The sequence below is a fragment of the Pseudomonas sp. GW531-T4 genome, assembly GCF_017349615.1.
GTDB classification, from domain to species: domain Bacteria; phylum Pseudomonadota; class Gammaproteobacteria; order Pseudomonadales; family Pseudomonadaceae; genus Aquipseudomonas; species Aquipseudomonas chlororaphis_I.
In genome coordinates this window covers 1-56,768 of sequence record NZ_JACMZT010000033.1, presented here as the reverse complement: position 1 = coordinate 56,768, position 56,768 = coordinate 1, and the positions used below count along the sequence as shown (strand labels likewise).

Genomic DNA, 56,768 nt, shown 5'->3' with positions numbered 1-56,768 from the left:
TGGCCCAATTCCCGTACCTGATCCAGCACCGCGCGGATCAGCGTCGCCGAACACTCCACCGGCGGCACCCAGCGGATCATCCCGCAGGCCTGCAACTGCGCCAGGGCGTGGCCGTTGTACAGGTTGAGCGCCGGGCCACCGACGAACGGCAGCTTGCGCTCGGCGAGAAACTGCACCGCGCCCATGTCGTTGGCCTCCACCAGCAGCTCGCCGTTGTCGCACAGGCGCCGCAGGCTCGACAGCTCCGAGGCGGCTTCGATCAGGGTCAGGCTGGACAGCACGATCTGCGCCCGGCTACAGCCCTGCAGTTCGCGCCCCAACCCCAGCCACTGGTCCAGGGACAGCGCCCGGCGTTTCGAACAGACGGTTTCCCCCAGGTAAATCACATCCAGGGGCAAGGCCGACATCTCGGCATAGAAACGCCCCAATTGTTCCTTGTCCCAGTAGAACAGGACGGGGCCCAGGCTGAGCTTCATCGCGAATTCCTCATTGCCATGATCGGTGGTAGGCACCCAGGGTGGTCTGGCTGCCCTCGGACAGAGCGGCCAGCACCAGGCGCCACTGGTCCTTGACCGCAAAATTCGCGGGCGCGGCGCGATGGGCATCCAGCGCCGCGCGCCAGACCCGGGTGACCTGCTCGACATAGGCCGGGCTGCGCTGGCGGCCTTCGATCTTCACCGCCTCGACGCCAATGGCCGCCAGCTCCGGCAGCAGGTCCAGGGTGTCGAGGCTGGTGGGTTCCTCCAGGGCATGGAAACGCCTGCCTTCGACCAGGAAGCGCCCCTTGCACAGGGTCGGGTAGCCGGCCGCTTCATTATCGCTGTAGCGGTCGATCAGCACCTCGCTGAGGCGGGCGCTCAAGCCTTCGGCGTCCTCGCTCCAGCGCACCGCCTTGGCCGGCGAGCAGACGCCGCACAGGTTCGGCGACTCGCCGGTGATGTAGGAAGACAGGTGGCAGCGCCCCTCGGCCATGATGCACAGGCTGCCAAAGGCGAACACCTCGATCGGCACCCTGCTGCTGGCCGCCACCTGGCGCACCTGGGCCAGCGACAGCACCCGCGGCAGCACGGCGCGGCGGATGTTGTAGTGCTGGGCGTAGAACGCCAGGGCGCTGGCATTGGTTGCCGAGCCCTGCACCGACAGGTGCAGGTTCAATTGCGGGTGGCGCTGGCTGGCATAGGCCAGGACCCCGGGGTCGGCGGCGATCAGCGCGTCGACCCCATGATCGGCGGCGCGGTCCACCGCCCGTTGCCAGCGCGCCCAGCCCTGGGGCTGGGGGTAGGTGTTGACCGCCACATAGAGTTTGCGTTGGTGCTGGCGGATGTGCGCGACCGCCGCGTCGAACTGCTTGTCGTCCATGTTCAGGCCGGCGAAATGCCGGGCGTTGGTGTCGTCGCGAAAGCCGACGTAGACGGCATCGGCGCCTTGGCGCACCGCCGCTTTGAGCGCAGGCAGGTTGCCTGCGGGGCAGACCAGTTGCATGGGGGTTCCTCATCAAAGAACGCGCCGGGACGACGCGTATGCTGCGATCGGAAATGCGCTGCCAGTCTAGCCAGACCGGCAGCCACGGCCTTGACCACAATCAATTGCCGTCACTGCATCAGCTCGGCGAACGACAGGAACGGCACGGGGTCGCCCGCATGCACCTGACGCTCGCATTCCACCAGCGCCAGGCCATCGGCCCAGCAGGCGGCGCTGAGCATCGCCGAGCTTTGCTGGGGGTGCAGCTGCACGCTGGTCTGGGCATCGTTGCCGGGCACCAGGCGGGCACGCAGATACTGGCGGCGCCGGTTGCGCTGCGGCCACTCGAAACCCGCCGGCAACGCCAGGGGCCGCGGCAACACATCCGTGACGCCCTGGGCCCGCAGCAGGAACGGCCGCACCACCACCAGCGCGGTCACCAGCGCCGCCGAGGGGTTGCCCGGCATGCCGATCCACGGCTTGCCGGCCACCTCGCCAAAAGCCAGCGGCTTGCCCGGCTGGATCGCCAGGCGCCAGAAATCCACGTTGCCGAGTTCCTCGATGGCCTGCTTGAGGTGGTCTTCCTCGCCCACCGAGACCCCGCCCGAAGTCAGCAGCAGGTCGCACTCCGACGAGGCCAGGCTCAAGGCGTGGCGGCTGGCCGCCAGCTCGTCGGCCATCACCCCGTAGTCGTGTACTTCCACGCCCCAACCGCGCAGCAGTGCCAACAGGCAGTAGCGATTGCTGTTGTAGATCTGCCCCGGCGCCAGGGGCTGGCCGGGCTCGCGCAGCTCGTCGCCGCTGCTCAGCAGGCACACGCGCAATGGCCGATAGACCTCGACCCGGGCGATCCCGGCAGCGGCCAGCAACCCCAGTTCCTGGGCGCGCAGGCGCTTGCCGGCCTTGAGCAACAGCTCGCCGCGAGCCACCTCCTCGCCCTGCCGGCGCACGTGATCGCCCACCGTCACCGGCGGCAAGCAGAGCTGCCCGTCCTCGACCCGGCAGCTCTCCTGGGGCACCACCGTATCGGCCCCCGGCGGCAAGGGCGCGCCGGTGAAGATGCGCACCGCCTGCCCCGCCGCCAAGGGTGTGTCCGCCGCCTGCCCGGCGGCGATCCGCCCGCCCAGGGTCAGGCGGCCACCGGCAGGCGGCAGGTCGGCGGCGCGCAGGGCGTAGCCGTCCATGGCGCTGTTGTCCCAGCCGGGCAGGTTCAGTGGCGAATGGATGTCCGCCGCCAGCACCCGGCCCAGGGCCTGCTCCAGGGCGATGTCCTGGGTCGTGGGCGGTGGCGGCACCTGGTCCAGCAGATGGGCGATGGCCTGGTCCACCGGGATCAGTTGGCCGCTGTCGCAGCCACAGCCGGTCACGGCCGCACCCCACAGGCCTCGATCTGCTGCCCTGGCGCCTGATGGGGCTGCGGCTTGAGATGGGGGGCGAAATTGCACGGGCCGGTGCGGCTGTCCAGCTGCGGGCGCAGGATCATGTTCCAGGCAGTGCGGCAGGCCCCCGGCGAGCCCGGCACGCACACCACCAGCACGCCGTTGCTGACCCCGGCCAGGGCCCGCGACTGCAGGCTGGACATACCGATCTCTTCCACCGATACCTGGCGAAACAGCTCGCCGAAACCTTCCACATGCTTGTCCAGCAGCGGCATTACCGCCTGGGGCGTGTTGTCCCGCGCGGTGAAGCCGGTGCCGCCGGTCATCAGCACCACCTGCACCTCGGGGTCGGCGATCCACTGCGAGACGCGGGCGCGGATCTGGTAGATGTCGTCCGGCACCAGGCCGCGATCGACCAGCACATGGCCGGCGGCCTGCAACAGGTCGCTGAGGGTCTGGCCCGAGGTGTCGGTGTCCAGGGTGCGCGTATCGCTGATGGTCAGCACGGCGATGTTCAGGGGGTGAAACGTGCGTTGCGCCAGATGGGCCATATCCAAGCCTTCCCGTGAATGAGATAGGCCCCAGCCTGAACCGAATCCTTGGAGGAACCTATTCCTCCAAGGAGGTACCTCGACGGGGCGACAAGCCTCAGGGCGCCAGCCGGCCGTGGCGCCAGGCGCCCTCATGCAGGCGGTAGTCGAGGCGGTCATGCAGGCGGTCGCTGCGCCCTTGCCAGAACTCCATGCGCTGCGGGCGCAGGCAGTAGCCGCCCCAGTGTTCCGGGCGCGGCACCGGCTGGCCGTCGAAGCGGCTGGTGGTGCTGGCCAGCAGGGATTCCAGTTGCAGCCGGTTGGCCAAGGGCTGGCTTTGCGGCGACGCCCAGGCACCAAGGCGACTGGCCAGGGAGCGTGAATCGAAATACACATCCGACAGCCGCGGCGCTAACCGCGAGACTAATCCTTCGATCCGCACCTGGCGCTCCAGGGTGGGCCAGAAGAAGGTCATGGCGGCCCGGGGATTGGCCGCCAGTTCCAGGCCCTTGGCGCTCTGGTAGTTGCCGAAGAAGGTAAAACCCTCGGCACTCAAGCCCTTGAGCAACAGCACCCGGCAATGGGGCTGGCCCTGCTCGTCGACCGTGGCCAGGCACATGCTGTTGGCCTCCACCGGCGCCTGCTCGGTGTCGCGGGCCTGTTGCAGCCACTGCTGGAACAGCGGCAGCGGATCGTCCGGCGCGGCCTCGTCGGCCAGGCCATCGCGGCAGTAGTTACGGCGCATCTGGGCCAGGGAAAGCGGCATGAGGGTGATCTCCGTTGGGGTTTGCCGCAGTCTGCGAGGCCGCGCCGGGCATGACCTTGATCGCCATCAACGGCAGTTGCCGATCGCTATCTTCTGTAGCAACTGCGCCGCTCTCTAGACACCCATGTTCCGTAGCCGCTGCCGAGCGCAGCGAGGCTGCGATCGGTCTGGGCGGCATTCCGACGCAGCGGCCGCCAATCAGGCGACGCGGTATTCCAGGTAGATCCGGTACACAGGCTTTGCGAGGACTGCGTCCTCGATCGCAGCCTCGCTGCGCTCGGCAGCGGCTACATGTGGCGCGCCAGCAGCAGCTTCTGTAGGAGCGAAGCTTGCTCGCGATGGTCGTCAACGGTGACGCGCATAACCTGACACCCCGCATCGTTCTCAGGTTCATCGCGAGCAAGCTTCGCTCCTACAGAGGCAATCGAACGTCGCCGGCCTGCTATTTGAGCCGCAGGCGCCGGGCCAGTTTGTGCAGGTTGCTCGGGTCGACTTCCAGCAAGCGGGCGGCGCGGGCCCAGTTGTTGCGGCAGCGGCTCAGGGCCTGGTGGATCTTCTGCCGCTGATAATCGTCGACGGCTTCGCTCAGGGGCTGGAACGGCCCGTCGTCGGCCGCCAGCGGCGACGGTTCGAGCGGCTCCGCGCCCTTCACCGAGCTGTCGAGATCGAGCACGTCCGGCTCCAGGGTCAGGATCTGGCTGCGACTGCCGCCACGACTGAGCTGCTTGAGCGCGGCGCGGCTGATCACGTGTTCCAGTTCCCGCACATTGCCCGGCCAGGGGTAAGCCAGCAGCGCCCGTTCGGCCGCCGGCGACAGGCGCAGGCCACGCAGGCCGAGACGGCTGCGGTTGAGCTCGAGGAAATGCCCGGCCAGCACCAGCACATCCGGGCCACGTTCGCGCAGCGGCGGGATCGGCACCGGGTACACCGACAGCCGGTGGTACAGGTCGGCGCGAAACAGCCCGTCGCGGATGCTGTCCGGCAGGTGGCGGTTGGTCGCGGCGATGATGCGCACATCCACATGCAGCGGCTTGTCCGCCCCCAGGCGCTGGATCTCGCCGTTCTGCAGGGTGCGCAGCAACTTGGCCTGCACGCTCAACGGCAGCTCGCCGACCTCGTCGAGAAACAGCGTGCCGCCGTTGGCCGCGTCGAAGCGCCCGGCACGGTCGCTGGTGGCGCCGGAGAAGGCACCCTTGACGTGGCCGAACAGCTCGCTCTCGGCCAGGGACTCCGGCAGCGCCGCGCAGTTGACCTGCACCAGCGGCTTGTGGGCGCGCCGGGACAGGCGGTGCAGGCGGCGGGCGAACAGCTCCTTGCCAACCCCGGTCTCGCCCAGCAGCAACACCGGCAACTCGGAATCGGCGAGCACATCCAGCTCGTTGAGCAACTGGTGCAGGACCTCGCTCTGGCCGAGGATCTCGCCCTCCTCCACCGGCCCGCGCGCATCCTGCGGCTCGCTGCGGGACAGGCGCAGGCTGCGGTTCTCCTGCTCCAGGCGGGTGACCCGCAGCGCGGCCTCGATCTGCAGGCTGCAACGCTTGAGCTCGTCGCGGGCCTGGCGGTCGAAGGTGCCGGGGCGCAGTGCGTCGAGGGTGATGGCGCCCCAGACCCGCCCTTCCACATACAGGCTCACGCCCATGCAGTCGTGCACCGCCAGCGGCCCGTTGTCCGGGTGGTCGAGCAGCCCGTCATAGGGGTCCGGCAGGCGGCTGTCGGGCTCGAACCAGGTCGGCTCGCGGGACGCCATGATCGCCGCCAGGCGCGGGTGCTGGGCGATCACGAAGCGCCGGCCGATGGCTTCGTGCACCAGGCCGACGGTGGCCAGCGGCCGCAGGCTGTCGTCGTCCAGGCGCAGCAGGCCCACGGCCCCGGCCTTGAAGTATTCCCGCAGGGTCTGCACCAGACGCTGCAACCGCACGGCATTGGGCAACTCGACAATCAGGTCGGCCGCCAGACTTTCACGCAACATGGTAGTCATCACCCTTTCTGGTGGTTTTAACCCCTTGGTTTCGGGGTCATCCGCACCACGACAAAAAATTAATCCATTATTTTCAAAAAGTTACAGCTGGCATGGCGGCTGCAACGGCCCAGGGGAACCGTTGCCACTCCAACAAGGAAAACCTGATGAACCCGACACTGCTGGAACGACCCGCTCCTTCCCAACCAGACGCTTCGAAGCACAACCTCCTGGAGCAAAGCCTCGGCCAACTGGCCTGCGACATCCCCGGCGCCAGCCGGGTGTTTCATGAGTTCAAGCTGGACTTCTGCTGCGGCGGGCAGAAAACCCTGCGCGACGCCGCCCTCGGCAAAGGCCTCGACCCGGTGCAGATCGCCGAGGCCCTGCACCTGCTGCAAGACAGCGCCGCCCGGCAGCAGGACTGGCGCGATGAACCGAGCGAGGCGCTGATCGCCCATATCCTCACCCGCTACCACGCCCGCCACCGCGAACAGCTGCCGGAACTGATCCGCCTGGCCTGCCGCGTGGAGCAGGTGCATGGCGCCCGCAGCAGCTGCCCCAACGGCCTGGCCGATCACCTGCGGGACATGCAGCAGGAGCTCGAAGGCCACATGCTCAAGGAAGAACAGGTGCTGTTCCCGATGCTGCAACAAGGCCTGGGCCGCCGGGCGGCGCCACCAATCCATGTGCTGCGCCTGGAACACGAGCAACATGGCGAGGCCCTGGAGAAGCTGCTGGTGCTGACCGACCACATCACCCCGCCCGCCGACGCCTGTAACACCTGGCGCGCGCTGTACCGCGGGCTGAGCGAATTTCGCGACGACCTGATGCAGCACATCCACCTGGAAAACAACGTGCTGTTCGTCAATGCCCTGAACGCTTGAGCCCCGCCCTTGCGTGCCAGCCCTATGGCTGGCACACCCCTTCAGCCGTGCCAATAGAACATCGCCTTGGCCAGGACCACGATCAGCAGCATGTGCCCCAGCACGCTGCGGCGGATCCAGCAGGCGCGGCCGGCGCTCAACCGCGCGGTCTTGAGCCAGTACGCCAGCAACAGGTAATGGCCGATGATGCTCAGGGCCAGCATGATCTTCAGGCTCAACAGGCTGGCGAAACTGCTGCCCAGGGGCTGGCTCAAGGCGCCGCGATGCTGCCAGGCCAGGCCGATACCGGCGCCGTACAACAGCAGCACCACGCCATGCAGGACCTTGCGCGAACGCACCGCGATGGCCTGGTCCGCCGCCACCTGGGCGTCGCTCGCCAGTTGCCGGCGCGCCGTGTGCCAGATGCACACCTCGAAGAACAGCGTGCCGATAAAAGCGATGGCGGCCAGCAAATGCGTGACCAGTAACCAGGGGTAGATCATTGCCCTTCTCCTTGCTCTGCGTTCAGGCTCAGCCCGGATGCCCGTCGACCCGCGCCCGCAGCAGCATCGGCCCGTAGCGCCAGACGTACAGGGCAAAGGCCAGGGCCCAGCACAGGCCCGCCAGCCACAACGCCGCCACCGGCAGCCAGAGCACCAGCAGCACCCGGCTGAGGCAGGCCAGGTTGAGCAGGATGAACGCCAGGGTCATGCCCGCCGGCGGTTCCAACGGCCGCCCGGTGTGGCCCAGGCTGACCCGGGCGATCATCGCCAGGATCAGCCCGGCCATGGCGCCGATGGTCAGGCCGTGCAGGGCCAGGCTGGGGTTGAGCGGCGCGCCGAAATGCCACAGCGCCATGCCCAGGCACGCCAGCGCCAGCCAGGCGTAGGCCAGGTGCAGCGACCACAGCAGCGGCACCCGCCACAGCCCGCGATCCTGCCAGCGCCACAGCCGCAGCAGATGCCCGGCCGCCAGCAGCAGGAACAGCGCGCCGACCCAGGTATTGGCCAGCAGCGCCGGCCCGGCGGCATACAGCAGCGCCACCAAGGCCGAGCCCACCAGCAGCAGATAATCGAGCCACGGCCAGGGCGCCACGGCCGCGACCCGACCGAGGCCGCGCTGGGTGAAAAACGGAATCACCCGCCCGCCGATCAGGCTCATCATCGCCGCCACCAGCCACAGGCCGCTCAGCACGCCCTGGCGCTGCCAGCCTTCATGGCCCTGCAGCAGGCCGGCCACCGACAGGCCATCGGCCGCGGCGAGCAGCAGCAGCACCAGGACAATCGGGTAATTACGTTGCTGGCGTACCTTCCACAGCATGCGGCCCATCAACCCGGCCAACGCCAGGGGAAAGCCCAGCTCCAGCACCGCCAGCAGCGGCCAGGGCGCGCTGCCCAGCCAGGCCAGGCGCGCGGCCAGCCAGAGCAGGGCCAGGGCCGCCAGCGGCTTGCCGCAGAGGCCCGGCTGGCCGGTCCAGGTCTGCGCTGCGGTCAGCAGGAAGCCGGCGATGATCGCCAGACCGAAACCGAACAGCAGTTCGTGGCGGTGCCAGCCCAGCCAGCCCCCCGCCGGTTGCCAGTCGCCCAGGGCACCCTGCAGCGCCGTCAGCCACAGCGGCACCACCAGCAGCGCCAGGACACAGCCGGCGAGAAAGAACGGCCGGAAGGCCAGGCGTAACAGCGGCACGATCGCCAGCGCTGCACGACGGTCAAGTACTTGCATCAAGCCCACTCCTTTACCCAGCGGCCGACCCGGCGACGGTCGACACGCGGCGAATGAAATCCCCGGCCATCATCGGCCATTGGCGCGCCCTTGCCGTTGTCGCAAATCAAGCTTGCCCGGGATGCGGCGGGCTGTTGTGCCCGCCGTCCTTTCTGGCAGTGCAAGGGGCGTGCCCCGGGGCCCGATCGCAGCCTCGCGCGGCCATAAGCCGGCGGGCCGGGGGTGCGGCTGGCGCGGTACCGGGGTTCGTCTTTCAATGAGCGGGTCAAATTGACCATTCGCTAGTCATTTACACCCGAAATCGCCAGGTCTTTTTGACCACGCAACCGCGGATCCCCCGCGTACAGGGGCCCTGGCGCCTGGCCCGGGTCTTGCTGAACACAGGGCACCCAATCTCTCCCGAATTACCGGAGCCACCATGAATACCGCCGGAGCCATCCTGAAAAAGACCATCCAGCCACTGACGTGGTTTGTCGTCCTCGGCGCGATCCTCGCCCTCGCCAGCCGTGTCGCCCTCGGCCTTGTCTGACAGCCCTGGTCCGGCAGCTCTTGCCTGGCAGCCGCCCTCCCCTCCAAACCATTAAGGATGAATATTCATGGTGCTTCATCGCGTGCATCACCAGATCCTGCGCGGCCATCACCTGTTCGAGCCCCTCAACGAGGAACAGCTGGACGAGCTGATGGCGGCCAGCCAGTTGCTCAGCCTCGACAAGGGTGACCCGCTGTTTCGCCAGGGTGAGCCGGCCGAGGCCTTCTATTTCGTGATCGCCGGCGCGGTGAAGATCTACCGCCTGACGCCGGACGGGCAGGAGAAAGTGTTCGAGGTCATCGGCCCGCGCCAGACCTTCGCCGAGGCCATGATGCTGATGGACACGCCGGACTATGTGGCCTCGGCCGAAGCCATCGGCCCGACCCAGCTCTATCGGCTGTCCAACGACACCTACCTGCGCCTGCTGCAAAGCAACAGCCGCCTGACCTTCGCCCTGCTCGGCAAGCTCTGCGTGCGCCTGCACCAGCGGGTCAACGAGATCGAAACCCTGTCGCTGAAGAACGCCACCCACAGGGTGGTGCGGTATCTGCTGACGCAGTTGATGCAGCTGCAACCGGTGGAGCGCCGGTTCGAACTGCCGATGGCCAAGCAACTGATCGCCGGCCACCTGGCGATCCAGCCGGAGACCTTCTCGCGGATCATCCGCCGCCTGATCGATGAAAAGATCATCAGCCAGGACGGCCGCCAGATCGTGATTCTCGACCGTCCGCGCCTGGAGCAATTCGAATGAGCGCCGGGCCGGTCTGCCTGTATTGCCAAGGCTCCAACCCACCCCGGCAGGCCTCCTGCCGCCATTGCGGCATGCCGCTGCCGGCCACTGCGGCGCATGCCGAACAACGCCGGTTGCGGCGCTTTACCGGGTTCTGCATCGGTCTGACGCTGTTCTGCGTGGCGATGTTCTTCTGGCTGCCGCGCTCCTAGCGGACGCTTTTGCCTGGAACACCGCACGGCCGCTACGCAGCCGATCGCAGCCTCGCTAACGCTCGACAGCGGCTACAGGTCTGGAGTCGTGCGCGGTCCTGTAGCCGCTGCCGAGTTGCCCGTTTTGCGGCCGCTACGCAGCCGATCACAGCCTCGCTAACGCTCGACAGCGGCTACAGGTCTGGAATCGTGCGCGGTCCTGTAGCCGCTGCCGAGTTGCCCGTTTTGCGGCCTCTACGCAGCCGATCGCAGCCTCGCAGGCTCGGCAGCGGCTACAAGACCGCGCATGGCTCTGGTCTCTACGTGTAGCCGCTGTCGAGCGTTAGCGAGGCTGCGATCGAGGACGCAGTCCTCGCAAAACCTATGCGCGAGATTTACCTGAAATAACGCGTTGCCTGATTGGCATTGCGATGCAGTCCCCGCAAGGCCTGCACACCAGGTTTGCCTGGAACCTTGAACCCTTCCCCCTCGCCTGCCCTCGCCGGCGAAGGTGTCCCAGGCGCGGGCAACAGCCGAGGGTCTCTTCGCTGGCGAGCCAGGCGCCTGCCGTCGAGGGGGGTTGCGCCTCAAGGCTGGGTCAGCTGTCGATACAACTGCGGCAAACGCAGCGGCAGTTGCTCGGGCTGGCGGATCAGGGTGTAGCCATTGGCACCGAACATGTACGGCAGGTAAGCCGCCGCTTCGCGGTCGATGGTGATGCAGAACGGCGTCAGCCCCTGGCGGCGCGCTTCCAGTACCGCCTCGCGGGTGTCCTCGACGCCATAGCGGCCTTCGTAGAGGTCGAGGTCGTTGGGCTTGCCATCGGTCAACAACAGCAACAACTTGCGCTGGCGCTTGCAGCCCGCGAGCAGGCGCGTGGCCTGGCGGATCGCCGCGCCCATGCGCGTATAGAAGCCCGGCTTGAGCCCCTGGATCCGCCCGCGGGTGTGGTCGTCGTAACGCTGGTCGAAGGCCTTGAGTTCCTGCATGCGCACCTGCTGGCGACGCAGCGAGGAAAACCCGTACAAGGCAAAGTCGTCACCCAGGCCAGCCAGGGTTTCGCCGAACAGCAGCAGGCTGTCGCGGATCACCTCGATCACCCGGTGCTCGTCGTTGAGGTGGGCATCGGTGGACATCGAGACGTCGGCCAGCAGCAGGCACGCCAGGTCACGCCGGGTCTGGCGCTGCTCCATGAACAGGCCGCGCTCGGCACAGGCGCCATGGGCGCGCTCGACGTGAAAATCCAGCCAGGCCTGCATGTCCAGTTCCGCCCCCTGGGGCTGCTGGCGCAACCACTGCCGGTCGTTGCGCAGCTGCTGGAACTGCCGCCGCAACAGCTGCGCCGACGGCTTCAGGCGCGACGGCAGCGGCTGCGCCTGGCAATCGCGCGGCACCAGCATCTGCAGGTTGACGAAAGCTTCCTGCAGCCGCCCCTTGCGATAGTCCCATTCCGGCAGGTGGATGCCCTCGCCCAGGGGAATGTCGTCGACGTCCGCCGGCGGCAGGTCGAGGTGCAGCTTGAGGCCACCGCCCTTGCGCAGGCGGGTGCGCGACAGGGTCAGCTCATCCAGGTCGGCGGCGACCCGGGCGGCGTCCGGGTCTTCGCTGTCGTCGGCCCAGCGGTCGAGGTCCACATGCTCGGTCCAGCTGAACAGATTCTCCAGGCGCAGGATCAGCAGGCCGCCGTCGCGGCTATGGTCCTCGACCCGGCTGGCGCGCTTGCGTCCGCCGGCCTGCTCGCCGGCCGTGGTCGCCAGGTCCTCCGGCGAGTCCTCAAGATCGACGGCCAGCGGGCTGGCCAGGTGCAGCGGTGGGTACAGCCACAACGGCACGGGCCAGGCCGCGCGTTCGCTGCGGGGAAACTCGGCGACACTGCCGGGCTCGCGCAGGGCCTGGCACAAGGCCCGCTCCAGCGCGGCCTCGGGGCGGCTCAGCGAGGCCGGATCGGGGCGCAGTTGCAGATGGGCCTCGACCAGCCGCTGGTAGCGCTCCCGCAACGCCGGGTAGCGCTGCAACAGGCGCCGGGTCCAGCGCTGGTTGTCCCGGCCCCAATGGCGCATCGGCCCGGACTGCGCCGCCAGCAGGGCCAGCCAGCGATACAGCTCTTCGTTCAACGCCACCTCGGGAAACACCGCGAGGCTGGCCGGCAGGCGCAGGTTGTCGGCGTCGCACCAGGCCAGGGGCAGTTGCCGGCAAGTGCCGGCGATCTGCTGCAACAGGCTGCGGCGCAACAGCAGGTCGCGCTCGCTGGCCGCCTCGACGCCGCGACCGTCGCCGCCCATGGCCCGCAACAACAGAGCCAGGGCCCGTTGGCGCGGCGCCAGCTCAACCCGCGCCTCGGGAAAATCCACGCTGGCGCGGCGGGTGATAAAGCGGTGCCAGACACTGCCGACCCACTCTTCCAGTTCCAGGGTGAAGGCCATGGAACCTCCTTTTTTCCAGTACAGAAAAACGGTCCGCTACGTCAGCCGGACCGACCTTTTCCAGCGCTATCCAATCTTCGTAGCCGCTGCCGAGCCCGCGAGGCTGCGATCGAGGTGGGCGGCATTCCGACGCAGTCCTCGCAAAGCCTGCGCACGCGGTTTACCAGAAAGACCGCACGGCCCGGTTTGCGGCCGCTGTGCGACCGATCGCAGCCTCGCTGCGCTCGGCAGCGGCTACATAGAGACCGTCGTCGTGCCTGTCCTGTAGCCGCTGCCGAGCCTGCGAGGCTGCGATCGAGGTGGGCGGCATTCCGACGCAGTCCTCGCAAAGCCTGTGCACGCGGTTTGCCGGAAAGACCGCATGGCCCGGTTTGCGGCCGCTGCGCTGCCGATCGCAGCCTCGCTTCGCTCGACAGCGGCTACATAGAGATCGTCGTCGTGCCTGTCCTGTAGCCGCTGCCGAGCCTGCGAGGCTGCGATCGAGGTGGGCGGCATTCCGACGTAGTCCTCGCAAAGCCTGTGCCCGCGGTTTGCCTGAAAGACCGCGTGGCCCGGCTTGCGGCCGCTGCGCGACCGATCGCAGCCTCGCTGCGCTCGGCAGCGGCTACATAGAGATCGTCGTGCGTTGTCCTGTAGCCGCTGCCGAGCCTGCGAGGCTGCGATCGAGGTGGGCGGCATTCCGACGCAGTCCTCGCAAAGCCTGTACACGCGGTTTGCCTGAAAGACCGCGTGGCCCGGTTTACGGCCGCTGCGTCGGAATGCCGCCCAGACCGATCGCAGCCTCGCTGCGCTCGACAGCGGCTACAGGGATACGTTTCGCCAGCAGCGGTCGTTCATGAGGACACCACCGGGGCCGGTGCGCGCAAGGCGGCGCGGCCGCGCTGGCGGAAGCTCAGCAGGTAGCACAGCAGCCCGGCGAAGAACCCCAGCCCGCTGATCAGGCGCGCCCAGAACAGCCCGCTCAAATGCTCCACCGTGGCCATGAACGGCATTGCCGTGCCGTCCTCGGCCCAGCGTTGCAGCAGCACCTGGACCACGCCGGCGGCAGTGAGCAACAGGGTGATCATCACCATCGACAGGGTCATCAGCCAGAAACCCCAGACCTCCAGGGTCTGCGAGCGTTCGTCCGCCGCCTCGCCGAGGCCGCGCAGGCGCGGCATGGCGTAGCTGATCAGGGTCATGACGATCATCGCGTAGGCGCCGTAGAACGCCAGGTGGCCGTGGGCCGCGGTCAGTTGCGTGCCGTGGGTGTAGTAGTTGACCGGCGCCAGGGTATGCAGGAACCCCCAGACCCCGGCGCCGAAGAACGCGGTCACCGTGGTGCCCTTGGCCCACAGCGTGGCGGCGCGGTTGGGGTGCTGGCGGCGGCGGTTCTTCACCATGCTGAAGGCGAAGATCACCATCGCCAGGAACGGCAGCGGCTCCAGGGCCGAGAAGATCGAGCCGACCCACAGCCAGACCTCGGGGGCGCCGATCCAGAAGAAGTGGTGACCGGTGCCGATGATCCCGCTGATCAGCGCCATGGCGATGATCACGTAGAGCCATTTCTCCACCACTTCGCGATCCACGCCGGTGACCTTGATCAGCACGAAGGCCAGCATCGCGCCCATGATCAGCTCCCACACGCCTTCCACCCACAGGTGCACCACCCACCACCAGTAGAACTTGTCGCGGGCCAGGTTGGCCGGGTTGTAGAAGGAGAACAGGAAGAACACCGCGAGGCCGATCAGCCCGGTCATCATCACCATGCTGACGGTGGTCTTGCGGCCCTTGAGCAGGGTCATGCCGATGTTGTAGAGAAAGCCCAGGCACACCACCACGATGCCCATCTTGGTGATGGTCGGCTGCTCGAGGAACTCGCGGCCCATGGTCGGCAGCAGCTCGTTGTGGGTCAGCCGCGCCAGGCCCGCGTAGGGCACCAGCAGGTAGCCGAGGATGGTCAGCACGCCGGCGGCGGCGAACACCCAGAACAGCAGCAGCGCCAGTTTCGGGCTGTGCAGTTCACGGTCGGCCTCTTCCGGGATCAGGTAGTAGGCCGCCCCCATGAAGCCGAACAGCAGCCAGACGATCAGCAGGTTGGTGTGGACCATGCGCGCCACGTTGAAGGGAATGATCGGGAACAGGAAATCGCCGATCACGTATTGCAGGCCCATGATCAAACCGAACAGCACCTGGCCGAGGAACAGCATCAGGGCAAACACGAAGTAGGGTTTGGCCACGGCTTGCGAGGCGAATTTCAGGTGTGGATTGGCAAGACGCATCGTTCAGCCCTCCTTGTTTGGCGGCCAGCCATTGGTATTGATCTTCGAGCTCCACTTGAGGAATTCGGCGATGTCGTCGACCTCCTGCTGGCTCAGGTTGAATTGCGGCATGGCCCGGCGTCCGGGCACGCCCAGGGGTTGCATCTTCATCCAGGCCTGCAGGAAAGGCTTGAAGCCCTCCTCGCCGCCGCGGCGCTGGAACACGTTGCCCAGCTCCGGCGCGAAGTAGGCGCCCTCGCCCAGCAGCGTGTGGCAGCCGATGCAGTTGTTCTGCTCCCAGACCGTCTTGCCGCGCACCACCGCCGCGCTCAACAGCGCGTCGTTGCTGCGTACGGGAAAGGTCTGCTCCGTGTGATAGGTCAAGGCCAGGAAGATCAGGAAGAAGAACACGCTTCCCCCGAAATAGATGTTCCTGGCCATGCCTTTGGTGAAGGTTTCCGACATGCTCGCTTCCTCTTGGCTTGGCCCGGCCATTCTAGGAAGCGCGGGGGGCAAACCCGCTTGATGGCAATCAAGAAACGCCGATGGTTTTACTCGGGTATTTACAGGCTGAGGATCAGGCCCAGCAGCAAGGCCAGCGCCAGCGGCCAGCCGAGCAGCAGCCAGCGCCACAGGCGCGGCCCGTGGCGCAGTTCCATGAAGCCGTCGGCGATCAGCCAGGCCTTGGCCACCGCCAGCAGCAGGATCAGCACCACCACCCCGCGCGGCGCGCCCTGCCCCAGCCAGCTGCCCAGCCATACGGTGCCGACGCTGAGACCGGCCAGGGCGACCCAACAGCTCAGCAAGAACCTGCCAACGGACATGCGCACCTCGTCAATCCAGGACGTAGACCAGCGGGAACAGCAGCACCCAGACCAGGTCGACCATATGCCAATAGAGCACCCCGGACTCGAAACCCGAAGGGTTGTCGGCGCCATACCGGCCGCGCAGGCAGCGCTGCGCCAGCCAGGCGAAAATCAGCATGCCCAGCAGCACATGGAGGAAATGAAAACCGGTGAGGATCCAGTACAGGGTGAAGAAGGTGTCGTGCTCAAGCCCGAGTCCCAGGCCCAGCAGATGCCGGTACTCGCCGAGCTTGAGCAGCAGGTAGACCGTGGCCGCCAGCAAGGCCGCCAGCAGCAGCGCCGCCCCTTGGCGTGGCCGCGCCCGGCGCACCCGTTCCTGGGCCAGCGCCGCCAACAGCCCGGCGCTGAGCAGGCTCAGGGTCATGGCCAGGCCGGTGGAACTGTCGAGCAGCTGGCGGCTTTCGGCGAACAGCTGCGGCTTGAGCTGCTGGGTCACGGCGAACGCAAGAATCAGGATGGCGAACACCGACAGCTCGGCGAGGATGAAAAACCACATCGCCAGATCCCCCGGCAGATGACGCCGAGGGGCTGCCAGGGTGTCGGCAGCAGGGTCAGCCGAAGTGCACATCGACCACGTCCATCAGCGCCGCCACCGTGACAAGGTCGTCGCTCAGGGGCTCGGCCAGGCACGCCAGGCAGGCTTCGCGCGGCGGCATGCCGGCGCCGATCATGCGCGCGGTGAAAATCAGCAGCCGGGTGGACGCCACCTCCTCCAGGTCATGCTGTTCCAGGCGGCGCAGGGCCTGGCCCAGCCCGACGATCTGCCGCGCCAGGGCCGCATCCACTTGCGCCTCGCGCTGGACGATGCGTTCCTCCTCGGCCGGCGGTGGATAGTCGAAGCGCATCGCCACAAAGCGCTGGCGGGTGCTGGGCTTCATGCCCTTGAGCAGGTTCTGGTAACCGGGGTTGTAGGACACCACCAGCATGAAAGACGGCGGCGCCCGCAGCACTTCGCCGGTGCGTTCCAGGAACAGCTCGCGACGGCCGTCGGCCAGGGGGTGCAGGACCACCACCGTGTCCTGCCGCGCCTCGACCACTTCGTCGAGGTAGCAGATGCCGCCTTCGCGCACCGCCCGGGTCAGCGGCCCGTCCTGCCACCAGGTGCCCTGGGCGCCGATCAGATGGCGGCCGATCAGGTCGGCGGCGCTGAGGTCGTCGTGGCAGGCCACGGTGTGCAGCGGCAGGTCCAGGCGGTGCGCCATGTGCTGGACAAACCGGGTCTTGCCGCAGCCCGTGGGGCCTTTGATCAGCACCGGCATGCCGTGCCGCCAGGCCTGTTCGAACAGCGCCTGTTCATTGTTCAAGGGTTGATAGAAGGGTTCGCAAGCCGTTCCGAGATCCATGGGCTACCTGATTCACAGCGGGGTTCGGCGACCACGCTAAGGCGCCAGGCAAGGGCGCGGCAAGCGCACCGGCGGGCAAACTTGATCGCCGTCAAGCGCGCCGCGCCTGGCTGCAATCAAGGGGCTAAATCAAAGCCCGGAATCAGGCTCCACGCACTCGCAACCGCAGGCCTGCCCCGGGCTGTTCAAATCCTCCTGGAACAGCTGGCAGATGCTGTCCACCTCCAGCCGGCCGGCGGGCAGGATGCTGATAAAGCGCTCCGAGACTTCCACCAGGCCGTTCCAGCTCAGCTGTTGCAGGCGCAGCCAGGCGGACGCGAAGTACTGGCGGAAGATCAGCCCGTAGCGGCTTTCGATGGCCAGGATGTCCAGCTCCAGGTCGCACGCCAGGCGCTCCATGACCAGTTGCCGGACCTGGTCGCCGGCCTCGCAGCGCCAGCCGCGACAGGTCGCCAGTTGGCCCAGGTCGAGCTGTTGCAGATAGTCGCCGAGCAGCTCGCTGTTCTGCGTATACAGCTCGTCGAACTGGCTGATGGCGCCCAGGCCGAAGCCCACATGGTCGCAATAACCGTGGCAGGTAAAGCCCTGGCAGTTGCGGCGCAGCCGACCGCGCTCCTGGGCCATCATCAGGTCGTCGTCGGGCCGCACGAACTGGCCCAGGCCGATGTACTGGTAACCCGCCGCCAGCAGGCGCTCGAAGCAGATCCGCCGCATCGCCTCCTTGGCCTCCTGGCTGCAGGCTGCTGCGGGCTGGTCCTGGCTCTGGCGCCGGTAGCGCAACGGCGGCTGGGCGTAGTCGAACACCTGCAGGCGGTCGGGCTCCAGCTCGATCAGGGTGCCGAGCTTCAAGGCGAGGCTCGAAGGGGTCTGCCAGGCGTGGCCATAGCCCAGGTCGACATTCACCGAGCGATAACCGAAGGTCCGCGCCGCATCGATCAGCGAATGGATGGGCGCCGGGTTCTGGTAGCAGGCCACCGACAGCTGGCTGTCGCTGCCGATATCCGGCACGCCGATGCTGACCTGATTGAACCCCTGGTCACGCAGCAGGCCCATGGTCGCCCAGTCGGTGTGGTGCAGGTCGACGTCGATGCTGTAGTCGCCGCAATCGTGTTCGAGGAAGTGAAAGCGCTGGCGCAGGTGCTGCATCAGCCGTTGCAGATGCGCTGCGTCCGGGGTGCCGCCACCGAGGTGGAACTGCTCGATGCGCTGCTCCGGCCCCAGGTGGCAGCCCACCAGGTCGATCTCGCGCTCCAGCCGCCGCAGGTAGCTTTCGCCAGCGTCGGCCGATATGCCCGCCAGGCGCGGCGCAAACTGCACGTTGAGGGACAGCGGCCGGCGCTTCTGCCGGCTGTTGCGCAACGCCCGCAGCAGGTCCAGGGAACCGATGCCGCCGTGAAAGCGGCGGGTGTCGGCAGGGCAGTTGGGATCGAGCACGCCTTGATCGCGTCGAACGAGCGGCTCGCTGCGGTGCGGCAGTAGATCAGGCATGACAGGGCTCCATGGCTGGCGGTGGAGGGCCAGTGTCCGGCGTTAATGCCCAGGGCTCCTTGACTTGCATCAAGCGTGGGGTCGGCGCCGGCCTACCAGTTCAGGTAGAACATGGCCTTGGCCAGCAGCACGATCAGCAGCATATGGCCGAACAGGCTGTGATGGATAAAGCGCGAGTAGCGGGCGTTCATGCGCCCGCTCCTGAACAGCAGCATGGCCACCAGGAAATGCCCGAGCACGCTGGCGGCCAGCAGGATCTTCAGCATCAGCAAGGTGCCGAACGACGACGCCAAGGGCGCTGCCAGCACCGGCAGGTAACGCACCCAGACCATGCCCAGCCCGGCGCCGAACAGCGCCAGCAGCACCCAGGGCATCAGCTGGCGGGCACGGCCGGCGATGCCCTGTTCGAGCAGCACCATGAGCTTGGCCGGCAGTTGCTTGCGGATGTGCTCCAGGAACAGCACTTCGAAAAACACCGTGCCGATAAACACCAGCGCGGCGAGCAGATGCAGGCTGAGCAGCAGCGGATAGATCATGAGGCCTCCGAATCGGGGTTGCGCGGCCTGGGCCAGCGCCTCAGCCGCCGGTCACCGTGGGAAAGAACGCCACCTCGTCGCCGTCGTCCAGCGCCTCGTCGAGCCCGCACAGGTCCTGGTTGCGGGCACACATCAGGCTCGGCTCGTCCAGCACCCGCCAGATGCCGCAGCGGCTCGCCAGGTGCCGGCGCAAGTGCTCCAGGCAGGTGAAATCGCCCTCGACCACCTCGCTGGCGCAGCCCAGGGTTTCCCGGTAGCGGGAGAAATACTGCACCTGCAGCCTCATGCCGAGGGCGCCCGGTAATCGCCACTCTTGCCCCCGGACTTGCGCAGCAGCCGTATCGACTCGATATGCATGCCACGGTCCACCGCCTTGCACATGTCATACAGCGTCAGGGCGGCGACGCTGGCGGCGGTCAACGCCTCCATCTCGACCCCGGTCTGTCCGGCCAGCTTGCAGCGCGACACGATGCGCACGCGATGCTCGTCCTCCAGGCTCAACTCGACCACCACACTGCTCAACAGCAACGGATGACAGAGCGGGATCAACTCGCTGGTGCGCTTGGCCGCCTGGATACCGGCGATGCGCGCCACCGCGAACACATCGCCCTTGGGATGGCCACCGCCGACGATCAACCGCGCGGTCTCGGCACGCATATGCACCCAGGCCTCGGCCACCGCCTCGCGAAAGGTCACGTGTTTATCGGTGACATCGACCATGCGCGCACGGCCGAGGGAATCGAGGTGGGTCAGTACCGCGTCGTTCATGGACAGGAGCCTTAGTCATGGCGGCGAAAAGCGCGACGGGATCGCCCCGGCCTCGCACATCGTTGGATGGCAACGAGACTACTGCGCCGGCCCGCGGACGCGGTTGACGTCAATCAAGAAAGCCGGCATTGCCAAGACCCACCGCCAAGACTGGCGTGATGATTTCCCGCGCGCGCGGGCTGCGGGTAGCATGCGCAGGCAACGCCAGCTCACCATCACTCAGGGAATAGCAATGACCAGCCTCATGGACCCCACCTTGCGCGGAACCGGCAGGATTACCGGCGCGTTCTTCCACCCGGCGGGGGACATCGCCGCCGTGGTCTCGGAGTTTGCGTTGCTGGTCAATCCGCCCGCGCGGGCGGCTTATGGCGGCACCGGGTTGCGTTATCGGCTCGGCCTGTACCGGCGTGGCGAGCCGGTGCCGTTCGCCATCTTCGACGAACTGTGCCTGCCGATCAACGATGTGGGTTTCCACCCCACCCGGCCCCGCATCGTTATCGGTGCCGGCCGCTATGACGGCGGCTACCAGTTCGAAGGCGAGCTGGCCGTGTGGGACTGGCAGACCGGCCAGAGCCGCCGCCCTTTTGCCGATATTCCCGAAGTCGTGCGCTGCCGCTACGACGCCAGCGGCGAGCGGGTCGAAGCCTGGGTGCGGCCATGGAACGAAGAGTGGGACGGGCTGGACGACAGCGACTGGTCGGCGATCCTCGACACGCTGTTTCTGGTGCAGATCGACGACAGTGAAGCAGCGTGGACAGCCCGAACCTCAGAGGTACTGGAACTGGACCCGACCGCGACCGTCGCTGCCGCGGGCCTTCCGGCAGATGACCAGAGCCCAGCGGCCGTGCGCCTGGCCCAATGGCTGGGCGTGCCCGAGCTGGAATGCCGAAGCGCCATCCGCGATATCGCCTGGCTCGGTCCGGACCGGATAGGCGTCACCCATGACGATTGCCTGCTGGATATCTACAGCACGGACGGCACCCGGCTCGCCCACCACAGGGGTCCGGGCTACGGCGCCGAAATCCTGCGCGGGGCCGGCGTGCAGGTGCACGGGGTGCAGGTGCAGGACGGGCCCGAGGTCTATAAACGGGATTCGTGTTTGTATGCGCTGACGGATAACGGCCTGGAGCTGGTGCAGACCTACGACGACGAATACGCCTTTTGCGCATCCACCAACGGCCGCCTCCTGGGACGTCGCAATCGTCTGCGATCGCCCAATTCGAAGGCAGGCGATATGCTGCTCGATCCGTCCGACAATAGCGTCCAACCTATGGATGCCGGCCACTACGATTGCTTCAACCACTACATCGGCATCAACGGCGCACCTCATCTGTTCGCGTTGCAGGGCACGCCGGCCAGCTCCCATGAACACAAGTACCTGTGCACCATCCAGCCCGACGGTACCCTGCAAAGACTCTGGCCGCTGCTCAAGCAGGACGGCACCCGGGCCAGCCACGCCATGGAATGCCGGGGCGCTTATGTGGCGGATGCCCTGGGCGCGGGCGTGGTGATCGCCGGCCAGCACTACAACCCTTCGGTCTGCGACCCGTACCAGGGTTTCATCTACCGCCGGCACCTGGAGCGCGGCCAGGAACTGTGGTGGCACCCCACGCCGGCATCGCCCAGCGCGATCACTCACCTACCCGAAGCGGGCCTGGTGGCGGCGACTTTCCTCGATGGGAGCCTGATGCTGATCGAGGCTCGGACCGGCCAGCTGCGGCTGAACGCCAAGGCGCGGATCGATGGCTTGCCGACCATCATCCACGCCATGGACGCCCGCGACGGGCAGTTGGCGCTGGGCACCGTGGATGGCCGGATCGCGGTGAAACCGGTCGCTGATCTGCTGGGCGCCAATGACGCCCGGGGATGGGTGGAGATCGGCTGAGTCACGCCGTTCTCCAGGCCTGCACGCCCAGGTAATAAACCGATTCGCTGGGCGCGGCAGGCCGAGGTTCTCAGATTGGGACAGTGCGTCTTCGCAGTACCGAAAGAACTCGCCCAAGGTGAATTGCGACCACTGCGTAATCCAGAAACCATTTATTCGCATGCGCTTACTTTTGTGAAAACCACACTTTGACTTTTCGTTTAACCGGGAGCGCAAACAGATGAATAAATATGCAAGAAAAAGCAATCCACCCAATAAATGGATGCTCTGAAATTATCTCGGGCCGATGCCCCAAGAACAGAAAGTCATTATTCTGAAGAACATCCATGTAAGGCACGACAAAAAGGCCATTGAATACCAAACAGAAATAAAACCTGACGTAATTCAAATCGCTACCAGAGAGGTGCACCTTCAGAAAGTAGGCAACACTAATGCCACAAGCGGCCAAAACAGGGAAAACCCACAAGATCATTTTCCGGACTCTCGGTACACCTGCTTTCCTGTCTGGAAGTCGGTATATATTTCAAAACCCATCGCGCCTGCCCCCATGCCTTTATAAGAGCGCACATAGTCTGCTCTAACGTATCTAAACAAGCGCCAGGCATGTAACCGTGATTAGCCATGCGTGACCCTCCTTTTAGTCAGCTGGCCATCCTATTGAAAGAAGTTACAGGCGTGTTGTAGGGAATTTCCGAAATTTGTGCAGTCCCCAAGTTGCCCATCGGCGATGTGCTGCTGGATGCTCCGTGAAGCCTGGCGACGCCCGGGGATGGGTGGAGATCGGCTGAGTCAGCCACACACAAAAACGCCACTCCCGGGAGTGGCGTTTTTTTATTGGCTGACCGGTTCAGAACTGCGCCTTGAGGGTCATGGTGAAGTTGCGTGGGTCGCCGTAGTAGTTGCCGAAGCTTTCGGTGCCGATGGTGGTGTAGTAGCGCTTGTCGAACAGGTTGTTGCCGTTGAGCGCCAGCGACCAGGTGTCGTCGATGCGGTAGCCGATGCGGCCGTTCCATACCGCGTAGCCGGCCTGGGTGATTTTTTCGCCATTGGCCTGCGAGACCCGGAAGTTGTCGCTTTGCGCGTTGACCCCGGCGCCGATGTTGAAGCGCTCGAACGCGCCGTCGAGGGCGTAGTCGCCCCACAGGCGCAGCACATGGCGCGGCACGTAGCTGTTGAAGGCGGCGCCGTTGAGGCCGCTGTCGATGTCGTCGAGGGTCTTGGTCTGGGTGTAGGTGTAGCCGGCCAGCAGTTGCAGGCGCTCGATGACTTCGCCGCTGATCTCGGCTTCGAAGCCCTGGGCGCGGACCTTGCTGGAGTTCAGGTAGCAGTAGCCGTCCGATGACGCGCAGCTGGAGTTGTAGTCGGTCTGCGCCTGGTCCTTCTGCACGGTCTGGAACAGGTTGAAGGAGCTGTTCAGGCGCCCCTCGAACCATTCGCCCTTGATCCCCAGTTCATAGCTTTCCCCCACCAGCGGCTTGAGCGCCGAGCCGCTTTGCGAGCGGTAGTTGCCCTGGGGCGTGAAGATTTCCGCGTAGCTGGCATAGGCAGTCAGGTTGTCGTTGAGGTCCAGCAACAGGCCGGCAAAGGGCGTGACCTGGCCGGTCTCGGTGCTCCTGGCGTGCTCCGAGGTGCCCGAGCTGAGGAACACCGAGTCGCTTTTCGAGCGGTACCAACTGACCCGGCCGCCGACGACAAAGGTCAGGGGCTCCGCCAGCTTGAGGCGCAGGGTCGAATACAGGCCACGCTGTTCGGTGACGGTCTTCACCGGGCCACCGCGGGTCGAGTTCTCGATGAAGTAACTGTCGTCCGGTTTCGGAATATGCCGGTCCGGGTTGAACACGTTCTGCCGCTGCGGCAGGAAGGCCACCGAGAAGAAATCGTCCTTGTCCGCACGGCTGCCGTTGACCCCCACCACCAGCTCATGCTGCAGGCCGAACGCGTTGAACTTGCCGTCCAGGTAGGCATCGAGGCCGTAATCGACCTGGTCGTAGTCGTACATGCTGCCGAGCATGCCGGTGGTGTCGATGCCGGGCGTCACCGCGCCGGAAGCGAAGGCATATTTGATGTCCTGGGTGTTCTTGGTATAGACGCCGGCGACCTTCAGCGCCCAGTCGTCGTTGAGCTGGTGCTTGAGGTCGCCGAACACCGTGGTGCGCTTGCTGCGCCAGGTGTTCCAGGACGGGTCGAGGCAGGTCGAGCGGCCGAGTTTCAGGTCGCTGCCGTCCTTGTAGCGCGGCAGGCCGCCCCAGCACGGGTTGGCGTCGACGTCTTCATAGGCGATGCCCAGGCCGAGGGTGGTGTCGGGGCTCAGGTCGAAGTCGAGCGCGCCGTAATACACCTGGTCCTTGCGACTGGCGTCGTCGATGAAGTAATGCCGGCTCTGCTCGGCCACCACCGCGCGGCCACGCAGGGTGCCGGACTCGTTGAGCGGACCGCCGGTGTCGACCTGCCCGCGGTAGTTGTCCCAGCTGCCGCCGGACAGCGTGACCTCGGTCTGCGGGGTGCCCTGGCCACGCTTGCGCACGAAGTTCACCCCGCCGGCGGTGCCGCCCGCGCCCTTCATCATCCCCGCCGCGCCGCGGAGGATTTCCACCCGGTCGTAATAGGCCATGTCGCCGCTGAAGCTGTCGGCCTGGACATACTGGTTGCCCATGTCCAGCGGCACGCCGTCGTACTGATACTGGCCCGACATGCGAAAGCCGCGGGAGTAGAAATACTTGCCGCCCATGGTCGAGTCGTAGACGGTGATGCCCGGGGTCTTTTCCATGACCTGGTCGATGCTGTGCAGGTTCTGGTCGTCGAGCATCTTGCGGGTCATCACCGTCACCGATTGCGGGGTTTCCCGCAGCGAGTGCTCGCCCTTGCCGATGGTCACCGCCCCGGTGGTGTAGGAGCCACTGCCCTCGGTGGTCGCGCCCAGCAGCTGGCCGTTGATGTTGGTGGCGCCCAGTTCCAGTGCCGAGCCGAGCACCGGCACCGCGCGCAGCACATAGCTGCCGTTGGCCTGGGGCTCGGCGCGCAGGCCACTGCCCCGCAGAATCCGCGCGAAACCTTCGTCGACCCCGAACTGGCCCTTGAGCCCGGGCGATTGCCGGCCCTGGGTCTGGCGCGCATCAAAGGAAATCGCCGCCCCGGCGGCGCTGGAGAAACGGGTCAGCACATCCACCAGGCTGCCGGCGCCGATGTCATAGGCGCGGACCTGGCTCTGCTGCGCCGCGGCCCCTGCGGCCGGATCGGCATTCGCCGAGCAGGCGCTGGCCATGGTGGTTGCCAACAACGCGACTTTCACTGCATTCGCCAGACGACCTGGCGCGTTCACCCGAGACATGCTCCCTCCCCCAAAACGGTCAATGACAACTCACTGAGGGATGAGCCGAACGGTGCGGCCAAAAAGTGCAGGCGCCGGAAATTTTTTTATCCAAGGGCGATTGTCAGCGCGAATCGGCCCGGGCGACCTGGACCCAGAAACGGCTGTAGCGGGTCACGCGCAGGGCAAACCCGCTCTCCAGCGCCGCCAGCGCGAGGTCGGTGTCATCGATGGGAAAGACCCCGGAGACCTTCAGCTCGCCGATGGCCGGGTCCCAACGCAGCACGCCGGGACGATAGCGCGACAGGTCGTTGAGCAGCACAGCCAAGGGACGGTCGATGGCGATGATGCTGCCCTGCTGCCAGGCGCCCACCGAGACATCGTTGCCGCGTTGCATACCCAGGCTGCGGTCGTTGAACGCCACCCGCTTGCCGGCCTCGACGCGCATCGCCGTACCGCTGCCCGGCACACTGACCTCCACCGCCTTTTCCAGCACCGCCACCTCGCCACCGCCGGGCTGGCTGCGCACGATAAAACGCGTGCCCAGCGCCAGCACCTCGGCATGGCGGGTGACCACCTTGAACGGTCGCTGCAAGGGATCAGGCGCGGTACTGACAAGGATCTCGCCCCACAGCAGCTCCAGCACCCGCTGGCGCCCATCGAAGCGCAGGTTGACCGAAGTGTCGGTATTGAGCAGCAGGCGGCTACCATCCGCCAGGCGGAACTCGCGGCGCTCGCCGACCCGGGTGCGGTAGTCGCACATCAGGTTCTGCGCGGCCTGGCTACGCCAGCCCAGCCAGCCCAGGGTGCCGGCACAGGTCAACAGCAAGGCGCTGCGCAGCACCTGGCGCCGGGAACTGTGGCCGGCCTTGCTCAAGGTCGGTGCCGCCAGGGCGCCCGGCACGCTGGCCATCTGCTCGGCCACTGCGGCCATGCGTTGCCAGGCCTGGCGATTCACTGGATCGGCCGCCAGCCAGCTGTCCCAGGCGGCGCGATCGGCGTCGGTCGCGGTGCCGGAATGCAAGCGGGCATACCAGCGCGCCGCGACACCGATGGCCTTCACTTCCTCGGCAGGCAGGCTCATGCGAGTTGCAACTGGATCTGCATCAGGCAGCAATGCTCCATGGCCTTGGCCATGTGGTTGTTCACCGTGCGCACGCTGACACCCAGCTGCTCGGCGATTTGCGGATAGGTCAGGCCATTGAATTGCGACAGGATGAAGGTCTGCTTGACCCGCGGCCCCAGCCCTTGCAGCAGGCGATCGATTTCCATCAGCGCCTGGAACAGCATCGCCTGCTCCTCCGGCGATGGCTGCAAGGCTTCGGGCATGGCGGCCAGCACGTCGAGGTAGGCCTGCTCCAGAGAACGCCGGCGAAACAGGTCGATCAGCAGCCCCTTGGCAATCATCGACAGGTACGAGCGCGGCTCGCGGATATCCAGCGCGGAGCGGGCCTTGATCACCCGGACGAAGGTGTCCTGGGTCAGGTCCGCGGCATCGAAGGCATTGCCCAGGCGCTTGCGCAGCCAGCCCTGGAGCCAACCGTGGTGGTCACAATACAGATCGTTGACAGCACTGCGTAAGGACAGGTCGTTGGCGGGCATGACGATGGAATAATTCGCGACTGATAATGACTCGCATTGTCATCCGTGTTATCGCGGGTTGCAACACATTCTGCAGAAGCCTGGCGCAGCCGCAATGGCTGCGCCGCAGGCGGTATTTCTCCCCAGGCTTGCTGGAGTGCTGCGCAGCCTGCCGTGGGTTCAGTTCCCCGCCTTGGCCAGGATCGACTGCAACAACACATCAGCGCCGGCCGTGGCCCAATGGGGGTGGATCGCTTCGGCTTCGTTGTGGCTGAGGCCGTCCACGCAGGGCACGAAGATCATCGCCGTGGGCGCCACGCGGTTCAGGTAGCAGGCGTCGTGCCCGGCCCCGGAGATCATCGGCCGGTGGCTGTAGCCCAGGGCTGCGCTGGCGGCGCGGACCACCTCGACGCAGTCGCGGTCGAAGGCGATGGGCGCGTACTGGAAGATCTGCTTGACGCTGTGCTGCAGGCCGATCCCCTCGGCAACCCGGGCCACCACCTCGCGCAGTTGCTGGTCCTGACGCGCCAGCACCGCCTCGTCCGGGTGGCGGAACTCGACGCTGAAAAACACCCGCCCGGGCACCACGTTGCGCGAGTTGGGAAAGAGATTGGCCATGCCCACCGTAGCCCGGCCCTCGGCGCCCTGCTCCAGGCCCAGCTGGTTGACCGCCTCCACCACCCGGGCGAACCCGAGCACGGCATCCAGTCGATGGTCCATGGGCGTGGTCCCGGCGTGGGCGCTGCGGCCCAGCAGTTCGACCTCATACCAGCGCTGGCCCTGGGCCCCGCTGACCACGCCTATGGTCAGGCCTTGGGCCTCGAGGATCGGGCCCTGCTCGATGTGCAGCTCGAACGCCGCGTGCACCGCCTGGCCGCCCACCGGATGAGTGCCGGCGTAACCGATGCGTTGCAGCGCCTCGCCGATGCTGACCCCCTCGGCATCGACTCGCGACAGGCCGTACTCCAGATCGAACACCCCGGCATACACCCCCGAGGCAATCATCGCCGGGGCGAAGCGCGAGCCTTCTTCGTTGGTCCAGTTGACCACCTCGATCGGCCGCTCGGTCTCGATCCCGAGGTCGTTGAGGGTGCGCAGCACTTCCAGCCCGGCCAGCACGCCGTAGATGCCATCGAACTTGCCGCCCGCCGGCTGGGAATCGCCGTGGGAGCCGGTCAGCACCGGCGCCAGATCATCGTTGCGCCCGGCGCGCCGGGCAAAGATATTGCCCATGGCATCGATGCGGATCGTGCACCCTGCGGCTTCAGCCCAGGCCACGAACAGATCGCGGCCGCGCCGGTCCTCATCGCTCAACGCCAGGCGCGTGACTCCACCCTTGGCGGTGGCGCCGATCTGCGCCATCTCCATCAGCGAGGCCCACAGGCGCTCGCCATTGACCCGTGCCTGAAGACTCATGAGCGCGGCTCCTGGGGCTTGGCCCGGTAGCGGAAATCGCAGCGCGGCGCGCCGCCCATGATGGTCTGGGTGCGGGTCAGTTCAATGTCCGGGTTGTAGCCGACGATGAACAGCTCGTCGCGGTTGCACGACAGCAGGTGGCCGATCTCGCCCAGGCCCATCTCGTGGTACATCTCGGCGTAGCGGCAGCGTTTGACGTCATAGTCGTAGTGCTCGGCGTCGCTGGCGATGATCTCGACCTTCAGCGCGTCGTCCTGCTCCCAGAGCACCTGCAGCTCGACGAAGCTCTTGAGGTCGGCGCCGTTTTCCTCCAGGGCGGCGAAATGCCGGCCGGCCTGGATCGCCGCATTGCCCACGGCCTCGCCTATCACCGCCGCGGCATGGGCCTGGCCGTGCTCGCGCACCAGGATGTCGTAGATCGGCTTGATGATTTCCGCTTCGATCCGCCGCCGGGCGAGGATGCCCAGTTCACCTTGCAGTTTGCTCATTGTGTGCCTCCATCAGCTCCACGGAACCGGGCGAGCCACAGGGCCCGCCCGATGATTGGCCTTAGCCTTATTGCGCCGGTTCGCCACCCGCCACGCTCACCGGCTGCCACTGGCCGGCCTTGACCTGGTAGACGGTGAACGTTGGGTTCTTCAGGTTGCCCTGGGCATCGAAGGCGATGGTGCCGGTCACCCCCGGATAATTGCTGGCGCGCAGCACCGGCAGGTATTGCCGGGGATCGGTCGAGCCGGCTTTCTCGATCGCCGCGATCAGCACGCCGACGCCGTCATAGGCGAATGGCGCATGCAGTTCGATGCCGTGTTTGAAGCGTTGCTGGTACGCCTGCTCGAAGGCCTTGCCGCCGGGCATCTGCGCCACCGCCAGGCCCGGCTCCAGGGCAATCACGCCCTCGCCTTCGTTCTGCGCCAGTTGCAGGAAGGTCTGGCTGACAAACCCACCGGCGCCCATCAGCGGGGCCTTGATCCCCAGTTGCTTGATGCGCCGGGCCAGCGGCGCGGCCTGGGAGTCGACGCCGCCGAAGAAAATCAGGTCGGGGTTCTGGCTGCGGATATTGGTCAGCACCGCACTGAAATCGATGGTCTTGTCGTCCACATACTCGCGCGCCACCACGCTGGCGCCACCGGCCTCGACGGCCTTGGCGAACTGGTCCGCCAGGCCCTGGCCGAAGGCGGTGCGATCGTCGATCACCGCGATGCGCCGGGCCTTGAGGCTATTCAACGCATAGTCGCCGGCGACCCGGCCGCCATCGTCGTCATGGCCCATGATCCGCAAGCTGCTGTCGAAACCCTGCTGGGTGTAGGCATGGCCGGTGGCGACCGGCGCCACCTGGGCGATCCCGGCGTCGTGGTAGACCCGCGCTGCGGGAATGCTGGTGCCGGTGTTCCAGTGGCCGACCACCCCGACCACCTCGGCGTCGACCAGGCGCTGGGCCACCGAGACCGCCGTGCGCGGATCGGACTGATCGTCTTCGGAGACCAGCGTGTAGGTCACCGCCTCGCCATTGATCTGCGGATGCCGGGCGTTGGCCTGGTCGATGGCCAATTGCGCGCCGTTTTCCAGGTCCTTGCCGATCCGCGCCGAGGGTCCGGTCAGCGGCCCGGCGAGGCCGATCAGCACCTGTTGCTCGGCCTGGGCCACGGCACAGCCCAGGCTGCTCAGCGCCAGGCCCAGGAGTACGGCGCGTTTGAATGGAACGCAAGTCTTCATCGGTATTTCCTGTTTCAGGCAGGCCATGTCTGGCCTGTACGGGCTTGTCGGAACACGCCGGGCGTCCGGTAGCGTCAGAGGTTGATTCATTCCCCGAGGTACGCCGCGCGCACCTCGGGGTCGTCGAGCAGATCGCGCGAGGCGCCGCTCAGGCTGATGCGGCCGGTGTCCATCACGTAGGCGCGGTCGGTGACCTGCAAGGCCAGCCGGGCGTTCTGCTCCACCAGCAACAGGGTCATGCCCTGGCGGCAGACGTCGTCGATGACCTGGAACAGCTTCTCCACCATGATCGGCGCCAGCCCCATGGACGGCTCGTCCAGCACCAGCAGGCGCGGCCGGGACAACAGCGCCCGGGCCAGGGCGAGCATCTGCTGCTCGCCGCCGGAGAGCAGCCCGGCGCACTGCTGCAAGCGTTCTTCCAGGCGTGGAAAGTGCTCGAACAACTGGCCGATCTCGCGGTTGACCTGGGCCCGGTCACGGCGCAGGAAAGCCCCGGCCTGGAGGTTCTCGAGCACCGTCATGCGGGCGAAGATGCCGCGCCCTTCCGGGACCATGGCGATGCCCTGGCGCAGCAGTTCATGGGGCGCCAGGCCGAGCACCGGACGCCCGGCGAAATGGATCTGCCCCCGGGCCGCCGGCAGCAACCCGGTGAGCGCCTTGAGGCTGGAAGTCTTGCCCGCGCCGTTGGCGCCGATCAGGGTCACCCGCTCACCCTCGGCGATCCGCAGGTCCAGGGACTTGACCGCTTCGATGGCGCCGTAGCGCACCTGCAAGCCGTCGATTTTCAACAGTGGCTCAGACATCGGCGCTGGCTCCCAGGTAGGCTTGAATCACTGCCGGATGGCGACGCACCTGCTCTGGCGCGCCCTCGGCGATCACCCGGCCGTAGTCCAGCACGCTGATGCGGTCGCATACCCCCATCACCAGTTTCACGTCGTGCTCGATCAGCAACAGGCTGTGGCCATCGCCGCGGATTTTTTCCAGCAGGCCGCGCAGTTGCACTTTCTCGCTGGCGTTCATCCCCGCCGCCGGCTCGTCGAGGGCCAGCAGCAGCGGTTCGGTCGCCAGGGCGCGGGCGATTTCCAGGCGCCGCTGATGGCCGTAGGACAGGCTGTCGGCACGGTAGTCGGCGAAGCCGGCCAGGCCCACGTATTCCAGCAGGCGACAGGCCTGCTCGCGGGTCCGGGCTTCTTCCTCGCGGGCCCGGCGATGCCGGCTCAAGGCGGCCCAGAGGCCGTTGCGGGTGCGCACATGGCGCCCGACCATGACGTTCTCCAGCGCGCTCATGGCGTTGAACAGGCGGATGTTCTGGAAGGTCCGGGCGATGCCGGCCCGGGCCACCCGGTGCACCGCCGTGGGCCGATAGGCCTGGCCGTCGAGCTGGAAACTTCCGGAGTCGGCGCTGTAGAGGCCGGTCATGACATTGAAGAAGGTGGTCTTGCCGGCGCCATTGGGGCCGATCAAGCCGTAGATTTCCCCGGGCTGGATGCTCAGGCTGACATCGCTCAGCGCGGCGACCCCACCGAAGTGCTTATTCACCCCTGCGATCCGCAACAACGGCTGGTTCATCGCGCACCTCCCGCCGGCGCCGGCCACAGGCCCGCGGGCCGATAGAGCATGGCCAGGATCAGCGCCAGCCCGTAGAACAGCTGGCGGATGATTTCCGGGTCCAGCAGCACCTGGCCGAACAACGCCTGCTGCAACGGGCCCATGCTCGCGCGCAGCGCTTCCGGCAAGGCCGCCAGCAGCACGCAGCCGAGGATCACCCCGGGGACATGGCCCATGCCGCCCAGCACCACCATGGCCAGCACGGCAATCGACTCGTTGAGGGTGAAAGACTCCGGCGACACGAAGCCCTGAAAGGAGGCGAACAGCGCGCCGCTCACACCGCCAAAGGCGGCGCCGATGGCAAACGCCAGCAGCTTCAGGCGCCGGGTATCCAGGCCCATGGCTTGCGCCGCGTCCTCGTCCTCGCGAATCGCCATCCAGGCGCGACCGATGCGCGAACGCTGGAGGCGGATACAGGCGAACAGGATCAGCAGCACCAACGCGGCGAACAGGTAGTAGTACAGGTAGACCGACGGCAGGCGCAGGCCGAACAACTCCTGGCTGCGGCCGAGGTTGATCCCCAGCAGGTGCACCGGGTCGACCTGGGCAATGCCCTTGGGGCCGTTGGTGAGGTTCACCGGCCGGTCGAGGTTGCGCAGCAGGATGCGGATGATCTCGCCGAAGCCCAGGGTGACGATGGCCAGGTAGTCGCCGCGCAGACGCAGGGTCGGCGCGCCCAGCACCAGGCCACAGCCGGCCGCCAGCAGCGCGGCCAGGGGCAGGATCAGCCAGATCGAGGTATGCAAACCTTCCGGCAGGGCCGCCGCCAGGGCCGGGAACTGCGCCAGCAGGTGCGGCGAGGACAGCAGCGCCGCGAGGTAGGCGCCCACCGCGTAGAAGGCGATAAAGCCCATGTCCAGCAGCCCGGCGTAACCGACCACGATGTTCAGCCCCAGGGCCAGCATGATGTAGAGCAGCGCGAAATCCAGGGTCCGCACCCAGGTGTTGCCGCCCGCATGGCCGACCACCCAGGGCGCCAGGACCAGGGCCAGGGTGAACAGCAGCAGGCCGAAGTGGGCGCGGGTGCTGGAAGGTGTTGCCAGTGCGGTCGTGAGTGTCATGCGCGGCTCGCCAGTCGTTCGCCAAGAATCCCCGAAGGACGCAACACCAGCACCGCGATCAGCACGATAAAGGCGAACACATCCTGATAGTTGCTACCGAACACGCCGCCGGTGGCCGTTCCCAGGTAGCCGGTGCCCAGGGCTTCGATCAGCCCCAGCAGCAGGCCGCCGAGCATCGCCCCCTTGAGGTTGCCGATGCCCCCCAGCACCGCGGCAGTGAAGGCTTTGATCCCTGGCAGGAAGCCCATGTAGAAATGCGCGCTGCCGTAGTTGCTGGCCATCATGATGCCGGCGAGCGCGGCCAGGGCGCCGCCGATGGCGAAGGTCAGCACGATGATGCGGTTGGGGTCGATGCCCATCAGGCTCGCGACCTGAGGGTTCTCGGCGACCGCGCGCATGGCCCGGCCAAAGCGGCTGCGCTCCACCAGCACCAGCAGCGCCAGCATCACCGCCAGGGCGATGCCGATGGTGGTCAGGGCGGTGGCATTGGTGACCGCGCCATGCCCGGAAGCGCCGGTCAGCACCTCGATCGGCTCCAGCGGCAGCAATTGCGGGAACATCTGCGGGTTGCGCGTCCACACCAGCATGGCGGCGGTTTGCAGCAGCAGCGACACGCCGATGCCGCTGATCAGCGGGGCCAGGCGCGGCGCATGGCGCAGGCGCCGGTAGGCGACCCGTTCGATCAGCACCGCGAGCAAGGCGCAGCAGGCCATGGCGATCAGGGTAGCCAGCAGCAGGACCAGCACCGCGGGCAATTCGGGCCAGGCGGCCTGCAACAGGCGAATCACCGACAACCCGATCAGGGCGCCAATCATCAACACGTCGCCATGGGCGAAGTTGATGATCCGCAGGATGCCGTAGACCATGGTGTAACCCAGGGCCACGAGCGCGTAGAGACTGCCCGACATCAAGCCATTGAGCAGTTGCTGGATAAAGGCATCCATGAAAACCATCAACCCCATGTACCAAGGGTCGGACCGCACCGCGCGCCGACCGGAAAGCAAGAACGCGGCACACTAGTTATTTATTCTATTTTTATCAAATATCAGAAATTCATATGGTTATGCGAAATAAAAGAAACGCTATAACCGCCACAAATACGGCAGATACGACCCTTTATTTCTCAAATATCTTGGTATTTAATTCAATACATGAATAATTTAGAACAGTTAGCCAATGACCCTCCACTGCGTGCCGTGCGCACCTTCGAAGCCTTCGCCCGCCATGGCGGGGTGAATGCCGCCGCCCGCGAGCTGGACGTTTCCCCCTCCGCGGTCAGCCATCAGTTGCACCTGCTGGAAAGCTTCCTGCAGCAGCCGTTGACCTTGCGCCAGGGCCGCAACCTGATCCTCACCGAGGAAGGCCGCGAGTATTACCGGGCGATCCGCTCGGCCTTCGCCGTGCTGCGCAGCGCCACCGAGCATGTGCGGGAAAAAAGCGCCACGCGCCAGGTCACCATCAGCCTGATCCCGCTGTTCGGCATCAACCTGTTCATTCCGCGCCTGGCGGAGTTTTTGCGGGACCATCCGGAGCTGGACATCAACGTCACTTACGCCAACCACCGCAGCTACCCCAGCGACGCGGCGGACCTGTCGATCCGCTTCGGCACCGGGCACTGGCCGGGGTATCACAGCGAGCCGCTGATTTCCGGGGCGGTCACGCCCTATTGCAGCCGCGCCTTTCTCGAACGGCACGGCCCCATCGACAGCCCCCAGGCCCTGAGCGAACTGCCGCTGCTGCACGACGAGGAACGCGGCACCTGGGGCCAGTGGCTGCAGGCCGCCGAGGTGCGCCACGCCACCGCGCTCAACGGCCTGCTGCTGGAAGACGGCCAGCTGGCCCTGACCGCCACCCTCACCGGCCTCGGCTGCTCATTGCTGCGCGAGCCGCTGGTGGCGCCCCATGTGGCCAGCGGCGAGCTGGTGAAACTGTTCGACCTGGAGGTCGACGACGGACGTCAGTATTACCTGTGCCGCCGCGCCAACAGCGAACTCTCCACCGAAGGCGTCGAGCTGTATGAGTGGATCAAGCGCAGCCTGGTGCGGGGATAAAAGCTCAGGTAAAAAACCGATTCGCCGGCCGCGGCAACCCGAGGTTTTCACGCAAGGTAGCTCCCTCGTATTCGCGGCGGAAAATCCCCCGCCCCTGCAATTCGGGAATGACCTTGGCGACGAAGTCGTCGAGGCCGCCCGGCAGCCAGGAAAACATGATGTTGAATCCGTCGCTGCCGTGGGTCTCCAGCCATTGCTGCATGTCGTCGGCGATGCTCCGCGCGGTGCCGACGAACGACAGGCCGGCGTATCCACCGAGGCGCTGGGCCAGTTGGCGGGCTGTCAGCTGTTCGCGGTCGGCCAGCGCCAATACGCGCTCGCGGGCGCTCTGGCTGGCGTTGGTTTCGGGGATCGGCGGCAGGAACGCGTCCGGATCGAACTTCGTCGCGTCCGTACCCAGGGCGATGGACAGCGAGGCGATCGCGCTCTCGTAGTGCACCAGGCTGTCGAGGTGCGCGCGGATCCGCCGTGCTTCCTCCTGGGTATCGCCGACCACCACAAAGGCCCCGGGCAGGATCTTCAGGTGTTCGGGATCGCGGCCGACGGCGAGCATGCGCCGCTTGATATCGGCATAAAACGAGCGGCCCTCCTCCAGCGTGCCCGGGGCGACAAAAATCACCTCCGCGGTTTCCGCGGCCAGCTGGCGCCCGGGCTCCGACGCGCCGGCCTGCACGATCACCGGCCAGCCCTGCACCGGGCGCGCGATGTGCAGCGGTCCGCGCACGTTCAGGTGGCGACCGGCGTGGTCGAGGCGGTGCAGCTTGTCCGGGTCGAAATACACCCCGCTGTCGGCATCGCGAATGAAGGCGTCGTCCGCCCAGCTGTCCCAGAGCCCGGTGACCACCTCATAGAACTCCCGCGCCCGGGCATAACGCTGGTCATGGGCGAAGGCCTGCTCCAGGCCGAAGTTCAGCGCGGCATCGGGGTTGGCGGTGGTGACGATATTCCAGCCGGCGCGGCCGTTGCTCAGGTGGTCGAGGGAAGCGAAGCGCCGGGCGATATGAAACGGCTCGTCATAGGTGGTCGAAGCCGTCGCCACCAGGCCGATGTGTTCGGTGGCCTGGCTGAGGGCGGACAACAGGGTGAAGGGTTCGAACGAGGTGGCGGTATGGCTGCGTTTCAAGGCGTCGATGGGCATGTTGAGCAAGGCCAGGTGATCGGCCATGAAAAACGCATCGAAGCGCGCCCGCTCCAGGGTCTGGGCGAAACGCTTGAGGTGGGCGAAGTTGAAGTTGGCGTCGCGATAGGCGCCCGGGTAGCGCCAGGCGCCGGTGTGGATACTGACCGGGCGCATGAAGGCACCCAGCTTGAGTTGGCGTTGGGCAGGCATGGAAAGCTCCTTGTGACAGCTCCTGGGTCAGAGGCCCCGCAGCATCGACCGGGCAAACTTGGCCTGTCCAATAATCAAAGGTGCTGGCTTATGCCGTTATGGCGCGGTGCGTTGCGCAGCGCAGAAACAGCCCCGCCGCTGCAAATGCCTGGAGGGCCGCAAACTTGCAACGGCGGGCTCAGGATCGCCCGGCAAGCAATGAATTCAAACTCCGGGCACTGTCGATCTGAAACAGGATTTCATCATTCAAAGATAACTAAAGATAAAAGTCAGCGTGCCATCGGCCTTGCCACCTGAAACCTGACTGCCCGTTTGAATATACCTGGCCGCCAACTTTATCGGGTTGAGACCCGCGACTACCATTCCCATGAACTGGGCTTGCCCCAGCAGCATGGGCGTAAGGTTGCCTGTAGAAGCATTGAGTACCTGGATACCTACCCCCTTCGCCGACTGCGCCGAAGACGATAACTTGATAGTCCCCTGGTAGCCGCTGACCTGATGGGTGTCATCCAGCGTCATGGCGAGTATTGCACTTGAACTGCACAATAGGTCGATCGAAAAGTTTTTTGCTGGCATGAAACTTCCAGGACCATGAAAGCTGGCTGAATCCACTCTTCCCATGTTGACCTGAACGCTATCCTTAGGCAGGTAGCAGGAAGGTACCGTAACCTTGACCGTTGGAAATTGAAATGTATTGAGTTTTTTATCATAAAGCCCGCCAAACATAGAGTCCGGAGCGGTCATCACGACAGTATCCGGAAAGTAAAAACTGCCCGCGGAAATATCCCCCAGCTTGATCCATTCGAACGTATGTTCAAGCGTGTAATATTTGACCCCTCCCTGATAGGGAAAGTTAAAATTGACCGTGGGAGTTTTACTATTAAGAGCGGTATTACTAAATGACTGGCTTCCAGAGGAGCTTGACATAGTCCATTTCAACCCAATCCCGGCATGTTTCGTTTTAAATGCCCCTTTACTTACTGCAATCGACTCGTTGGAAGACGACTTGAAATATAAAGCAGACGACCCGGTTGGGAAGTAACGGTTGTCACACCTCATAATTGTTGTAACCTCTGCAGCACCCAGCACGCTGCCAACTTCAACGTCCTGCCTGGCAACCAGCGAAGTTGAGAAAGGAACGCTAACAGTGGCATCACCTAAAGGAACGCAAACATCCCTTAAAGCGGCGGCTGAGTACTGGGAAAACAAACCGCCCACCACGATCAAAAACACCGGCAACGGTTTAAAACCATAAGCCCTGAACAAGAGACACTCCCTAAAATAATAAAAAACAAAAAAAGCCCGAACAGATACTACGTCTCAGACTTAACAGTCTAAATAAGACTAATCTCAAAGAAATTCTCCACTTTCCATAATTCCCATAAGAGTTTTGCTCAGCAAAATGAAGAAAGATTCTTATGGCAAGCATCTCGCCCAAGAGGAATTGCCCATTAATCTGGAGAACTTTCCTTACCCGATCATCGGACGGGCTGGCCGATGCAGTCATGACGCGCCACGGCCAATCCCCCACGGGGCCCGAAAACCGCCGGGCCCTTTGGACAGCGCCTTGCGCCCTGCCCGCTACGCCCTACCAGCTATAGGCAACCTTGGCGTAGTAGAACGCGCCGCTATAGCCGTAGGGCGAAAAGGTGCTGTACGCCAGGTTGCCGCCGCTGGAGGCGTAGGCGTTGACCTTCTCCGGGTATTTGTCGGTGACGTTGTCGCCGCCCAGGGTGAACAGCCAGTTCTGCAGCTTGTAGTCGACCGCCAGGTCCAGCAGCCAGGCGGCGCTGAAGGTCTGGTCGTTGACCTTGTCCGCCTGGTAGCTGGTGAACTCGCCGTAACGCACCAGATTGCTGTGCAGCGCCCAGTTGCCGTAGTTGAAGTCGTTGGCCAGGCTCAGCTTGTGCTGCGGCGTGGTGTCGCCCAAGAGGCCGATGCGCTCGCGCCGGTCGACCCGCACCAGGTTGACCCCCAGTTGATCGAGGATCGCCGGGTTGGCTTTCACATCGGTGACCTTGGTGTGGTTGTAGTTGTATCCGACCGTACTGTTCCAGCGGATGCCGTTGTCCAGCTGGTAGCGATAGTTGGCCACCAGGTCCACGCCGTCGGTGCTGGTGTCGGTGGCGTTGGTGAAGTAGCGCGCGCTGGTGTAGTTGATGTTGCCGACGCCGTTGGCTTTCAGGTAATCGATCGCGGTGCTGTTGAGCACCAGGTTCGACGACAGCGACACCCGGTCGCGGATATCGATGTGGTACAGGTCGGCGGTGACCGTCAGGTTGTCCAGCGGTTCGAGCACCAGGCCCAGGCTGTAGTTGCGCGATTTTTCCGCCTTGAGATCTTCCGCTCCCAGCAGCCTGGCGACCTGGCTGTTCGCGGCGAAGGTGCCGGATTCCTGAATCGTGTTGCCGATCAGTTGCGACGACGTGAAGGTGAAGTTCTGCTGCGCCAGGGACGGCGCGCGAAAGCCTGTGGAAACACTGCCGCGCAAGGCCACCCGCGGGGTGAAGTCGTAGCGCGCCGAGAGCGAGCCGCTGACGTTGGAACCGAAGTCGCTGTAGTCCTCATGCCGCACCGCCGCCGACACCGCCAGCTTGTCGGTGAAGTGGGTCTCCAGGTCCAGGTACTGGGCGAAGTTGTGGCGCGACGAGCTGCCGGCGTCCGAATCGCGGAAACCGCCCAGCCCGGAACTGCCGGTCTGGTAGTAGGACTCGGGCTGCCCGGCCTCGATCTGATACCCCTGGTGCAAGTACTCGGTACCGAAAGCCACCGACACCGGGTAAGGCAGCCAGCCCAGGCTGAACTCCCGCGACAGGTCCAGGCTCAGTTGCCGCTGGTCGTTGGTCAGGGTGCCGTTGTCGAACGCGTGCGGGGTGTCCAGGCCCAGCGAGGTGTTGATGGTCTTGGTCCGCAGTTCATAGGTGTTCTTGCCGTAGTTGGCCGACAGGTCGTAGTGCCAGTTGTCCAGCAGCTCGCCCCGCAGGCCGAGCACCAGGCTGGTGTCTTCCAGGGTGCCGTTGATCAGCGGCAGGTAACCGTTGGGGTGCAGCACCGGGTTGTTGTTCGAGGCATTGCTGGCGCGATAGAAGGCCGCGGTTTCGCCCCGACGCTTGCTGTAGCCGCCGAAGCCATACAGCTCGGCGGCATCGTTGAAGCTGTAGGCCGAGTTGAACTGCAACTTGCCCTCCTCGGTTTCCGGCTCGCCCTGGCGGAACACATGCTGGCCGTAGGTGGTGGAGCCGACGCTGGCGGGCCGGAAGTCTTTGCCGGCGCGGTCGGTGTAGTCGTTGTTCGCGCCCTCGCCGGACAGGCTGACAAAGCCGTTGTCCCCCAGGGCAAAACCGCTGTTGCCGGCGACCTGGCGCTGAATGCCGTCGCCCTTCTTGTACTGGCCGTATTGGGTCGATATCGAACCGCCGTGGTCGGCGCTCTTCAGGATGATATTGATCACCCCGGCGATTGCGTCCGAGCCATAACGCGCCGAGGCGCCATCGCGCAGCACCTCGATATGGTCGATGGCCGACAGCGGGATCGCGTTCAGGTCCGCCGGCGCCGAGCCGCGCCCCACCGCGCCGCCGAGGTTGACGAAGGCCGAGGTGTGCCGGCGCTTGCCGTTCACCAGCACCAGCACCTGGTCCGGCGACAACCCGCGCAACTGCGCCGGGCGGGTCAGCTCGGCGCCATCCACCAGGCTCGGACGCGGGAAATTGATCGACGGGATCAGCTTGGCCAGCACCGTGGCCAGTTCGCTGGAACCGGAACTGCGCAGGCTCTCGCCGGCAATCACATCGATGGGTGACAGCGACGCGCTGGCGGTGCGTTCCTGGGCCCGGGTGCCGGTGACGATCACCGTATCCAGCCGGGCCGCTGTGTCGCTGTCTTCCGTGGCCTGCGCGGCCCCTGCGCCGCCACTCCAGAGCACGGCGCCCAGCACATTGGCCGAGACGATCGCCGTGGACAGAAGGTGTTTTGTGTAGCTCCCCATACCGCTCTCCTTGACGCCAAAACCAGGGCGAACAACGCCTGGCATGCAGACGAGCGATCCGTGCGGCGGACGGTGGCGATCATCGATTCTGTTTTAAGAATGGATCCAGTTGACCGGCCATATAATCTAAAGCGCTATCAGATAAATATTTAAATACCGTTATCGAATAAACCAGGGCATAAGCCGAACGCATCCGCGACACTTCGTAAATAACGAACCATGGCCCAGGAATAATCGATTTTTCTTCATGGCAAGCTCCCCGCTAGCATGACCTGTCGGCTCCAGAACAAAGCCCTGACCGGGAGAACGGCATGCAGTCCCTGCACATCGGCGAACCCTGGATGTGGTTCGCCTTCATCGCCTTCGTGCTTGCCATGCTGGCCTTGGACCTGTTTGTCCTCGGCGGGCGCAAGGCGCACCGCGTATCGGTGCGCGAGGCATCGTCCTGGGTGATTGCCTGGTCCACGCTGGCGATGGTCTTCGCGGGATTGCTCTGGTGGTACCTGGAAGCCGAGTTCGGGCCTGAGATCGCACGACACAAGACCCTGGAATTCCTTACCGGCTATCTGATCGAACAGTCGCTGTCGATCGACAACATGTTCATCTTCGTGATGATTTTCGGCTACTTTGCCGTGCCGCCGGAGTTGCAGCGCCGGGTGTTGCTGTACGGGGTGCTCGGGGCAATCGTGATGCGCGGGGCGATGATTTTCGCCGGCGTGTGGCTGGTGTCGCAGTTCGCGTGGCTGCTGTATGCGTTCGGTGTGTTCCTGATCATCACCGGGATCAAGATGCTGCTCTTCGCCCACCAGCAGCCCGACCTCGCCAGGAACCCCTTGTTACGCTGGGTACAAGGCCATCTGCGCATCACCAAAAGGTTTCATGACGAACACTTCTTTGTGCTGCAAAACGGCCAGCGCTGGGCCACGCCGATGTTCCTGGTGCTGGTGCTGATCGAGGCCAGCGACCTGATGTTCGCGGTCGACAGCATCCCGGCGATTTTCGCCATCACCACCGACCCGTTCATTGTGTTCACCTCGAACATCTTCGCGATCATGGGCCTGCGCGCCCTGTACTTCCTGCTGGCCGACATGGCCGACCGCTTCCACCTGCTCAAGTACGGCCTGGCGATCGTGCTGGTGTTCATCGGCACCAAGATGACGCTGATGCCGTGGCTGCACATGCCGGTGGAATGGTCGCTGGCCGTGGTCGGTGGAATCATCCTGGCTTCGGTGCTGCTGAGCCTGATCAAAAGTCGCAACAAAGCGTCTGACGAGGACCGGATGCGAACGCCGTAGCAACTGTGTTCCTCACGTGACTTGCGCCGAATCTACCCTGCTACGCAGCCCAGGCCTGTCGATGGGTGGCAGCGAAGCGCTGGCAAGGCATAAGGCCGATCTGCGACAAGTGCTGCCGTACCCGGACCCGAGACAGCTGATGACCTGATTCGCGTCCGGTCGGGCCTGATGACGCGAGACAGCGGCTACAGGTGGAAACCTCGTAGCCGCTGCCGAGACTGCGGGGGATTTTAGAAGTCGAGACTGACCCCGACGTTGATGCCTTGCTGGGTGAAGTCATCGTCCTTGCGGACGTTGTAGCTGGCACGCAGGGCCAGGTCCTGGGTGAGTTTGTGGCTGACCCCGAGGTTCAGGCGATTCAGGTTGGTCTGCGGGGTATAGCCTTCGAGGGTGTAGTTGTTGTCCGGCAGGCTGTTGAGGGCCATGGTCAGCTTCTGGGTGTCGTCCTCGTATTCCTTTTCGTGGGCGATTTCGCCGAACACCTGGGTTTGCTGGGTGATCTGATACTTGCCCTGCAGGCCGATGCCCAAGCGCCGTGAGGTGCGTTTCTGCTCATCGAAGGTCAGTGCAGTGGAGTCGCTGCCGTCTTCGGAGTAACCGTCGACCTTGGCTCGCGCGTAGTCGGCACTGATGAACGGCGACAGGTGCCACGGGCTGCTGGCCTGCTGCGCGATGTCGTAGCCCAGGCGAGCGCTGAAGGCCAGGATATCGCCGCTGGTGTCGCCTTTTTCCCCGCGCTCGTTGGCGCCCAGGTCGAATTTGCGCTTGAGGTTGTCGTAGTCCAGGTGTCCGGCGGTAGCCGCCGCGTCGGCCCACCAGCGGTTTTGCTGGTACTGGACGAAGGCGGTGCCCAGGTAGGTGTTGAGTTTGTAGTCCGAATCGTTGCTGCCCGCTTCGAGCTTCTGCCGATAGGCGCCGGCCAGCACGCCCACTCGCCAGGCCTCGTCGAGCCGGTAGCTGCCGCCGATGTTCAGGTTGAAGCCATTGCCGTCGGCACTGGCGCCGCTGCGCTGGCTGTCGAAGTCCTGATGCTGGCCACCCGCGGCGACAATCGCCCGCCATTGACCGACGCCCTGCCAGTTTTCCCAATCGGCCTGCCATTGGTTGCGCAGCTCATCCTGATGCGCGCGCAGCGTGCCCTGGGCCATTTCCGGGAGCAGGGTTATTTCCCAGGGCGCTGCCAGCAGGGAGTACGCGTAATCGGCGATCAGCCGCTGGCCGGCTTCGGTGGGGTGGACCCCGTCGTTGTAGATCAGCTTGCTCGGGTCCGGTGTGGCGCTGTGAAGGCCGTAGCGGGCGTTTTCCGTGCAGCTTCTGCCGCTGAAGCAGGTAGCGATAAGGTTCTGGTCGGTGGCCAGGCCGAACTGTGCCGGATTGGCGAAGGTTTCCTTCAAGAGCACGGGAATATTGAGGGGAATGACTTGCGCATCGACTGTCCGCAATTGCCGCACCAGCTCGCTGTTGAACTGGGCGCTGAGCTGGGAAGTGAACCCTTGCAGCGGACTGCCGTTGATTGCCGGGGTCAGGCCGATATCCGGCAGCAGCCAGACCATGATGTAACGGGCGCCGGCCTGTTGCAGGGCTTGCACGCTGTCGACCAGGCGACCAGCCGCGGCGTTGGCCTGGTCGAGGCTGGTGACGCGGCCCTGGAGGAAATCGTTGCCGCCGCCCGTCAGGTAGTACAGGGCGTTCGGGTCGGCGCGCAAATGGTTGGCCACCAGATAACCCGGGCGACTACGCTCGCCGGCGATCGAGGTGGTGGTAATCGAATCGAGAATCTGGTCGGTGCGATAACGGCCGACCGCCCAGTTGTTGCCGTCTGGCAGGCCTTCGCTGGCGCGGGTGGCCGAGGTCGAGGCGGCGAGCTGGTCCTCGGAGAACCCCAGTTTGGCGCCGAGCAATTGCGTTGCGTTGGCGGAATAGACTTCACCGCTGCCATCCAGGTAGATAGGCCCTGTGCGGTTGGTAGCCCGCAGGGTGGCTCCCGCGGGGCCGCCGGGGTCGGCGAATTGCCCGGCATCGCTGAGGCTGTCGCCGAAGACGATGAAGTTGGAATAGGGAGAGGCAATCGCTTGAGCGCAGGCCAACGATAAAAGCGTACTGGCGAGTGGTACGAACAACGTCTTTTTGATCATGAACAAGTCCATTCTATATGTTGTTGTAAAGAACGAGTCGGCATTACCAAAGACTTTCGCGAGGGGTTGTCACAGCCCATTGCCGGGCCTTTTGCATAGCATTTTTTTCGGTTGAATGACGATAGCGGCTCAAGGGCACGACTCGGCGATAGCGAGCCTTGTACCGTCCGCTCGGTTCCCCCTCGAAAACCTTGCCGACTCGAGCTGCCACAATGCCCGATCCCGATCTCGCGAAACATGCGGGGATGGAGATTCAGATTGTTCTGAAGGGCCCCTAGACGGTAGTCGAACCCGCCGACGAATGACGACGAATAAGCGCGCCCTCTGAATTTTCTTGTCGCACACCAGCAGGCGCTGCGGCTCGCCCTTGGCCTTGGGGGCAACCAGGACGAAGGTGGCAGCCGACTCTGGCTCGGCCTGCGTCGCGGGCGCGAACGGGCACTGGCAGGGTCCCGGCAGGAACTGCTTTTGCCCTATGCTTGGCATCCACCTCCCGACTGAGGACACCGAGATGCCCACCTCCGAGACTGCCCTTCTGCACAGCTGGCAGCACAACGCCCAGGCCTGGATCGAGGCCATCCGTGGCGGCGCCATCGAAAGCCGCGTCGAGGTCACCGACCAGGCGATCCTGCTGGCGGTGCTGGGCCGTCAGCCCGAACGTGTGCTCGACCTGGGTTGCGGCGAAGGCTGGCTGTTGCGGGCCCTGGCTCAACGGGGCATCGAGGCGGTCGGGGTGGATGGCGATGCAACCCTGGTCGAGGCCGCGCGCGCCGCAGGCTCGGCAACGGTGCATGTGGCCAGCTATGAAGCGCTGGTGGAAGCGCAGGTGGACATCGGCCGCGACTACGAGCTGATCTGCGCCAACTTCGCCCTGCTGCACCAGGACATCATCCCGCTGCTGGCCGCCATGCACGCCCTGCTCGCCCCCGGCGGCGCGCTGGCGATCCAGACCCTGCATCCGTGGAGCGCGGCGGCCGGCGACTATCAGGACGGCTGGCGCGAAGAGACCTTCGCCGGCTTCAAGGGCCAGTGGCAGCCCATGCCGTGGTACTTCCGCACCCTGTCCAGCTGGCTGAATGCCCTGGACATGGCCGGCTTCCAGCTGGCCAGCCTGCAGGAACCGCAGCACCCGCAAAGCCCGGTGCCGCAGTCGTTGCTGCTGGTGGCCGAGCGGCGTGGGTAAGAGGTTGGCGCGGCGTAGCGGTTGCAGGCCAACAGTCAGAGCCGCGAGTGCGGTAAACGGCTAGACCCCTTATCTAGATCGGGAGAACAAATCGGCGCTCGTCTCCCGCCTTGCCGTCTTCTGCGGATGGCTCAAGCAAGAACCCGCAGCGCTCCACCACCTTGGTCGAGCCGAGATTGTCCTTGTAGACATAAGCCACCAGTTGCGTCAGGTGCCAGCGCGTCCGCGCTTGCTGGATCAGATGCCGCAGCGCCTGTGTCGCAAGCCCCTGGCCGCAAGCGCTTTGGGCAATCCGATAGCCGACTTCGGCGGAGCCCTGCGCACTATCGATGTTTTTCAGGTTGGCGCGGCCGATGATGGTTCCGCTGCAATCCTCGATCACCAAGGGGTGCCAGGTGCCAGCCGCGAAACCGGCCAGGTAGCCTTCAATATGCTCGGCGACGCCCTGCACCGAATAAAAAGCAGGGGCGCGCGCCTTGATATGGGATTCGAACCACTCACGGTTCCGGGTTTCGAAGGCCAGCAGCGCTTGCGTATCCGTACTGCGTAGCTCGCGCACTTTGAACGACTGCATACACACCTCTCCTTTTTTTCATGGGTAACTGCACGGACTTGCCCACCTGTCCGCATTCGGCCCGACTCGCCATACATCCTACTTGAGCCATTTTTTGCGTAACCACGCAGGACTCCGCCCTGCTCCAGGCCGAGTCATCTGTAGCACTGATTCGGCTACTCGTCGGCTATCGCCACTGGGGCCGTTCCTGCGGGAACTTCAGGTGACTGGCCAGGTCGATAGCAGCCCCTTCATCGGTCATGACGGGACAGTGAACACACCCCGGCCGAACAGCGCTGAAGGCCTGTTTTACGAGCGTGCCGTCGATGATCAACCGAGTCTGCCCCCTGATGCCAACCAAGCGTTTTCTGCCGGGTCTGATCCTGGCGCTCTGCGCAGTCACGTCGCATTGTCCGGTTGCGGCCGAGCGCAAAGCCTCTCAGCAAAGTAACACCGCATCAACAACCCTGATTGAATCCGCCTCGCAGCAGTATGCAGATGGCCAGTTGGACCAGGCCGCCGCCACGCTGGAGCGTGCCCTGCATATCCAGCCGAACAATCCCGCGACCCTGCACTACCTCGGCGTGTTGCGTCTTCAGCAGGGGCAGTATCAGCAGGCTGAAGCGCTGGCGACGCGCTCCAACATGCGGGTCGGTCGCAACCTCGCGTTACGCAATCGCAACCTCCAATTGATCCAGGCGGCGCAGAAGGCCCAGACGTCGAATAACCCACCCAACACCGATGAGCGTCTGGTTGCCGTACGGGAGGGCCTGGAGGAAGAGGTTAAAAGGCGCCGTGCAGCAGAAACTGTCGCCGCCGAGCAGCCCACGCCGGACACTGAACGCCGCCCTGAAACCTTCACCCGCGAGGCGGCGGAGAGCGCCGCGAACTGGCCAACGGATGACAGGCCAAGCCCCGAAGGGCAACTGCGAATGACGTCCGCCGAGCCAGCCTCCACCTACGACGAGATTGAGATTCCCCGTGGCCATCGGCCGCCTCCGGGTAAATGTCGAATCTGGTTTCCCGATCGCCCGCCGGGGCATCAGCCCAAGCCCGGCAAATGCAAGAAACTGCGCGATCGGGTTCCGCCCGGAGCCTACCTGGTGCGGGGTTGAGTGTCCGAGCACGCTTCTGGGCGCTCTCTGCCGATCATGCATAACACACAGGAAAACCGGGGGCGCTTCACACCTCAGCCCTCGCCTCCCAAGGCGTCAGCTTCAACCTTCTCCAGCGCCAGGGCTTCGAGCAGCACCTGCTCCAGCATGGCAAAAAAACATTTGATGTGAGCCTGCTTCAAGGCCTGTGGCCGGGTCACCAGATAGACCTCCATATCGGGAAGCTGGAGCTCCGGGAACAGCTCGATCAGGTCCTGCGCCAGCACACGCGGCAGCACGGCTACCCCCAGGCCTCGCTTCACCGCGTCCAGCTGCAGGGCGAACGAGTTCACGCTGATCTGCGCGCGCTCCAGCCCTGCGGCCTTGGCCACCCGCACTTGCGGCAACATGTCCAGCGGCGGCAGCAGGCCGATATTGACTGCCGTGGCCGGCGTCACCTGTGGAAAGCGCCGCAGATACCCCGCATCGGCGAAGACCCCGTAGGCGAGCCGGCCTATGGGTCGGTAAATCAGCGACGGCTCGCCCAGGTGCGCGGTACGCACTGCAATGTCGGCCACGCCACGGACGATCTTGTGAAAGTCGGCGGCCACCAGCAACTCCACCGTGCAACGCGGGTGAAGCGCGGTGAAGCGACTCGCCGCCTCCAGCACGCACGACGCAAAGCCCTCCCCCGCACTGACCAGGACACTGCCCGACAGCTCGGTATCCAGCGCGGACAGGCCAGCAACGGTTTGCCGCCTCAAACCCGCTTCCGCCGCCAGGGCCACTTCCACCAGGGACTGGCCCCGCGAGGTCAACCAGCACCCCTCGACGCCGCGCTCGACGAGCGGCTCGCCCAGGGCGCTCTCAAGCTGGGTCAACCGGCGGGACACGGTAGACGCGGCGATCCCCAGCATCTGGCCCGCCTGCAAAAAACTGCCACGCCGCGAGACCGCCAACAGCAGGCGAAGATCGTCCCAATTCGCTTCCGACACCATGCTTCATCGCCTCCCTGATTTGCAGATTTGCAAAGCCATTATGCAGGAGTCGCTGTTTTTCGAGAGGGGGTCTCGACGGTATATCTACAAGCCCTGGAAACGAATGGAATGGACTGTATGCCGATTGGCCCCAACGACTATGCGCAACACGCCGCCAATGCCTTCAATCGCCGTGATGTGGAGGCGATGCTGGCGCTGGTGAGCGAAGACTTCACCTACCTCGATGGCGCGGGGATACAAGTGGGTCGCGAAGCCATGCGCCAACGAGAAATCGCGCTGTTCGAGGCCTTCCCCGATGCCCACGTGATCCTCAGCCCGTTCGCCGTCGGCGTCGATCGCCTGGCGCTGACGGCCATGCTCAGCGGCACCTTCGCCGCGCCCCTGGTGCTGCCGGGCCGGGTGATTCCAGCCCATGGACGCTTTATTGCCGTGTACTACGCCGCGCACTTCACCTTCAAGGACGGCTTGGCCATCCATGAAGAGGTGTTCTTCGACAGTACGGTGTTACTGCCATCAGCCGAACCGAGCGAGGGTTGAGCCATGCGTCATGCATTCGTGACTGGCGCCACCGGTCTGCTGGGCAACAACCTGGTGCGGGAATTGGTCGCGCGAGGCTGCGCGGTCAAGGCCCTGGTGCGCTCGAGGGCCAAGGGTGAACAGCAGTTCAAGAACCTGCCCGGCGTGGAGCTGGTCGTCGGCGACATGGGCGATGTCGAGGCCTTCGCCGCGGCCCTGCAAGGCTGCGATACGCTGTTTCACACCGCAGCGTTCTTTCGCGACAACTACCAGGGCGGCAGCCACTGGCAGGAACTCGAAAAGATCAATGTCATCGGTACCCAGGAGCTGATCGCCCAGGCCTACCACGCCGGTATCCGCCGCTTCATCCATACCTCCTCGATTGCCGTGCTCGACGGCGCGCCGGGAACCTCCATCGATGAAACCTGCCTGCGCGCCGACGCCAACGCCGATGACTACTACCGCAGCAAGATCCTCGCCGACCGAGCCATCCTGGCGTTCCTCGAGACCCATCCCGAGATGCAGGCCTGCATGGTCCTGCCGGGCTGGATGTGGGGCCCCGGCGACCTCGGCCCGACCTCCTCGGGGCAGTTGGTCAACGATGTCCTGCGCGGCAAGTTGCCCGGGCTGATCCCCGGCAGCTTTTCCGTCGTCGATGCCCGCGATGTGGCCCTGGCGCAGATTGCCGCGGCCAGGCACGGGCGCAGCGGTGAACGCTATCTGGCGGCGGGCCGGCATATGACCATGGCCGAGCTGGTGCCTGTGCTCGGGCGTATCGCCGGGGTCAAGACACCTACGCGCTACGTGCCGCTCCCCCTGCTCTACACCCTGGCGGCCGTGCAGGAGCTCTACGCGCGCCTGACCGGCAAACCCATCCTGCTGAGCATGGCCACCCTGCGCCTGCTGGTACGGGAGAAGGACCGCACCCGCTTCAACCACCGCAAGAGCGAAGAAGAACTGGGCCTGACCTTCCGGGCACTGGAGCTGACGATCACCGACACCGTGGCGTGGTACCGCGACCGCAACTGGTTTAAAACCCAGCGCGCAAGACACACCCGCGTCATGGCTGAAGACTGACTTTTGCAGATGGCGTGACCGTCGAGCCTGCAAAGCCGCTGGTCTCGCCTCGCATTGCTGTGGTTTCGTGCTGGCATCAGAGCGATGTCTCGAGCGCCCGAAACCGCACTTCGCGTACCCTCTCCATAATCGCCTCAAGGACGTAAAAGACTGTGAACAGGGAAATCATCCTGATGCGCCACGGCCAGCCAAAGCTGGCCGCCACCGACAAACTGTCCGCGCTCGACATGAAAGGATGGATCGAACAATACAACCGCTGCGAAATCACCCAACAACCCGTTCCGGAGGCCAGCCTGCAACTCGCCGCAACCGCCAGGGTGATTGTCTCAAGCAACGCACCGCGGGCGCTGACCTCTGTCCAGGCGCTTGGCCTGAAACCCGCCCTGGTCGACGCGCTTTTCGCTGAAGCGCAACTGCCTTACGGACGCTGGAAACGACCACGGCTGTCGCCGTTTACCTGGGCATTTATCCTTCGGGTCCTGTGGTTGTGCGGTTACTCACCCAGCGTCGAATCCGCCGCCACTGCAAAGACCCGCGCCAACACCGCCGCGCAACGCCTTCAGGCCCTCGCCAGCGACGGACCGGTTCTGCTGCTCGGCCATGGCTTCATGAATCGACTGATCGCCAGACAACTGGAAGCAGAGGGATGGACTCGCCAAGCACCTAATGGCGGCAGTCGCTATTGGAGTGCGACGGTGTATCGATATGGTGGGGTTTAAGTGGTGGCCGTTGAGCGACAGAGCTGGCGTCCGTGATCCCGTGCCGCGTTCACCGTCAGCCAGCGGAGCACACGACGCGCAGCATTCCGGGCGCCCAATCAATGGTTATTTTTTTCCGCAGGTTTCCACATCGTCCTGACGGGTCAAGGCAGTGTCGATACCCAGCCGATAGCGGCAGTAATCGATGATCCAGCGCCGCTCCTGCTCGGTGAGACGCTCGACTCTCCTGATCTCGCCATCGTTGGCGTGCAGGTTGTAGAACTTCATCTGAACCGTCGGGTGCTGCTTTATGAAGACAATCGTCTCGATATCGCCATCCTCGAGCGCCTGGTAATAGCCGACATAGAACACCGCTAGTAGCGTCAAGGCGGTTGCGATCAACAGCGTTTTCATAAGCGCGGCATCGTTGGTAGCCGTTGGGTCTTCATCCTGATGTTCCTGGCCTTTTTCGAGACGGGCGATATAAGCACAAGATTGTGTGGTCAGGTACATCTCCTCTCGGGCGACTCGCGACCTCCTCGACAGAGGCCAGGAGCAGCTGGTCCAGCATCCCAACAGCGGCTGCGAATGGCTAATGGAAAACGGCTACCGCATCCTGGACGAGGAAGTGGCGCAGGAAAAACGCTTCAATTACGAAATCAACGTCGCCGATGCGCCGGGCCGATGATCTACAGCGCCGAGGAACTGTACAGCGTGGTTGATGGAGTGGCTGGCTGGATGCGAGGCGGGATGGGGGAGTTTGCTAACCGTCGCGATAGGCTGGAATCGGCCAAAAGCAGCCTGCCAAGAACGCCTGCCATCGAACAGGAAGCGCGGACCTGCACGACTGACGCAGCCTGCGCCCGCCGTACACTGATGTCAGAAGTGCTTTGCCTGGATATCTACTACCCCTCCACGAAAGGCACCAGATAGTTGACCAACCTATCTGCCCGTATTGGCGAGTGCTCGATTGAATGCTGACACTGCCCTTCAAGCTCGATGTCAGTTAATTGAGACTCACATAGCTCTCTCAGCAATACCCGGGATTCGGCAACCAGTTGATTCAACCGATCAAGCGTGAGCGCATAGCTCTCGTGCGCTGATGCTGCAGCGGTTGCCTTGTTAGTGGGGTGCACAATCACACGGTGACTTGAGTAGCCGGGGTAGTTTTGAACAAACCACTGTTCTGCGACCAGAAGCTGACCATGCTCCTCCTTGGTCAACGGATTTTTGTCCTGTTTGCGACTTTTTGCTTCCAGGATCAGAGCAGCCTTGTTGGGTAAAAGCCAGAGAACATCAGGCCCTTCCCCGCCGACATCATGGCGCTCTGTAGTAAGCCCTATCAAGCTACCAAGGTCTGCAAGCGCCTGCTCGAACTGATTGGCAGAAGCGTTGCCGTGTAACTTGGACACCACCTCCTCGAAGCGTTGAAGCAGGCCACGTCTGATCCGGTATCCACGGAGCTGAGCGGCAATCGCTGCGCCTTGTGCACCGGGAGACGGCAGGGGGCGGTAGGGAGGAGAGGTGCGCGGGCGTAAAAGGTTACGGTTAGCGGAAAATGCCGATCGTTGAAGCTCGTCACTGCGCTCGGCTTGTCCCCAGTTATCCGCGATACGGCCTGCCAATTGGTACAGCCAACCGCGCGTCTGGTCATCCACCGCGTCCTGAGAGCCTGCTACCTGATCCAGGCGCGCGATCGCCTTGTCATAAAAGCCATCGGCCCACAGGTTGAAGGCCTTGCGTTCTGTTGAGGCCGTATTGAACCGCTTCGGATCTGGCGCCTCTGGCCCCACGTTCTCCGCGAGGGTAGCAGCATGGTACTCAATCCAACCGATGTCCCGATTGATGCTGAGCGCGATTGTATTGGTCAAGTCGTTGACGTCACTGACTTCCTTGCTGACTGTCGACCCCATTTCGAGCTGTGCCCGAGTCGCGCTCGTGAGCAGCCTGAAGTTCGCGTCCTTGGCAATCCAGCCGGCTAAATCCGAGCCAAGAAGCAGCACTACGCAATGGTCACCCGCCCCACGTGCTCCGCGTCCGATCCCCTGCTCTATGCGCTGAGCGAGCATGCGACTGATGGTAGCTCCACCGTAGAGGGTCGCAGCACGTAAAAGCTCATAATCAGACGTGCCGGAGGGAAGCCCTTCCATCACCAGGACTCTGCAAGAGTCACCTGGTAGATCGATTCCATCGTAACGGTTGGCAAATACGAACGGCCCATTGGTTCTACGCGATTGCAACGCCTCGATCGCATTCTCCACCTGGTCTGAGCCTTCGGCGAACTGCGCAGTGTCAGTCCATGCCTGCGCGGCATAGTTGGCATGCACCAACGCAACAGCCCCCAGGTTCATCCCAGCCACTTGCTTAAGAGTTGACTTGGCGACCTGTTGCGGGTCGAAATCGAACGGCATCAGGCTAGGGATCAGGATCATCCGCTCACTGATCCCCGCGAGAGACCTAGAGGTTAAAGCGTTGTTCACAAGCTGAGGATCGGCGTCGAATGTGCGGACAATTTCGCTATCGTCAGCGATGGTTGCCGACATATAGATACGCCGAGGGGCATCAGCAAATGTGGGGAAATTGTTGACCTGGGGCAGAACGCTCGTAATGGTGAAGGCTTTGCTACTGATCAGCGCATGGCATAGATGCAGATTGTCTCGCAGCAATGGCCAAGCAAAGGGAACGTTCACACCGTCGCCTCGCAACATTCCCCTTACGGTATCCAACTGCTCATTCCAGGCCCAATAAGGCACTTCCACGACGCCGTTATTCAGCCCTGAAACGGTATCGTCAAAGGTGCCTAGTCGATCGATGTCTCGAAAAGCAGTGCGGAACAAGGTGCACAGCGCCTTGTACGTTTCGTTGTCATCCTTAGAGGAAACCTCAAGGGTGAACGACTCGCGCACCACAGAGAATGCTACGTGGGCGTCGTCGAGGATGATTGCACCCACTCTGATGGGCATTTTTTGCCCACGAACCCCAAACTTGCTATGGCCGTTGAACAAGGCTTTGTACGAGGCGACCATGACAGCCTTGCCGTTCACAAAGTCGTCGTGCAGGGGCTGACCTCGGGTGTATGGGACAGCGAGAATCCCCAGCGATTTCGCTTTCTCCAAGGTCTGTTTGACTAACTGCGTGGTCGGAGCCAGATACAGAACGGGCTCTTTGAGGTCATTCAGGGTCGACTGAGCAATCAGCAGACCAACCAGAGTCTTCCCGCCCCCAGTGTGGAGTTTGACCACCGTGTCACGCTCATCCTTTCGCTCGAACCATGCCACCAGCACCTCAGCTTGACTGGTGTACAGATCATTGATGCCCTGAGGCTTGGGCATGCGCCTGAAGATTTCCAGGGGATCTATCGGTGCAGGTCGCTGAGACTGCGATCTGAGTTTGTTGAAGTCCACCATCCTTGTTTACCTCGCAGTCGTCGTTGAGCTTCAGTCGCTCATGATCATTGGGTTGAATCTCATCATTAGCGATTACTTGTTCTGCTCTGCCATGCTGGAAACCCGCGATCCAGCCACGGGACTATTCCCAGCATGGGCTACCAAAGCGCTCGCCGTATGACGGGCGCAGTTGCTGCCTGTCAAATAGTGTCTGGCCGCCTAGGCCAATTTCGAGGAATCAGAGCATCCTCTGACTTCTTGTTCCATCGCATACGAGTGGCCTTGACGTACCGGGGGTCGTCACCGAAGAACGCGTGCTCAATCAGCAACACCTGTAGACCCTTTTGAGCAGCTGTCTCATCAAAAAGGAAGTCGAGGTGCCGGCGCATGGCTGATACTTCTTCGTTCTCCTCGATGGTCGACTCGTCTTCCCCACGTTGCGGGTAATAGGGCCGACTGATCTGGTCAAACGCGAGAAAGGCAGGTACCGGGGCGTTGATCTCTCCCAGGTACTTCTGCATCGCGAAAGACAGGGCAACGTGAATAGCCAGATAGTTTTCGTCCGACCCGGCGTCATGCAGCCGCAACACAGCCCTGGAGCCTTGCTCGATGATCGCGACATCTGGTGGTCTGGAGGAAAACTGAAGGTCTGCCCCGATACAGGGGGCCACCGTAGGCAACTGGCCGAACGCCTCCGACAGGTATTCGGACACTTTGCGCTCGGCAAACCGCAGCAGTTTTTCCTTGGCTTCGGTGTCGATTTGCCCTTCCAAGCTCTGGATTTGGTCTTTCAGGACACCCAGGTCTGACCCAGGCTGCGGCGTGGTCGGATTCATCTCCAGAAATTGTGAAACCTTGCCCTGCAGGTTCGCATGGTACTCGGCCAAGGTGTTCAGCTGCTTGGCCTCCTCACTCTGCCGAATCCAAGTCTTGATGCGCTCATCAACCTCACTCAGTTGGCGGTTCAGGCGATCAATTTCCATGCCCAACGAGTCTTGGTGCTCGATCAGTCGAGGACGCACGTTCTCAACCGCGACACTCTCCGACCGAATGACGGCCATGGAGTGGCGGATAGCCTCGGAAATTGCAGCACCACGCTCAGTCGGACTGTCACACACCGGGCACGTGTCTGCTGCCGGCTTGAGATGCTCCGCAATTTTCAACTTTTCATATTGGCGTCGTACCGTTCCCTCAAACCCCACCATGTCCTGTAGGGCTGAGCTGGTCGCACGTGATTGCCTTTTCGTTTTTTCGAGGGTGCTCAGCAAACTACGACGAGTGTCGTACAACTTGCCGAGTTCACTCTCATTCGGGTTCGAACCGGTTCTGCTGGCAGAGCGCTGAACACGTTTGAGGACGCCCTCCAATTCTTTTTCGGAGGACTCCTGGGAGGGCGTGTCGCACAGGCCACTTCGGCTTGCATCATGCAGCAAACGCAAGGCGTGTTTTTTGTAGTCGCTGCCGGCTGCCTGGCGAACCCGTTGCTGCCGCTCCTCTCGCTCAAGCTGCTTGCGAAGGTCACGCAGACGCCGTTCCTGGAGCACCGAGTCTTCGCTCACAACACGAAGGAAGTAGGGCATCGTTTCGACGATGGCCGGGGCTTCATCAGCCTGATCTAGCCCATGCAGCAGAGCAGTTTCGTTATAGATGACATCCTTGGGCACGAACATGTAAGCCGTCGCGTGACGTACCGTGGGACGCCATTTACGGGCGGTTTTGTCATCGGAAGCATCGGGCACACCAGCAATCCCAAAGGCGCGCCCGATGAAGCCTTTTGCTGCCTCAAGTGTCGTTAAGCCTTGAAGCTGCTCGACATGGCTTGGGATTGGCAGATTCCGCCCGTTGCTCACATACATTTTAGTGCTGGTGGCCTGCCCCACAGGCGGGACTATCCGCGCAGTAATCATCTGCGCATCTCCGAGCACCCATTTCACCCCCACCGCGAGACTATGTCGTTTCACGTGCGCTGCCAGCTCGCACTTGCTGGAGCCAAGGCAGTAATCGATGGCCTTGATCAGGGTCGATTTACCCGTACCGGATGCACCGGTGAAGATGTTCACTTCTCCCAATTTCAGCGGAAGGTCGCGTACCCGACCACCTTCGCCGATGAAAAAAATGTTTGAGATATTCCAGCGGCTCATAGCTCCAGCCCCATCATGTCGAATACTGTCCGTGTAGTACCCGCCGAGGCAAACCAGTAACCCAAGCGGTGAATTTTCTTGAAGATTTGTTGAGTGTCCTCACTCAATTGCGCGGTGAGATGTCTAGGCATTGAGGACGCCCCTTGGATTACATCGCCTTCGGGGTTGAGCGCTAACAACTGGCTGAAGCAGGCGAATTGGATTGCTTCGGTCACAATCTCCAATGAGCCGTTAATCCTGTCCGCGAGCCGGATCTGAATGACTGGGCTACGGTGCAGCCACTCCAACAGGCCTGTGCTTCGGTTGGTACGATCAAAGGTCGAAGCCAGGTCACCCGAGAGTGCTATCGGCAGAGCCGCGTAGCACAACGTGATGTCAGGAGCGCTGGTTCCAAACGACAAGTACCCTGTTACGAAATGGGTCAGTAATGCGGCGCAATATGCCGGGTTGGTTTCGGCATAGATATCGTGTGTGATGACCATTCCCTATTCCTTCAGAAGCTTCAGGTACTGGGCGTGCCACCCCACCTTCAGATCGATGGCCAATAGCTGATAGGTTCCTCGCACATAGTAGTGACCGCTCCAGCTTGATGAGATCGGCTCGACTTCTTTAGGCGCCGAATCGTGAGTCCAGCGCAAGACATCCAGCCCCATGGATGCGATCTCTTCGGAGCTGCACGCTTCGCAATCTTCGACCATCCGGGTGTGAATATCCGACCAGGACTCCTGGAGCTTGGCGTCGTACGAGGCGATCTTTGAGCGCAGCTGAGGCTTTTCGAGAATCCATTTTGCTCGCTGGTTTACCGCCCGCCATTGCTCGCGAACGGCTTTGCTGATGTCCGAGGGCTTGCCGCCGACCAAAGCGATCTGACGGTAAAGCATGCTGTCAGCCTCATAGTCGTCCGGATGGTTCACCATATCGAAGTCAGCGGTCAGCTTATCCTCGTCCAACTGCGGGATAATCGAAGAGAGGGTGTGCTCCACTTCACTGCGGTAAATGACCCGATCGCGTTTACCACACAACGTGTAGACCACTTGCAGATCCCACCATGCAAGGAGGCTCTCAGCCGCGCGTAGACGGTGCTCTTTGGGCAATAAATGCATGTGTCGGGATAAGTCAGCAGGAATCTCACTGACCGTGACTTCATCAGGCTTTATAAAGATTCGTTTGAACAGACTGGATCTGATGGTCGGGTCAAGCGCGAGGAAGGCCTCACAGCCTTTGGCACGAGCAGCATGGCGAAGACTGACGTTGTTTGCTCTGTCGTCAGCGCGCTCTGCGACAACTCTCTCCGCCTCCTCAAGCATTGCCTTGAGTAAGGGCTCTCGATCAGTTTCCTTGTCGCACAGTGCCATCAACGGAGAGCCGTCGGGGACTGGGCCCACTGCGACGAGGTGGAACCTCGTATCAGCGAGCGACACTAGCGGAATGGCGTCGATCCATACCTTGATGGTCTTCCATAGCGCCACACATGCGAGGGTGACTGGAGGCGGGTTTTCCTGGATGGAGTGCTTGAGCTGGTACAGCAAGGACTGTCCATTGGCCTTGATTTCAATGTCATCAAGCCGCTCAATGGCCACAGCAGCATCATCTGTTCTCAGCCGTACCAACATCAGTAGCGCATACTGGCTCTGATAGTAAAACCCTAGCGCAGCCGCCGATGCGTCATGAACAGTGTTCGAATCTGCCCCATCCATTCTCGACCACAAGCCTCCCTGGTACTGTATGCGATCCAATAAAAAATCACAGAATGATACCAGAGTGCCATCCATCAAGCTTGCTTCAGGTGGCTAAGCACTGCCTCAAACTACGCTAAAGCCCAAATCAGCAACCAGTGAACCGCCCCCGGCTTTGTAGGCGCCCCCAAATCTCAAAATAGAACCTTGGAGAATGTCCGCTTTTGGCCGATTGCAGCCCTTCACGAATGACTGCTTTTGGGGTGTTCGCAGTCTCTCATTAGGAA

The 56,768-nt window shown here is 63.9% G+C and carries 50 protein-coding genes (1 of these 50 running past the window's edge); 11 read left to right on the top strand and 39 right to left on the bottom strand.

The genetic code is table 11. The features are described 5' to 3' along the window. The 6 genes from J4D28_RS22750 to norR form a co-directional block, all read right to left on the bottom strand. Window positions 1-476 carry the 5' portion of a U32 family peptidase gene (locus J4D28_RS22750; RefSeq protein ID WP_103331828.1) on the bottom strand. The gene continues 415 nt to the left of window position 1, outside the view, so 476 of the gene's 891 nt are visible here — the first part of the coding sequence; the start codon lies at window positions 474-476; its stop codon lies off the left edge, out of view. Between the two features lie 10 nt (window positions 477-486). Beyond that, on the bottom strand, window positions 487-1,482 hold the full coding sequence (locus J4D28_RS22745; RefSeq protein ID WP_103331827.1) for a peptidase U32 family protein: 996 nt from the start codon (window positions 1,480-1,482) through the stop codon (window positions 487-489). A 110-nt stretch (window positions 1,483-1,592) separates the two neighbouring features. Beyond that, window positions 1,593-2,828, bottom strand: coding sequence for a gephyrin-like molybdotransferase Glp (gene glp / locus J4D28_RS22740; RefSeq protein ID WP_103331826.1), 1,236 nt, complete (start codon window positions 2,826-2,828; stop codon window positions 1,593-1,595). Then, window positions 2,825-3,391: a molybdenum cofactor biosynthesis protein B gene (gene moaB, locus J4D28_RS22735; protein ID WP_009049458.1), complete on the bottom strand. Its 567-nt coding sequence runs from the start codon at window positions 3,389-3,391 to the stop codon at window positions 2,825-2,827. Before moaB ends, glp begins: the two co-directional genes overlap by 4 nt. Before the next feature lie 97 nt (window positions 3,392-3,488). Beyond that, complete coding sequence (gene pdxH, locus J4D28_RS22730) at window positions 3,489-4,136, bottom strand: pyridoxamine 5'-phosphate oxidase (RefSeq protein WP_103331825.1); 648 nt, start codon at window positions 4,134-4,136, stop codon at window positions 3,489-3,491. A 442-nt stretch (window positions 4,137-4,578) separates the two neighbouring features. After that, on the bottom strand, window positions 4,579-6,105 hold the full coding sequence (gene norR / locus J4D28_RS22725) for a nitric oxide reductase transcriptional regulator NorR (RefSeq protein WP_029527060.1): 1,527 nt from the start codon (window positions 6,103-6,105) through the stop codon (window positions 4,579-4,581). Window positions 6,106-6,260: 155 nt separating this feature from the next. Between norR and ytfE the strand changes: the two genes are divergently transcribed. Then, window positions 6,261-6,977 (top strand): iron-sulfur cluster repair protein YtfE, encoded by a 717-nt coding sequence (gene ytfE, locus J4D28_RS22720; RefSeq protein ID WP_016704282.1) that lies wholly within the window; start codon window positions 6,261-6,263, stop codon window positions 6,975-6,977. Window positions 6,978-7,018: 41 nt separating this feature from the next. On the opposite strand, the gene J4D28_RS22715 is transcribed toward ytfE, so the two are convergent. Then, complete coding sequence (locus J4D28_RS22715) at window positions 7,019-7,459, bottom strand: CopD family copper resistance protein (protein WP_009049462.1); 441 nt, start codon at window positions 7,457-7,459, stop codon at window positions 7,019-7,021. Window positions 7,460-7,487: 28 nt separating this feature from the next. Beyond that, a complete protein-coding gene (locus J4D28_RS22710) occupies window positions 7,488-8,678 on the bottom strand; it encodes an NnrS family protein (RefSeq protein ID WP_103331824.1) in 1,191 nt (396 codons plus the stop codon). 596 nt (window positions 8,679-9,274) lie between these two features. On the opposite strand from J4D28_RS22710, the gene J4D28_RS22705 reads away from it, so the two are divergent. Beyond that, complete coding sequence (locus tag J4D28_RS22705; protein ID WP_038633157.1) at window positions 9,275-9,958, top strand: Crp/Fnr family transcriptional regulator; 684 nt, start codon at window positions 9,275-9,277, stop codon at window positions 9,956-9,958. Next, complete coding sequence (locus J4D28_RS22700; RefSeq protein ID WP_016704286.1) at window positions 9,955-10,149, top strand: hypothetical protein; 195 nt, start codon at window positions 9,955-9,957, stop codon at window positions 10,147-10,149. Before J4D28_RS22705 ends, J4D28_RS22700 begins: the two co-directional genes overlap by 4 nt. A 566-nt stretch (window positions 10,150-10,715) precedes the next feature. Here J4D28_RS22700 and J4D28_RS22695 read toward each other — a convergent pair. The 10 genes from J4D28_RS22695 to moaC form a co-directional block, all read right to left on the bottom strand. Beyond that, the gene (locus tag J4D28_RS22695) at window positions 10,716-12,551 is read right to left on the bottom strand and encodes a nitric oxide reductase activation protein NorD (RefSeq protein ID WP_103331823.1); all 1,836 of its coding nucleotides are present in this window, start codon (window positions 12,549-12,551) and stop codon (window positions 10,716-10,718) included. A gap of 833 nt (window positions 12,552-13,384) precedes the next feature. Further along, on the bottom strand, window positions 13,385-14,812 hold the full coding sequence (locus J4D28_RS22690; RefSeq protein ID WP_103331846.1) for a cbb3-type cytochrome c oxidase subunit I: 1,428 nt from the start codon (window positions 14,810-14,812) through the stop codon (window positions 13,385-13,387). 3 nt (window positions 14,813-14,815) lie between these two features. Further along, window positions 14,816-15,256 carry a cytochrome c gene (locus J4D28_RS22685; RefSeq protein WP_016702476.1) on the bottom strand — a complete coding sequence of 147 codons (441 nt, stop codon included), beginning with the start codon at window positions 15,254-15,256 and terminating at the stop codon, window positions 14,816-14,818. 98 nt (window positions 15,257-15,354) lie between these two features. Further along, window positions 15,355-15,615: a cytochrome C oxidase subunit IV family protein gene (locus tag J4D28_RS22680; protein ID WP_009049469.1), complete on the bottom strand. Its 261-nt coding sequence runs from the start codon at window positions 15,613-15,615 to the stop codon at window positions 15,355-15,357. Between the two features lie 10 nt (window positions 15,616-15,625). Then, window positions 15,626-16,225 (bottom strand): cytochrome c oxidase subunit 3, encoded by a 600-nt coding sequence (locus tag J4D28_RS22675; RefSeq protein WP_038633163.1) that lies wholly within the window; start codon window positions 16,223-16,225, stop codon window positions 15,626-15,628. Next, a complete protein-coding gene (locus J4D28_RS22670; RefSeq protein WP_028682727.1) occupies window positions 16,209-17,000 on the bottom strand; it encodes a CbbQ/NirQ/NorQ/GpvN family protein in 792 nt (263 codons plus the stop codon). Before J4D28_RS22670 ends, J4D28_RS22675 begins: the two co-directional genes overlap by 17 nt. 129 nt (window positions 17,001-17,129) lie before the next feature. Beyond that, complete coding sequence (locus J4D28_RS22665) at window positions 17,130-18,488, bottom strand: coproporphyrinogen III oxidase (RefSeq protein ID WP_103331845.1); 1,359 nt, start codon at window positions 18,486-18,488, stop codon at window positions 17,130-17,132. Between the two features lie 92 nt (window positions 18,489-18,580). Further along, the gene (locus tag J4D28_RS22660; protein ID WP_009049473.1) at window positions 18,581-19,024 is read right to left on the bottom strand and encodes a CopD family copper resistance protein; all 444 of its coding nucleotides are present in this window, start codon (window positions 19,022-19,024) and stop codon (window positions 18,581-18,583) included. 40 nt (window positions 19,025-19,064) lie between these two features. Continuing rightward, window positions 19,065-19,310: a MoaD/ThiS family protein gene (locus J4D28_RS22655; protein ID WP_028682725.1), complete on the bottom strand. Its 246-nt coding sequence runs from the start codon at window positions 19,308-19,310 to the stop codon at window positions 19,065-19,067. Next, complete coding sequence (gene moaC, locus J4D28_RS22650; RefSeq protein WP_028682724.1) at window positions 19,307-19,792, bottom strand: cyclic pyranopterin monophosphate synthase MoaC; 486 nt, start codon at window positions 19,790-19,792, stop codon at window positions 19,307-19,309. Before moaC ends, J4D28_RS22655 begins: the two co-directional genes overlap by 4 nt. Window positions 19,793-20,024: 232 nt before the next feature. Between moaC and J4D28_RS22645 the strand changes: the two genes are divergently transcribed. Further along, on the top strand, window positions 20,025-21,677 hold the full coding sequence (locus J4D28_RS22645) for a hypothetical protein (RefSeq protein WP_103331844.1): 1,653 nt from the start codon (window positions 20,025-20,027) through the stop codon (window positions 21,675-21,677). 847 nt (window positions 21,678-22,524) lie between these two features. On the opposite strand, the gene J4D28_RS22640 is transcribed toward J4D28_RS22645, so the two are convergent. From J4D28_RS22640 to J4D28_RS22595, 10 genes are all read right to left on the bottom strand, one after another. Continuing rightward, window positions 22,525-25,005, bottom strand: a complete 2,481-nt coding sequence (locus J4D28_RS22640) for a TonB-dependent siderophore receptor (RefSeq protein WP_103331842.1) — start codon at window positions 25,003-25,005, stop codon at window positions 22,525-22,527. A gap of 103 nt (window positions 25,006-25,108) precedes the next feature. Continuing rightward, window positions 25,109-26,068 carry a FecR domain-containing protein gene (locus J4D28_RS22635; RefSeq protein ID WP_103331841.1) on the bottom strand — a complete coding sequence of 320 codons (960 nt, stop codon included), beginning with the start codon at window positions 26,066-26,068 and terminating at the stop codon, window positions 25,109-25,111. After that, window positions 26,065-26,586, bottom strand: coding sequence for a sigma-70 family RNA polymerase sigma factor (locus J4D28_RS22630; RefSeq protein ID WP_009049478.1), 522 nt, complete (start codon window positions 26,584-26,586; stop codon window positions 26,065-26,067). Before J4D28_RS22630 ends, J4D28_RS22635 begins: the two co-directional genes overlap by 4 nt. Window positions 26,587-26,745: 159 nt before the next feature. Next, a complete protein-coding gene (locus J4D28_RS22625; protein WP_103331840.1) occupies window positions 26,746-27,981 on the bottom strand; it encodes a M20 family metallo-hydrolase in 1,236 nt (411 codons plus the stop codon). Next, window positions 27,978-28,469: an L-2-amino-thiazoline-4-carboxylic acid hydrolase gene (locus tag J4D28_RS22620; RefSeq protein WP_009049480.1), complete on the bottom strand. Its 492-nt coding sequence runs from the start codon at window positions 28,467-28,469 to the stop codon at window positions 27,978-27,980. Before J4D28_RS22620 ends, J4D28_RS22625 begins: the two co-directional genes overlap by 4 nt. Before the next feature lie 67 nt (window positions 28,470-28,536). Continuing rightward, on the bottom strand, window positions 28,537-29,694 hold the full coding sequence (locus J4D28_RS22615; protein ID WP_103331839.1) for a branched-chain amino acid ABC transporter substrate-binding protein: 1,158 nt from the start codon (window positions 29,692-29,694) through the stop codon (window positions 28,537-28,539). An 86-nt stretch (window positions 29,695-29,780) separates the two neighbouring features. Continuing rightward, window positions 29,781-30,497 (bottom strand): ABC transporter ATP-binding protein, encoded by a 717-nt coding sequence (locus tag J4D28_RS22610; RefSeq protein ID WP_096374581.1) that lies wholly within the window; start codon window positions 30,495-30,497, stop codon window positions 29,781-29,783. Continuing rightward, complete coding sequence (locus J4D28_RS22605; RefSeq protein WP_038633193.1) at window positions 30,490-31,263, bottom strand: ABC transporter ATP-binding protein; 774 nt, start codon at window positions 31,261-31,263, stop codon at window positions 30,490-30,492. The genes J4D28_RS22610 and J4D28_RS22605 overlap by 8 nt, the downstream gene beginning before the upstream one ends. After that, window positions 31,260-32,363: an ABC transporter permease subunit gene (locus tag J4D28_RS22600; protein WP_103331838.1), complete on the bottom strand. Its 1,104-nt coding sequence runs from the start codon at window positions 32,361-32,363 to the stop codon at window positions 31,260-31,262. Before J4D28_RS22600 ends, J4D28_RS22605 begins: the two co-directional genes overlap by 4 nt. Next, on the bottom strand, window positions 32,360-33,307 hold the full coding sequence (locus tag J4D28_RS22595) for a branched-chain amino acid ABC transporter permease (protein WP_028682714.1): 948 nt from the start codon (window positions 33,305-33,307) through the stop codon (window positions 32,360-32,362). Before J4D28_RS22595 ends, J4D28_RS22600 begins: the two co-directional genes overlap by 4 nt. Window positions 33,308-33,514: 207 nt before the next feature. On the opposite strand from J4D28_RS22595, the gene J4D28_RS22590 reads away from it, so the two are divergent. Then, window positions 33,515-34,414 (top strand): LysR substrate-binding domain-containing protein, encoded by a 900-nt coding sequence (locus J4D28_RS22590; RefSeq protein ID WP_009049486.1) that lies wholly within the window; start codon window positions 33,515-33,517, stop codon window positions 34,412-34,414. A 4-nt stretch (window positions 34,415-34,418) separates the two neighbouring features. Here the strand turns inward: J4D28_RS22590 and J4D28_RS22585 are convergent, their stop codons facing one another. From J4D28_RS22585 to J4D28_RS22575, 3 genes are all read right to left on the bottom strand, one after another. After that, window positions 34,419-35,744, bottom strand: a complete 1,326-nt coding sequence (locus J4D28_RS22585) for an LLM class flavin-dependent oxidoreductase (RefSeq protein ID WP_103331837.1) — start codon at window positions 35,742-35,744, stop codon at window positions 34,419-34,421. Window positions 35,745-35,990: 246 nt separating this feature from the next. Next, the gene (locus tag J4D28_RS22580; RefSeq protein ID WP_103331836.1) at window positions 35,991-37,010 is read right to left on the bottom strand and encodes a fimbrial protein; all 1,020 of its coding nucleotides are present in this window, start codon (window positions 37,008-37,010) and stop codon (window positions 35,991-35,993) included. Between the two features lie 322 nt (window positions 37,011-37,332). After that, complete coding sequence (locus tag J4D28_RS22575; RefSeq protein ID WP_103331835.1) at window positions 37,333-39,729, bottom strand: TonB-dependent siderophore receptor; 2,397 nt, start codon at window positions 39,727-39,729, stop codon at window positions 37,333-37,335. A 311-nt stretch (window positions 39,730-40,040) separates the two neighbouring features. On the opposite strand from J4D28_RS22575, the gene J4D28_RS22570 reads away from it, so the two are divergent. Continuing rightward, window positions 40,041-41,024 (top strand): TerC family protein, encoded by a 984-nt coding sequence (locus J4D28_RS22570; protein WP_009049490.1) that lies wholly within the window; start codon window positions 40,041-40,043, stop codon window positions 41,022-41,024. Window positions 41,025-41,254: 230 nt separating this feature from the next. Here J4D28_RS22570 and estP read toward each other — a convergent pair whose 3' ends face one another. Beyond that, window positions 41,255-43,159 (bottom strand): esterase EstP, encoded by a 1,905-nt coding sequence (gene estP / locus J4D28_RS22565; protein ID WP_207246452.1) that lies wholly within the window; start codon window positions 43,157-43,159, stop codon window positions 41,255-41,257. A gap of 511 nt (window positions 43,160-43,670) precedes the next feature. On the opposite strand from estP, the gene J4D28_RS22560 reads away from it, so the two are divergent. Further along, a complete protein-coding gene (locus tag J4D28_RS22560; RefSeq protein WP_028682335.1) occupies window positions 43,671-44,342 on the top strand; it encodes a bifunctional 2-polyprenyl-6-hydroxyphenol methylase/3-demethylubiquinol 3-O-methyltransferase UbiG in 672 nt (223 codons plus the stop codon). Between the two features lie 73 nt (window positions 44,343-44,415). Here the strand turns inward: J4D28_RS22560 and J4D28_RS22555 are convergent, their stop codons facing one another. Next, a complete protein-coding gene (locus tag J4D28_RS22555) occupies window positions 44,416-44,916 on the bottom strand; it encodes a GNAT family N-acetyltransferase (RefSeq protein WP_038633215.1) in 501 nt (166 codons plus the stop codon). Between the two features lie 329 nt (window positions 44,917-45,245). Between J4D28_RS22555 and J4D28_RS22550 the strand changes: the two genes are divergently transcribed. After that, a complete protein-coding gene (locus J4D28_RS22550; protein WP_103331930.1) occupies window positions 45,246-46,010 on the top strand; it encodes a lipopolysaccharide assembly protein LapB in 765 nt (254 codons plus the stop codon). Between the two features lie 74 nt (window positions 46,011-46,084). On the opposite strand, the gene J4D28_RS22545 is transcribed toward J4D28_RS22550, so the two are convergent. Then, entirely contained in the window at window positions 46,085-46,987 is a 903-nt protein-coding gene (locus J4D28_RS22545) for a LysR family transcriptional regulator (protein WP_103331926.1), read from the bottom strand. A 117-nt stretch (window positions 46,988-47,104) separates the two neighbouring features. Here J4D28_RS22545 and J4D28_RS22540 point away from each other — a divergent pair, with 117 nt between their 5' ends. The 3 genes from J4D28_RS22540 (at window position 47,105) to J4D28_RS22530 (ending at window position 49,299) form a co-directional block, all read left to right on the top strand. Continuing rightward, entirely contained in the window at window positions 47,105-47,524 is a 420-nt protein-coding gene (locus J4D28_RS22540; protein ID WP_009049496.1) for an ester cyclase, read from the top strand. Window positions 47,525-47,527: 3 nt separating this feature from the next. Beyond that, complete coding sequence (locus J4D28_RS22535) at window positions 47,528-48,580, top strand: SDR family oxidoreductase (protein WP_009049497.1); 1,053 nt, start codon at window positions 47,528-47,530, stop codon at window positions 48,578-48,580. Window positions 48,581-48,753: 173 nt separating this feature from the next. After that, window positions 48,754-49,299, top strand: coding sequence for a histidine phosphatase family protein (locus J4D28_RS22530; protein WP_177477936.1), 546 nt, complete (start codon window positions 48,754-48,756; stop codon window positions 49,297-49,299). 105 nt (window positions 49,300-49,404) lie between these two features. On the opposite strand, the gene J4D28_RS22525 is transcribed toward J4D28_RS22530, so the two are convergent. From J4D28_RS22525 to J4D28_RS22505, 5 genes are all read right to left on the bottom strand, one after another. Continuing rightward, complete coding sequence (locus tag J4D28_RS22525) at window positions 49,405-49,692, bottom strand: hypothetical protein (RefSeq protein ID WP_103331931.1); 288 nt, start codon at window positions 49,690-49,692, stop codon at window positions 49,405-49,407. Between the two features lie 491 nt (window positions 49,693-50,183). After that, window positions 50,184-52,610 carry a DEAD/DEAH box helicase gene (locus J4D28_RS22520; RefSeq protein ID WP_103331928.1) on the bottom strand — a complete coding sequence of 809 codons (2,427 nt, stop codon included), beginning with the start codon at window positions 52,608-52,610 and terminating at the stop codon, window positions 50,184-50,186. 254 nt (window positions 52,611-52,864) lie between these two features. Then, complete coding sequence (locus J4D28_RS22515; protein ID WP_103331929.1) at window positions 52,865-54,805, bottom strand: DUF3732 domain-containing protein; 1,941 nt, start codon at window positions 54,803-54,805, stop codon at window positions 52,865-52,867. Beyond that, entirely contained in the window at window positions 54,802-55,287 is a 486-nt protein-coding gene (locus tag J4D28_RS22510; protein WP_023628953.1) for a three component ABC system middle component, read from the bottom strand. Before J4D28_RS22510 ends, J4D28_RS22515 begins: the two co-directional genes overlap by 4 nt. Window positions 55,288-55,290: 3 nt before the next feature. After that, a complete protein-coding gene (locus J4D28_RS22505; RefSeq protein WP_256587731.1) occupies window positions 55,291-56,577 on the bottom strand; it encodes an ABC-three component system protein in 1,287 nt (428 codons plus the stop codon). Window positions 56,578-56,768 lie beyond the last annotated feature (191 nt).

Bases quoted from the DNA above. Each gene is read 5' to 3' on its own strand.
- J4D28_RS22625 (WP_103331840.1), bottom strand. From the start codon at position 27,981: ATGAGTCTTCAGGCACGGGTCAATGGCGAGCGCCTGTGGGCCTCGCTG.
- J4D28_RS22700 (WP_016704286.1), top strand. From the start codon at position 9,955: ATGAGCGCCGGGCCGGTCTGCCTGTATTGCCAAGGCTCCAACCCACCC.
- J4D28_RS22510 (WP_023628953.1), bottom strand. From the start codon at position 55,287: ATGGTCATCACACACGATATCTATGCCGAAACCAACCCGGCATATTGC.
- J4D28_RS22660 (WP_009049473.1), bottom strand. From the start codon at position 19,024: ATGATCTATCCGCTGCTGCTCAGCCTGCATCTGCTCGCCGCGCTGGTG.
- J4D28_RS22545 (WP_103331926.1), bottom strand. From the start codon at position 46,987: ATGGTGTCGGAAGCGAATTGGGACGATCTTCGCCTGCTGTTGGCGGTC.
- J4D28_RS22600 (WP_103331838.1), bottom strand. From the start codon at position 32,363: ATGACACTCACGACCGCACTGGCAACACCTTCCAGCACCCGCGCCCAC.
- J4D28_RS22635 (WP_103331841.1), bottom strand. From the start codon at position 26,068: ATGAGCCTGCCTGCCGAGGAAGTGAAGGCCATCGGTGTCGCGGCGCGC.
- J4D28_RS22520 (WP_103331928.1), bottom strand. From the start codon at position 52,610: ATGCCCAAGCCTCAGGGCATCAATGATCTGTACACCAGTCAAGCTGAG.
- J4D28_RS22745 (WP_103331827.1), bottom strand. From the start codon at position 1,482: ATGCAACTGGTCTGCCCCGCAGGCAACCTGCCTGCGCTCAAAGCGGCG.
- J4D28_RS22620 (WP_009049480.1), bottom strand. From the start codon at position 28,469: ATGAGCAAACTGCAAGGTGAACTGGGCATCCTCGCCCGGCGGCGGATC.
- J4D28_RS22615 (WP_103331839.1), bottom strand. From the start codon at position 29,694: ATGAAGACTTGCGTTCCATTCAAACGCGCCGTACTCCTGGGCCTGGCG.
- J4D28_RS22595 (WP_028682714.1), bottom strand. From the start codon at position 33,307: ATGGATGCCTTTATCCAGCAACTGCTCAATGGCTTGATGTCGGGCAGT.
- J4D28_RS22665 (WP_103331845.1), bottom strand. From the start codon at position 18,488: ATGCCTGATCTACTGCCGCACCGCAGCGAGCCGCTCGTTCGACGCGAT.
- J4D28_RS22610 (WP_096374581.1), bottom strand. From the start codon at position 30,497: ATGTCTGAGCCACTGTTGAAAATCGACGGCTTGCAGGTGCGCTACGGC.
- J4D28_RS22685 (WP_016702476.1), bottom strand. From the start codon at position 15,256: ATGTCGGAAACCTTCACCAAAGGCATGGCCAGGAACATCTATTTCGGG.
- J4D28_RS22535 (WP_009049497.1), top strand. From the start codon at position 47,528: ATGCGTCATGCATTCGTGACTGGCGCCACCGGTCTGCTGGGCAACAAC.
- J4D28_RS22590 (WP_009049486.1), top strand. From the start codon at position 33,515: ATGAATAATTTAGAACAGTTAGCCAATGACCCTCCACTGCGTGCCGTG.
- J4D28_RS22645 (WP_103331844.1), top strand. From the start codon at position 20,025: ATGACCAGCCTCATGGACCCCACCTTGCGCGGAACCGGCAGGATTACC.
- J4D28_RS22585 (WP_103331837.1), bottom strand. From the start codon at position 35,744: ATGCCTGCCCAACGCCAACTCAAGCTGGGTGCCTTCATGCGCCCGGTC.
- J4D28_RS22680 (WP_009049469.1), bottom strand. From the start codon at position 15,615: ATGTCCGTTGGCAGGTTCTTGCTGAGCTGTTGGGTCGCCCTGGCCGGT.
- J4D28_RS22675 (WP_038633163.1), bottom strand. From the start codon at position 16,225: ATGTGCACTTCGGCTGACCCTGCTGCCGACACCCTGGCAGCCCCTCGG.
- J4D28_RS22515 (WP_103331929.1), bottom strand. From the start codon at position 54,805: ATGAGCCGCTGGAATATCTCAAACATTTTTTTCATCGGCGAAGGTGGT.
- J4D28_RS22560 (WP_028682335.1), top strand. From the start codon at position 43,671: ATGCCCACCTCCGAGACTGCCCTTCTGCACAGCTGGCAGCACAACGCC.
- J4D28_RS22690 (WP_103331846.1), bottom strand. From the start codon at position 14,812: ATGCGTCTTGCCAATCCACACCTGAAATTCGCCTCGCAAGCCGTGGCC.
- J4D28_RS22570 (WP_009049490.1), top strand. From the start codon at position 40,041: ATGCAGTCCCTGCACATCGGCGAACCCTGGATGTGGTTCGCCTTCATC.
- J4D28_RS22695 (WP_103331823.1), bottom strand. From the start codon at position 12,551: ATGGCCTTCACCCTGGAACTGGAAGAGTGGGTCGGCAGTGTCTGGCAC.
- J4D28_RS22715 (WP_009049462.1), bottom strand. From the start codon at position 7,459: ATGATCTACCCCTGGTTACTGGTCACGCATTTGCTGGCCGCCATCGCT.
- J4D28_RS22670 (WP_028682727.1), bottom strand. From the start codon at position 17,000: ATGGATCTCGGAACGGCTTGCGAACCCTTCTATCAACCCTTGAACAAT.
- moaC (WP_028682724.1), bottom strand. From the start codon at position 19,792: ATGAACGACGCGGTACTGACCCACCTCGATTCCCTCGGCCGTGCGCGC.
- J4D28_RS22555 (WP_038633215.1), bottom strand. From the start codon at position 44,916: ATGCAGTCGTTCAAAGTGCGCGAGCTACGCAGTACGGATACGCAAGCG.
- J4D28_RS22605 (WP_038633193.1), bottom strand. From the start codon at position 31,263: ATGAACCAGCCGTTGTTGCGGATCGCAGGGGTGAATAAGCACTTCGGT.
- moaB (WP_009049458.1), bottom strand. From the start codon at position 3,391: ATGGCCCATCTGGCGCAACGCACGTTTCACCCCCTGAACATCGCCGTG.
- J4D28_RS22575 (WP_103331835.1), bottom strand. From the start codon at position 39,729: ATGGGGAGCTACACAAAACACCTTCTGTCCACGGCGATCGTCTCGGCC.
- estP (WP_207246452.1), bottom strand. From the start codon at position 43,159: ATGATCAAAAAGACGTTGTTCGTACCACTCGCCAGTACGCTTTTATCG.
- J4D28_RS22640 (WP_103331842.1), bottom strand. From the start codon at position 25,005: ATGTCTCGGGTGAACGCGCCAGGTCGTCTGGCGAATGCAGTGAAAGTC.
- J4D28_RS22630 (WP_009049478.1), bottom strand. From the start codon at position 26,586: ATGCCCGCCAACGACCTGTCCTTACGCAGTGCTGTCAACGATCTGTAT.
- norR (WP_029527060.1), bottom strand. From the start codon at position 6,105: ATGTTGCGTGAAAGTCTGGCGGCCGACCTGATTGTCGAGTTGCCCAAT.
- pdxH (WP_103331825.1), bottom strand. From the start codon at position 4,136: ATGCCGCTTTCCCTGGCCCAGATGCGCCGTAACTACTGCCGCGATGGC.
- ytfE (WP_016704282.1), top strand. From the start codon at position 6,261: ATGAACCCGACACTGCTGGAACGACCCGCTCCTTCCCAACCAGACGCT.
- J4D28_RS22530 (WP_177477936.1), top strand. From the start codon at position 48,754: ATGCGCCACGGCCAGCCAAAGCTGGCCGCCACCGACAAACTGTCCGCG.
- J4D28_RS22710 (WP_103331824.1), bottom strand. From the start codon at position 8,678: ATGCAAGTACTTGACCGTCGTGCAGCGCTGGCGATCGTGCCGCTGTTA.
- J4D28_RS22705 (WP_038633157.1), top strand. From the start codon at position 9,275: ATGGTGCTTCATCGCGTGCATCACCAGATCCTGCGCGGCCATCACCTG.
- J4D28_RS22655 (WP_028682725.1), bottom strand. From the start codon at position 19,310: ATGAGGCTGCAGGTGCAGTATTTCTCCCGCTACCGGGAAACCCTGGGC.
- J4D28_RS22540 (WP_009049496.1), top strand. From the start codon at position 47,105: ATGCCGATTGGCCCCAACGACTATGCGCAACACGCCGCCAATGCCTTC.
- J4D28_RS22550 (WP_103331930.1), top strand. From the start codon at position 45,246: ATGCCAACCAAGCGTTTTCTGCCGGGTCTGATCCTGGCGCTCTGCGCA.
- J4D28_RS22505 (WP_256587731.1), bottom strand. From the start codon at position 56,577: ATGGATGGCACTCTGGTATCATTCTGTGATTTTTTATTGGATCGCATA.
- J4D28_RS22525 (WP_103331931.1), bottom strand. From the start codon at position 49,692: ATGAAAACGCTGTTGATCGCAACCGCCTTGACGCTACTAGCGGTGTTC.